Annotated in this window: 45 protein-coding genes; 16 read left to right on the forward strand and 29 right to left on the reverse strand. The window is 60.2% G+C overall.

Features of this window, described 5'->3' with window-relative positions:
• Positions 1–440: LysR family transcriptional regulator (locus PMI28_RS28095; RefSeq protein ID WP_007981210.1), on the reverse strand; the 440-nt coding region annotated here is incomplete at its 3' end.
• A 164-nt stretch (positions 441–604) separates the two neighbouring features.
• Between PMI28_RS28095 and PMI28_RS28090 the strand changes: the two genes are divergently transcribed.
• Positions 605–1,834 carry an acyl-CoA dehydrogenase gene (locus PMI28_RS28090; RefSeq protein WP_007981212.1) on the forward strand — a complete coding sequence of 410 codons (1,230 nt, stop codon included), beginning with the start codon at positions 605–607 and terminating at the stop codon, positions 1,832–1,834.
• A gap of 197 nt (positions 1,835–2,031) precedes the next feature.
• Here the strand turns inward: PMI28_RS28090 and PMI28_RS28085 are convergent, their stop codons facing one another.
• On the reverse strand, positions 2,032–3,372 hold the full coding sequence (locus tag PMI28_RS28085) for a substrate-binding domain-containing protein (protein ID WP_007981214.1): 1,341 nt from the start codon (positions 3,370–3,372) through the stop codon (positions 2,032–2,034).
• 189 nt (positions 3,373–3,561) lie between these two features.
• A complete protein-coding gene (gene xthA / locus PMI28_RS28080) occupies positions 3,562–4,374 on the reverse strand; it encodes an exodeoxyribonuclease III (RefSeq protein ID WP_007981217.1) in 813 nt (270 codons plus the stop codon).
• Positions 4,375–4,670: 296 nt separating this feature from the next.
• Between xthA and PMI28_RS28075 the strand changes: the two genes are divergently transcribed.
• The 7 genes from PMI28_RS28075 (at position 4,671) to PMI28_RS28045 (ending at position 15,888) form a co-directional block, all read left to right on the forward strand.
• Positions 4,671–5,321: a GNAT family N-acetyltransferase gene (locus tag PMI28_RS28075; protein ID WP_007981219.1), complete on the forward strand. Its 651-nt coding sequence runs from the start codon at positions 4,671–4,673 to the stop codon at positions 5,319–5,321.
• A gap of 78 nt (positions 5,322–5,399) precedes the next feature.
• Positions 5,400–7,127 (forward strand): autotransporter assembly complex protein TamA, encoded by a 1,728-nt coding sequence (locus tag PMI28_RS28070; protein ID WP_033063011.1) that lies wholly within the window; start codon positions 5,400–5,402, stop codon positions 7,125–7,127.
• Positions 7,124–10,795 carry a translocation/assembly module TamB domain-containing protein gene (locus tag PMI28_RS28065; protein WP_007981223.1) on the forward strand — a complete coding sequence of 1,224 codons (3,672 nt, stop codon included), beginning with the start codon at positions 7,124–7,126 and terminating at the stop codon, positions 10,793–10,795. Before PMI28_RS28070 ends, PMI28_RS28065 begins: the two co-directional genes overlap by 4 nt.
• A 238-nt stretch (positions 10,796–11,033) precedes the next feature.
• On the forward strand, positions 11,034–11,507 hold the full coding sequence (locus tag PMI28_RS28060) for a MarR family winged helix-turn-helix transcriptional regulator (RefSeq protein WP_007981224.1): 474 nt from the start codon (positions 11,034–11,036) through the stop codon (positions 11,505–11,507).
• On the forward strand, positions 11,504–12,973 hold the full coding sequence (locus PMI28_RS28055; protein ID WP_007981227.1) for an efflux transporter outer membrane subunit: 1,470 nt from the start codon (positions 11,504–11,506) through the stop codon (positions 12,971–12,973). The genes PMI28_RS28060 and PMI28_RS28055 overlap by 4 nt, the downstream gene beginning before the upstream one ends.
• Before the next feature lie 15 nt (positions 12,974–12,988).
• Positions 12,989–14,191: an HlyD family secretion protein gene (locus tag PMI28_RS28050; RefSeq protein WP_007981229.1), complete on the forward strand. Its 1,203-nt coding sequence runs from the start codon at positions 12,989–12,991 to the stop codon at positions 14,189–14,191.
• A 164-nt stretch (positions 14,192–14,355) separates the two neighbouring features.
• Positions 14,356–15,888 carry a DHA2 family efflux MFS transporter permease subunit gene (locus tag PMI28_RS28045; RefSeq protein ID WP_007981231.1) on the forward strand — a complete coding sequence of 511 codons (1,533 nt, stop codon included), beginning with the start codon at positions 14,356–14,358 and terminating at the stop codon, positions 15,886–15,888.
• A 123-nt stretch (positions 15,889–16,011) separates the two neighbouring features.
• On the opposite strand, the gene PMI28_RS28040 is transcribed toward PMI28_RS28045, so the two are convergent.
• Both PMI28_RS28040 and PMI28_RS28035 read right to left on the reverse strand, forming a co-directional pair.
• Complete coding sequence (locus PMI28_RS28040) at positions 16,012–16,764, reverse strand: UDP-2,3-diacylglucosamine diphosphatase (RefSeq protein ID WP_007981233.1); 753 nt, start codon at positions 16,762–16,764, stop codon at positions 16,012–16,014.
• Positions 16,761–17,264: a peptidylprolyl isomerase gene (locus PMI28_RS28035; RefSeq protein WP_007981235.1), complete on the reverse strand. Its 504-nt coding sequence runs from the start codon at positions 17,262–17,264 to the stop codon at positions 16,761–16,763. Before PMI28_RS28035 ends, PMI28_RS28040 begins: the two co-directional genes overlap by 4 nt.
• Positions 17,265–17,516: 252 nt before the next feature.
• Here PMI28_RS28035 and PMI28_RS28030 point away from each other — a divergent pair, with 252 nt between their 5' ends.
• Both PMI28_RS28030 and cysS read left to right on the forward strand, forming a co-directional pair.
• Positions 17,517–19,214 carry a glutamine--tRNA ligase/YqeY domain fusion protein gene (locus PMI28_RS28030; RefSeq protein ID WP_007981237.1) on the forward strand — a complete coding sequence of 566 codons (1,698 nt, stop codon included), beginning with the start codon at positions 17,517–17,519 and terminating at the stop codon, positions 19,212–19,214.
• Positions 19,215–19,235: 21 nt separating this feature from the next.
• Positions 19,236–20,618 carry a cysteine--tRNA ligase gene (gene cysS / locus PMI28_RS28025; RefSeq protein WP_007981239.1) on the forward strand — a complete coding sequence of 461 codons (1,383 nt, stop codon included), beginning with the start codon at positions 19,236–19,238 and terminating at the stop codon, positions 20,616–20,618.
• A gap of 204 nt (positions 20,619–20,822) precedes the next feature.
• Here the strand turns inward: cysS and PMI28_RS28020 are convergent, their stop codons facing one another.
• Entirely contained in the window at positions 20,823–22,655 is a 1,833-nt protein-coding gene (locus PMI28_RS28020) for a sigma-54-dependent Fis family transcriptional regulator (protein WP_007981241.1), read from the reverse strand.
• A gap of 410 nt (positions 22,656–23,065) precedes the next feature.
• On the opposite strand from PMI28_RS28020, the gene PMI28_RS28015 reads away from it, so the two are divergent.
• Genes PMI28_RS28015 through PMI28_RS27990 form a run of 6 tightly spaced genes read left to right on the forward strand, consistent with a single transcriptional unit; the run spans position 23,066 to position 29,037 of the window.
• On the forward strand, positions 23,066–24,160 hold the full coding sequence (locus PMI28_RS28015; protein ID WP_007981243.1) for an ABC transporter ATP-binding protein: 1,095 nt from the start codon (positions 23,066–23,068) through the stop codon (positions 24,158–24,160).
• Entirely contained in the window at positions 24,160–25,293 is a 1,134-nt protein-coding gene (locus PMI28_RS28010; RefSeq protein WP_007981244.1) for an ABC transporter ATP-binding protein, read from the forward strand. Before PMI28_RS28015 ends, PMI28_RS28010 begins: the two co-directional genes overlap by 1 nt.
• Positions 25,290–26,156, forward strand: a complete 867-nt coding sequence (locus PMI28_RS28005) for a carbohydrate ABC transporter permease (protein ID WP_007981247.1) — start codon at positions 25,290–25,292, stop codon at positions 26,154–26,156. Before PMI28_RS28010 ends, PMI28_RS28005 begins: the two co-directional genes overlap by 4 nt.
• 8 nt (positions 26,157–26,164) lie before the next feature.
• Complete coding sequence (locus PMI28_RS28000) at positions 26,165–26,965, forward strand: carbohydrate ABC transporter permease (RefSeq protein WP_007981249.1); 801 nt, start codon at positions 26,165–26,167, stop codon at positions 26,963–26,965.
• 10 nt (positions 26,966–26,975) lie between these two features.
• A complete protein-coding gene (locus tag PMI28_RS27995; protein ID WP_007981251.1) occupies positions 26,976–27,248 on the forward strand; it encodes a DUF2160 domain-containing protein in 273 nt (90 codons plus the stop codon).
• Between the two features lie 46 nt (positions 27,249–27,294).
• On the forward strand, positions 27,295–29,037 hold the full coding sequence (locus PMI28_RS27990) for an ABC transporter substrate-binding protein (protein ID WP_007981252.1): 1,743 nt from the start codon (positions 27,295–27,297) through the stop codon (positions 29,035–29,037).
• A 237-nt stretch (positions 29,038–29,274) separates the two neighbouring features.
• Here PMI28_RS27990 and PMI28_RS27985 read toward each other — a convergent pair whose 3' ends face one another.
• The 23 genes from PMI28_RS27985 to PMI28_RS27880 all read right to left on the reverse strand — a co-directional run bounded on the left by PMI28_RS27985 (position 29,275) and on the right by PMI28_RS27880 (position 54,090).
• Positions 29,275–29,652 (reverse strand): type II toxin-antitoxin system VapC family toxin, encoded by a 378-nt coding sequence (locus tag PMI28_RS27985; RefSeq protein ID WP_007981254.1) that lies wholly within the window; start codon positions 29,650–29,652, stop codon positions 29,275–29,277.
• Positions 29,649–29,984, reverse strand: coding sequence for a type II toxin-antitoxin system Phd/YefM family antitoxin (locus PMI28_RS0128185; RefSeq protein WP_238540665.1), 336 nt, complete (start codon positions 29,982–29,984; stop codon positions 29,649–29,651). Before PMI28_RS0128185 ends, PMI28_RS27985 begins: the two co-directional genes overlap by 4 nt.
• Before the next feature lie 294 nt (positions 29,985–30,278).
• Entirely contained in the window at positions 30,279–31,742 is a 1,464-nt protein-coding gene (nuoN, locus tag PMI28_RS27980; protein WP_007981259.1) for an NADH-quinone oxidoreductase subunit NuoN, read from the reverse strand.
• Between the two features lie 7 nt (positions 31,743–31,749).
• Positions 31,750–33,282, reverse strand: a complete 1,533-nt coding sequence (gene nuoM, locus PMI28_RS27975) for an NADH-quinone oxidoreductase subunit M (protein WP_007981261.1) — start codon at positions 33,280–33,282, stop codon at positions 31,750–31,752.
• A gap of 39 nt (positions 33,283–33,321) precedes the next feature.
• The gene (gene nuoL / locus PMI28_RS27970; protein ID WP_007981263.1) at positions 33,322–35,175 is read right to left on the reverse strand and encodes an NADH-quinone oxidoreductase subunit L; all 1,854 of its coding nucleotides are present in this window, start codon (positions 35,173–35,175) and stop codon (positions 33,322–33,324) included.
• On the reverse strand, positions 35,172–35,480 hold the full coding sequence (gene nuoK, locus PMI28_RS27965; protein ID WP_007946416.1) for an NADH-quinone oxidoreductase subunit NuoK: 309 nt from the start codon (positions 35,478–35,480) through the stop codon (positions 35,172–35,174). The genes nuoL and nuoK overlap by 4 nt, the downstream gene beginning before the upstream one ends.
• A 2-nt stretch (positions 35,481–35,482) precedes the next feature.
• Entirely contained in the window at positions 35,483–35,986 is a 504-nt protein-coding gene (gene nuoJ, locus PMI28_RS27960; protein ID WP_007981266.1) for an NADH-quinone oxidoreductase subunit J, read from the reverse strand.
• A gap of 9 nt (positions 35,987–35,995) precedes the next feature.
• Positions 35,996–36,541, reverse strand: a complete 546-nt coding sequence (nuoI, locus tag PMI28_RS27955) for an NADH-quinone oxidoreductase subunit NuoI (protein ID WP_007981268.1) — start codon at positions 36,539–36,541, stop codon at positions 35,996–35,998.
• A 12-nt stretch (positions 36,542–36,553) separates the two neighbouring features.
• On the reverse strand, positions 36,554–37,561 hold the full coding sequence (nuoH, locus tag PMI28_RS27950) for an NADH-quinone oxidoreductase subunit NuoH (protein WP_007981269.1): 1,008 nt from the start codon (positions 37,559–37,561) through the stop codon (positions 36,554–36,556).
• Positions 37,558–40,272 carry an NADH-quinone oxidoreductase subunit NuoG gene (gene nuoG / locus PMI28_RS27945; protein ID WP_007981270.1) on the reverse strand — a complete coding sequence of 905 codons (2,715 nt, stop codon included), beginning with the start codon at positions 40,270–40,272 and terminating at the stop codon, positions 37,558–37,560. Before nuoG ends, nuoH begins: the two co-directional genes overlap by 4 nt.
• Positions 40,273–40,409: 137 nt before the next feature.
• On the reverse strand, positions 40,410–41,765 hold the full coding sequence (gene nuoF, locus PMI28_RS27940; RefSeq protein WP_007981271.1) for an NADH-quinone oxidoreductase subunit NuoF: 1,356 nt from the start codon (positions 41,763–41,765) through the stop codon (positions 40,410–40,412).
• Positions 41,762–42,259 carry an NADH-quinone oxidoreductase subunit NuoE gene (gene nuoE, locus PMI28_RS27935; RefSeq protein WP_007981272.1) on the reverse strand — a complete coding sequence of 166 codons (498 nt, stop codon included), beginning with the start codon at positions 42,257–42,259 and terminating at the stop codon, positions 41,762–41,764. The genes nuoF and nuoE overlap by 4 nt, the downstream gene beginning before the upstream one ends.
• Positions 42,260–42,261: 2 nt before the next feature.
• Positions 42,262–44,046 carry an NADH-quinone oxidoreductase subunit C/D gene (gene nuoC, locus PMI28_RS27930; RefSeq protein WP_007981273.1) on the reverse strand — a complete coding sequence of 595 codons (1,785 nt, stop codon included), beginning with the start codon at positions 44,044–44,046 and terminating at the stop codon, positions 42,262–42,264.
• A 73-nt stretch (positions 44,047–44,119) separates the two neighbouring features.
• A complete protein-coding gene (locus tag PMI28_RS27925; RefSeq protein ID WP_007970441.1) occupies positions 44,120–44,794 on the reverse strand; it encodes a NuoB/complex I 20 kDa subunit family protein in 675 nt (224 codons plus the stop codon).
• Between the two features lie 10 nt (positions 44,795–44,804).
• On the reverse strand, positions 44,805–45,218 hold the full coding sequence (locus tag PMI28_RS27920) for an NADH-quinone oxidoreductase subunit A (protein ID WP_003223812.1): 414 nt from the start codon (positions 45,216–45,218) through the stop codon (positions 44,805–44,807).
• A gap of 642 nt (positions 45,219–45,860) precedes the next feature.
• Positions 45,861–47,186 (reverse strand): isocitrate lyase, encoded by a 1,326-nt coding sequence (gene aceA, locus PMI28_RS27915; RefSeq protein ID WP_007970439.1) that lies wholly within the window; start codon positions 47,184–47,186, stop codon positions 45,861–45,863.
• A 476-nt stretch (positions 47,187–47,662) separates the two neighbouring features.
• Complete coding sequence (locus tag PMI28_RS27910) at positions 47,663–48,424, reverse strand: secretin N-terminal domain-containing protein (RefSeq protein ID WP_007981274.1); 762 nt, start codon at positions 48,422–48,424, stop codon at positions 47,663–47,665.
• A gap of 237 nt (positions 48,425–48,661) precedes the next feature.
• Positions 48,662–49,087, reverse strand: a complete 426-nt coding sequence (locus PMI28_RS27905) for a GNAT family N-acetyltransferase (protein WP_033063012.1) — start codon at positions 49,085–49,087, stop codon at positions 48,662–48,664.
• The gene (locus PMI28_RS27900) at positions 49,080–50,249 is read right to left on the reverse strand and encodes a ribosomal protein uL16 3-hydroxylase (RefSeq protein ID WP_007981276.1); all 1,170 of its coding nucleotides are present in this window, start codon (positions 50,247–50,249) and stop codon (positions 49,080–49,082) included. The genes PMI28_RS27905 and PMI28_RS27900 overlap by 8 nt, the downstream gene beginning before the upstream one ends.
• Before the next feature lie 86 nt (positions 50,250–50,335).
• Positions 50,336–51,706 carry an adenylosuccinate lyase gene (gene purB / locus PMI28_RS27895; protein WP_007981277.1) on the reverse strand — a complete coding sequence of 457 codons (1,371 nt, stop codon included), beginning with the start codon at positions 51,704–51,706 and terminating at the stop codon, positions 50,336–50,338.
• Between the two features lie 124 nt (positions 51,707–51,830).
• Complete coding sequence (hflD, locus tag PMI28_RS27890) at positions 51,831–52,454, reverse strand: high frequency lysogenization protein HflD (protein WP_007981278.1); 624 nt, start codon at positions 52,452–52,454, stop codon at positions 51,831–51,833.
• A complete protein-coding gene (mnmA, locus tag PMI28_RS27885; protein ID WP_007981279.1) occupies positions 52,451–53,584 on the reverse strand; it encodes a tRNA 2-thiouridine(34) synthase MnmA in 1,134 nt (377 codons plus the stop codon). The genes hflD and mnmA overlap by 4 nt, the downstream gene beginning before the upstream one ends.
• A gap of 59 nt (positions 53,585–53,643) precedes the next feature.
• Positions 53,644–54,090, reverse strand: a complete 447-nt coding sequence (locus tag PMI28_RS27880; RefSeq protein WP_007981280.1) for an NUDIX hydrolase — start codon at positions 54,088–54,090, stop codon at positions 53,644–53,646.
• Positions 54,091–54,307: the final 217 nt, after the last annotated feature.

Below are 54,307 nucleotides of genomic sequence, written 5' to 3' on the forward strand. Positions count from 1 at the left end.
AGGCGGCCGGCCGCCAGTTCCTTGGTGGTTTCACGGCGTTTGGACAGAAAACTTTCGATGATCACCGTCGGCGCCAGGCGACGCAGGCGCTGGAACAGCGGCGGCAGGATCACCGCTTCGGTGAGGTCGGTCATGCTGATGCGGTAGGTCTTGACCGCCTGCTGCGGGTTGAAGATGCGGCTTTCCTGCACCGACACCCGCAGCAGCGACAGCGCGTTGCGCACCGGACCGATGATGTTCTGGGCCATGGGCGTCGGCACCATGCCCTGGGCGGTGCGCACGAACAGCGGGTCGTTGAAGGTCTCGCGCAGACGCGCCAGCGCATTCGACACTGCCGGTTGGGTGATACCAACGATTTGCCCGGCGCGGGTCAGGTTGGCTTCGGTGTAGATCGCGTCGAAGACGATGAAAAGGTTGAGATCGACCTTGCTCAGATTCATTACGCGGCTCTCTTATTGTGTGGGCGGGCTGATCTTGACGATCAGCCGATCATATATCGGTGATGAATGTTTATACACGCCGAGAATAGGCTAGGTAAATTTTCATGGCTGTTCTAGCATCGAATGCATGATCTAAACAACCTCTCCCAAGAAGGTATCTGCTCATGGATTTCGCTTATTCGCCCAAGGTTCAGGAACTGCGTGAGCGCGTGACTGCGTTCATGGACACCTACGTTTATCCCGCCGAAGCCGTGTTCGAGCGCCAGGTCGCCGAGGGCGACCGCTGGCAGCCGACCGCGATCATGGAAGAACTCAAACTCAAGGCCAAGGCTGAAGGTCTGTGGAATTTGTTTCTGCCTGAGTCCGAGTTGGGTGCCGGGTTGACCAACCTTGAATATGCGCCGCTGGCGGAAATCATGGGCCGCTCGCTGCTGGGGCCAGAACCGTTCAACTGCTCGGCACCCGACACCGGCAACATGGAAGTGCTGGTGCGTTACGCCAACGAAGAGCAGAAACAACGCTGGCTCGAACCGTTGCTGCGCGGCGAGATTCGCTCGGCATTCGCCATGACCGAACCGGATGTCGCGTCCTCCGACGCCACCAACATGGCCGCCCGTGCGGTACGCGATGGCGACGAGTGGGTGATCAACGGCAAGAAATGGTGGACCTCGGGTGCTTGCGACCCGCGCTGCAAAATTCTGGTTTTCATGGGGCTGAGCGATCCGGACGGGCCACGTCACGCCCAGCACTCGATGATTCTGGTGCCGGTGGACACCCCCGGGGTAAAAATCCTGCGTCCGCTGCCGGTGTTCGGCTACGACGACGCTCCCCACGGTCACGCCGAAGTGCTGTTCGAAAACGTCCGGGTGCCGTACGAAAACGTCCTGCTGGGCGAAGGACGCGGCTTCGAAATCGCTCAAGGTCGCCTTGGCCCGGGCCGGATTCACCACTGCATGCGTTCGATCGGCATGGCCGAGCGTGCGCTGGAACTGATGTGCAAGCGTTCGGTGAGCCGTACGGCATTCGGCAAGCCCCTGGCACGCCTGGGCGGCAACGTCGACAAGATCGCCGACTCGCGGATGGAAATCGACATGGCACGCCTGCTGACACTGAAGGCGGCGTACATGATGGACACGGTTGGCAACAAAGTGGCCCGTAGCGAGATCGCGCAGATCAAGGTCGTCGCGCCAAACGTTGCGTTGCGAGTGATCGACCGGGCGATCCAGATCCATGGCGGGGCAGGGGTTTCCAACGATTTCCCGCTGGCCTACATGTACGCGATGCAGCGTACCCTGCGCCTGGCCGACGGCCCGGACGAAGTGCACCGCGCGGCGATCGGCAAGTTTGAAATCGGCAAATATGTGCCGAAAGAGATGCTGCGTAGCGGGCATTAAGACACCGCTGCATTTTTCTGTTGAGTGAATACTTGTGGCGAGGGAGCTTGCTCCCGCTGGGGCGCGAAGCGGCCCTAAATCCGGTAGCCAGGTTGTATCAGATGCACCGGGTTGTCTGGTTTGCGACTGCTGCGCAGCCGAGCGGGAGCAAGCTCCCTCGCCACATAAGCTCTCAGCCACATTGTTCGGTGCTCAATTCAATACACCCAAACCTCAACCCGCCGATTCTTGATCCGCCCTTCATCGGCGCTATTGGCTGCCACCGGCATCTGCGCTCCAAACCCGCGAATCTCGCGAAACACCACGCCGCTCTTTACCAACTCCCGCCGCACTGCCATGGCTCGCAATTTCGACAACAGGTCGGCGCGCGCCGGGTCACTCTTGGCATCGCCAAACCCCACCAGCGAGACCTGTCCTTCGGTTTTGCCGTGCTGCTTTATATAGTCGAGCACCCGCCACAGGTCTTGTCGGGCCTTGTTGTCCAGGCTGGCGCTGCCTTCCTCGAAGCGGAAGTTCACCGACAGCCGTTGAGCATGTCGACTCAACGCCTGATAACCCTCGGGCATCAACGCATTGGGGGCAACGGCCATGGCCTGGACGGTTTGGGCAATAAAGCCGTTGGCGGCCACAATGGCCTGGCCGTTAGCGCTTTGGGCAAAGGCCACCAGGGCATCGGCCCAGGGATTTTTCCCGTTGGGCGGCAGGTAGAAGAACAATCGACGGGACAGCGGATAGTCTTCCGTGGCAATCAGGCTGTTGAGCGGCAGCATGGCTTGCGATTGACCGTCGACAATGGCCACGGCCTTGGCCTGGCGCACGTAGGGCAAACCGATGAAACCGATGCCTCGCGGGTCTGCACTGACCGCATCGGACAGTTGTTCACTGGACTCGAAGCGTTTTGCCGTGCTGCTGAGACTTTTTCCACGCTCACTCAGAACCAGTTCCTTGAAGGTGTCGTAGGTCCCGGACTGATCATCCCGCGCATACAGATGAATCGGTCCTCCACTGCCACCGATGTCTTCCCAGGTTTTTACTTCGCCACTGAAAATGCGCGCCAGTTGCACGGTGTCGAGTTGGTTCAGCGGATTGTCCGGGTGAAGGATGATCGCCAGGCCATCGATGGCGATAACCTGTTCGGCGCCTGGGCTTTTCAGATCGCCCAAGGATTCAAGGTTCACCAGCTCGCTGTCCTTGATCGGGCGCGATGACGCGGCGAGGTCGGCATTGGCGGTTTTCAGGGCGGAAAAACCAGTGCTGGAACCGTGGGCTGCCACCTCTACCACGACCCGACGACCCTGAACGGTTTCACCGACGATGCGCAGTTCGTTGGCGGTATCCAGTGGTTCGCGGTGAATCCTGCGCAGACCCTGTTCGCTCAGCAGGCCCTCGACCAGCGCCGGTCCCAGGGCCGCGCCGATGGTGTTGGAACCCTGAATGCGCAGCACCGGGCCGTGTTCGGGTGTCGGTAATCCACCGGCCGAAACCACCTGCGGCAAGCCCATGCACAGCATCAACAGGAACAATACGCGCAGCATCATGCCGGCACCTTATATAGCCAAAGGAGGTGTCGGGAGATTAAGTCAGTAAGGTTTCCGAAAAATGACACTTTTCTAATGTGGGAGCGGGCTTGCTCGCGAAAGCGTCGGATCAGTCGACACATGTATTGACTGAAACACCGCTTTCGCGAGCAAGCCCGCTCCCACATTGGTATTGCGTACGACTCGGGATCAGCTCAACTCAAGCCAGATCGGCGCATGGTCCGAAGGTTTCTCCATGCCACGCAGTTCGTAGTCCACCCCCGCGGCCTTCACCCGTGGCAGCAAGCCGTTGGAGGCGAGGATCAGGTCGATGCGCAGGCCACGCTTGGGTTCGTCTTCGAAACCACGGCTGCGGTAGTCGAACCAGCTGAAGGTGTCGGTGACGTCCGGGTTCAGGTGGCGGAAACTGTCCACCAGGCCCCAGTTCTTCAGGCGCGCCATCCACTCGCGTTCTTCCGGCAGGAAGCTGCATTTGCCGGTCTTCAGCCAGCGCTTCATGTTGTCCGGGCCGATACCGATGTCGCAGTCTTCCGGGGAAATGTTCACATCGCCCATCACCACCAGCGCCTGATCGTTCTTGAACTGGCTTTCCAGCAGTTGCTGCAAGTCGCTATAGAAGCGTTCCTTGGCCGGGAACTTGGTCGGGTGGTCGCGGCTTTCGCCCTGCGGGAAATAGCCGTTCATGATGGTCACCGGCACGCCATTGGCGTCGGCGAAAGTGCCCCAGATGAAACGCCGCTGGGCATCTTCTTCGTCGGTGGCGAAACCCTTGTGCAGGGCCAACGGCTCCTTGCGCGACAGCAGGGCGACGCCGTAATGACCCTTTTGCCCGTGGAAATACACGTGATAACCCAGGGCCTGAACCTCGGCCAACGGGAATTGCTCATCGTGGACCTTGGTTTCCTGCAAGCCGATCACATCGGGCTGGTGCTTTTCGATCAGCGCCGCCAGCTGATGGGGACGGGCGCGCAGCCCGTTGATGTTGAAGGAGACGATCTTCATGGTCGGCAGTCCTGGCAAAAGGGCGATGCTAGCTGACATGTGGGAATCGGGCCAGTGTGGGGTGAGAGGATTCGATTTTGTCAGTCAGCCTTGTGTGGGCAGTGATGGCCTCTTCGCGAGCAAGCCCGCTCCCACAGGTTAGGCGCCTGCCTTTGCTTTTGTGGGAGCTGACTTGCTCGCGAAGGCGATTTCATTGCCTACACTCATTTCGGATCTGTAAGGAACTGTGTCAGCGCCGATCAGCTCGTAACAACAAGAGTGCAGCCACCCGAGCTGTGCCGGGGAGATTAACCGTCATGCCCGAAACTTCGACCGCCATCGCCGATATTCACATGCTCGACAGCGGCTACGCCCGCGAAGCGCGTTCGCTGCTGTACCAGGCTTATCGACACGAGCCAACCTTCGGCTATTTGTTCGAAGCCGAACGCCCCGGCTACGAACAGCGGGTTCGCGCCACCGTGCGCGAACTGGTGACCCAGCATTTTCTCCAGGACTTGCCGGCCATCGGCCTGCTGGTCAACGATCGCCTGATCGGCATCGCCCTGATCGCACCGCCGCAACGGCGCCTCGGCGTTACCGAAAGTTGGGCCTGGCGCCTGCGCATGGTGCTCAGTACGGGGTTTCGCTGCACCCGTCGCTACCTTGAATATCATGCTGCCGTGGAGGGCTGCGTGCCGAACGACGCGGTGCACGTCCTGCCGTTGCTGGGGGTTCATCCGCAGTTCCAGGGCAAACATTTCGGCGAACAACTGTTGCAAGCCGTGCACAACTGGTGCGCCGTGGATGAGAACTCACAGGGTGTGATCCTCGATACCGGGAATCCTCGCTATCTGGAGTTCTATAAGCGTCAGGGCTATGAGGAAATCGGTGAAGTTGCCGTAGGACCGATTCGTGAGCATGTGTTTTTTCACCCCAATCCCCAGGTGTTGCACACCGCATCGGCCTGAACGGCGAACTTTCCTTGCGTGCCAGGCTCTATCACGCTCCCGTGTCCATGATCCATGCTCGTGATAGCATCCGCGCCTATGAAGTTTCCAGGAAGAATTACCAGCGGTGCGCTGATGCTGATGACCAGCTGCGCAGCGCTGGCACAAAGTGAATTGGATGTACGGATCAAACCGTCCAATGATGAGCTGAAAGCCAATATAGAAGGCTATATCGGCAGCCTCGGCGATCGTGACGAAGAAGCCTTGCTGCGCTTTAGCCGTGGTGCCGAAGAACAGGCGCGCAAGGCCGCCCAGGCCTTGGGGTATTACCAGCCGCACATCGACAGCGAGGTGAAGGGGGGCAAGGACCCGCGCCTGGTGCTGACGGTCGACCCCGGTGAGCCGGTGCACTTGCGCAATGTCACGGTGCGTGTCGACGGTCCGGCCGCCGCCCTCAAATCCTTTCGAGTCCCCAAAAGCGACGCGCTCAAGCCCGGCGCCGTGCTCAATCATGGCCATTACGAGGACGCCAAGCGCCTGATCCAGAATCAGGCTTCGCGCTATGGCTTTTTCAGCGGCCACTTCACTCGGTCAAAATTATCGGTCGACCCGCGGGCCGGCGTCGCCGATATCGAACTGATCTATGAAAGTGGTCCGCGTTATACCTTGGGCAAAGTCAGTTTCGAGGGTGATACGCCGTTCGACGACGAGCTGCTGCAACGCATGGTGCCATTCAAGGCCGGTACGCCGTACGACTCGGAATTGATCGCCGAACTCAATCAGAACCTGCAATCCAGTGGTTACTTCGAAGGCGTGCGGGTGGACGCGGCGCCCACGGCATCCAGGGACGATGCGATCCCGGTGGACGTCAAACTCGACACCCGCAAGCCCCGGACCATGGGCCTGGGCCTGGGTTTCTCCACCGACGTCGGCCCACGGGCGAAGGCCAACTGGACCCGCCACTGGGTCAACGCGCAAGGGCACAGTTACGGTTGGGAGACCGAAGTCTCGGCGCCTCGGCAAAACGTCGGGCTGTTCTACGACATTCCGCTGGACCCGCCACTGACCGACAAACTGCGTTTTGCCGGCGGCTATCAGAATGAAGACATCGCCGGCACCGACACCCACAGCAAGCTGCTGACCCTCGGCCCCGAATGGCACAGCAAATTGCCCAGCGGCTGGCAACGGGTGGTGTCGCTGAAGTGGCAGCGCGAGGATTATCAGCTCGGCGACGACTCGGGACTCAGTAATCTGCTGATGCCCGGTGTGAACTACTCGTACCTCAAAAGCGACAACCGCATCGACCCGCACAACGGCTATCGGCTGCAATTCGAATCCAAAGTGGCCAAGGAAGGTTTGGGTTCCGACAGCAACCTGGTCTACGGCACGGCATTGGTCAAAGGCCTGACCACGGTGTTCGACAACCACCGCTTTCTCGGGCGCGTGCAGGTCGGCGGCAGTGCCACCAATGGCTTCAAATCGGTGCCGCCATCGTTGCGCTTCTTCGCCGGTGGCGATCAGAGCGTGCGCGGTTACGACTATCAGAGCCTGTCCCCGGAAAACTCCGACGGTGACCGCATCGGTGGGCGCTACATGGTCGCCGCCAGTGCGGAGTACCAGTATTCGATCGCCGAAAAATGGCGGGTCGCGACCTTTGTCGACCAGGGCAACTCCTTCAATACACTCGAACTGCCGAACCTCAAGACTGGCGTTGGTATCGGCGTGCGCTGGGTATCGCCGGTGGGGCCGATCCGCCTCGACCTGGCCCATGCGCTGGACGACGATGGCGGCATTCGACTGCACTTTTCCATGGGGCCTGAGCTGTGACGCGTGGTTTGAAAGTAACGCTGCTGGCGATAGTGGCGCTGTTGATGCTGGTGGTTTTGACGCTGGCCACGGTGTTGGGCACGGCGACGGGCAGCCGCTGGGCGTTGGGGTTCGTGCCGGGGTTGACCCTGGAAAACTTCCAGGGCCGGCTGGGCGGGCAGTGGAGTGCCGACCGGGTGCTGTGGCAGCAGGACACCAGCCGGGTTGAACTGAACCAGGTGATTTTCGCCTGGTCGCCGTTGTGCCTGACCCGCATGACCTTGTGCATCGAGCAATTGCAGGCCGATCAGGTCAGCCTGACGTTCCCGCCGGGTACCGAAGAGCCAGACAGCGGCCCGATCACGCTCCCGGAGCTCAAGTTACCGTTGGCCATCGAGCTGGGGCAGATCAAGGTCGGTCGCCTGCTGTTCAACGGCAGCGAAGAACTCAAGGGGTTGCAACTGGCGGCGCACTGGACGGCGGCCGGTTTGAAGATCGATTCGGTAGCGTTACAGCGCGATGACCTGAGCCTGAATCTGTCCGGCCTGTTGCAACCGAGCGGCAACTGGCCGCTCAACGCCGAAGGTAAGCTGACCCTGTTGTCGACGCCTGAACCCTTGGCACTGGCGTTGAAGATCGACGGCGACCTGCTGAAAACCCTGAACCTGAAGGCCGACAGCAGCGGTTACCTCAACGGGCAACTGACTGGCGAACTGCAACCGCTGGTGGAAAACTTGCCGGCCAAAGTGCGGATCACCGCCGATGGCTTCAAACCCAGTGCCGATCTGCCGGACACCCTGCAACTCAATCAATTGGAGCTCACCGGTACGGGTGACCTGAAAAATGGCTATGCGCTACAAGGCAAAGCCACGTTGCCCGCAGAACAAGGGCCGGTCGTACTGGCGCTGCAAGGCAAGGTCGACGCCGAGGGCGCGCAGATCGCCGCGCTGGACCTGACCGCCAACGACAAGCAAAGTCTCAAGCTCACCGGGCTGGTGGATTGGAGCAAAGGCCTGAGCGCCGAGGCGAAAATCGACTGGCTGGATTTCCCGTGGCACAGGCTCTATCCATTGATCGACGAGCCGGAAGTTGCGTTGCGCCGCTTCAACGGTGAGGTGTCCTATACCGACGGCAAGTACCTCGGTCATTTCGACGCCGCGCTGGATGGTCCGGCCGGCGCCTTCACCCTGGCCAGCCCTTTCGCTGGCGACCTGACGAAAATCTACCTGCAACAGATCCAACTCCAGGCCGGGCAGGGCAAGGCCGAAGGGCACCTGAACCTGCAATTCGCCGATGGCATTGCCTGGGACACCGCGCTGGATTTGTCGGCGATCAACCCGGCTTACTGGGTCGCGGAGCTGCCGGGCACGCTGGCCGGCCCGCTGCGCAGCCAGGGCGAGATGAAGAACGAAATGCTCAGCCTCAATGCCGACCTGGACCTCAAAGGCAAACTGCGCGGTCAACCGGCAGTGATCCAGGCCAGGGCCGATGGCAGCGGCGAGCGATGGAACCTAAATGCCCTGCAAGTTCGCCTCGGCGACAACAGCATCAGCGGCAAAGGTAGCCTGCAACAGAAACTCGTTGGGCAGATCGATCTCAAGCTGCCGCGCCTGGCCCAACTCTGGCCACAACTGCGCGGCCAACTCAATGGCCGCGTGGATGTCGCCGGCACACTCAAGGCGCCGCAAGGCAAGCTTGACCTGCAAGGTTCGCAACTGGCCTTCCAGGACAATCGTCTGCAAAGCCTGAACCTGGACGCCACCCTGGACAGCGCACAACGAGCAAAAATCGACCTCAAGGGCAGCGGCATCCGGGCGGGCGACACTTCACTGGGCGCGCTGACCGCCAGCGGCCAGGGCGACATAAAAAACCAGAAGCTGAACCTCGACCTGCAAGGGCCGCAGCTGAAACTCGCGCTTGGCCTGGACGGTGTGCTGGAGCAAGGTAACTGGCGCGGACGCCTGGCCAGCGGTGATATCCAGGCCGGTGGCCAGGACTGGAAGCTGCAAGGGCCGGCGAAACTCGAACGCCTGGCGGACGGCAAAATCAACTTTGGCGCCCATTGCTGGGCATCCGGCCAGGCCAGCCTGTGCGGTGAAGATTCGCGCCTGATGCCCGAGCCGAAGCTGCGTTATCACCTCAAGCAATTCCCGATCGACAGCCTCGCCCAGTGGCTGCCGAAGGATTTCGCCTGGCAGGGCCGCCTCAATGCCGACCTGCAACTGGACCTGCCGGCCAGCGGTCCGAACGGCCAGATCAGCGTCGATGCCGGCGGCGGCACGTTGCGCATCAAGGAAAAGGACCAGTGGCTGGATTTCCCGTACCAGACCCTGAAACTCACCAGCAAGCTCACGCCCAAACGCATCGACACCGAGCTCAACTTCGTCGGTGGCAAACTCGGCGAACTGATGGTCCAGGCGCAGCTCAATCCGTTGCCGAAGAACAAACCGTTGAGCGGCTCATTCCGCTTGAGCGGGCTGGACCTGTCGGTGGCGCGGCCATTCGTGCCGATGGTCGAGAAGCTGAGCGGACGCTTGAATGGCAGCGGCACGATCGCTGGCGGTCTATTGGCGCCGCAGGTCAATGGCAGCCTGCAACTGAGTGACGGCATAGTGGCCGGACCTGAATTGCCAATGGAGCTGCAAAACCTGCACGTACAGGCGCTCATCGCCGGTGAAAGCGTACAACTGAACGGCGGCTGGAACAGCGGCAAGGCCGGGCAGGGCAGCTTGAACGGCAGCATCGCGTGGGGCCAGGCGTTGGTAGTGGATTTGGCGCTCAAGGGTTCGCAGTTGCCGGTCACCGTTGAGCCTTACGCCAAGCTGGAAGTCGCACCGGACCTGAAAATCTCGATGACGGGCGACGAGTTGGCCATCGCCGGTAAAGTGCTGGTGCCCAAGGGCGAAATCACCATTCGTGAGTTGCCGCCGTCGACGGTCAAGGTCTCCGATGACACGGTGATCGTCGGTCAGCAGACCGAGGAGGGCAAGCCACCGCTGGCGATGAAGATGGACATCGAAGTGATCGTCGGCGAAGACAAGCTGAGCTTTGCGGGATTTGGCCTGACCGCGAATGTGCAGGGACATGTGCACGTCGGCGACAACATGGACACCCGCGGCGAGTTGTGGCTCAACGACGGGCGTTATCGCGCCTACGGCCAGCGGCTTTCAGTGCGCCGGGCACGCTTGCTGTTTGCCGGTCCCATCGATCAGCCGTACCTGGACATCGAAGCCATTCGCAAGACGGATGACATCATCGCCGGCATCCGCCTGAGTGGCAGCGCCGAGCAGCCGACCACGCAGATCTTCTCCGAACCGGCCATGAGCCAGGAGCAGGCCCTGTCCTATCTGGTGCTCGGGCGTCCGCTGAGCAGCAATGGCGAAGACAACAATATGCTCGCCCAGGCGGCGCTCGGTCTGGGCTTGATGGGCAGCTCCGGGGTCACCAGCGGCCTGGCCAAGAACCTGGGGATCCAGGACTTCCAGCTCGACACCCAGGGCAGCGGCAACACCACCAGCGTGGTGGCCAGCGGCAACCTGTCCGAGAAGCTCAGCCTGCGCTATGGCGTTGGCGTGTTCGAACCGGCCAACACCATTGCCTTGCGCTACAAGCTGAGCAAAAAGGTCTACCTCGAAGCCGCCGGCGGCGTCGCCAGTTCGCTGGACATCTTCTACAAGCGGGATTTCTAGGCCCGCATTTCCTACAAAAGACCGAGTCGCCCCATTCGCGAGCAAGCCCGCTCCCACAGGTTCAGCGTGATCCCTGTGGGAGCGGGCTTGCTCGCGAAGGCGTCCGTGTGGGCAGCACAAAACCCGACACTATTTATCAACTATTTACCAAGCGTGCTAACTATTGCGTTGACATTCGCTGCCTAGGCAGTAACATCTAGACATACATTCACTGCCTAGGCAGCTAATTGGTGGTCAGATGAAACATTTCTCTCCGGACGATTTCCAAAATTGCCATCTCGGCCTGCTGCTCGGGCGCGCCGCGCTGCTCAAGGACCGGATCATCGACACCCACATGGAACCCCACGGCATCACCGCCGCGCAGTTCAAGGTGTTGATCATCATGGCCCAGTACGGCGTCGACTCGCCGGGCGAGTTGTGCCGTCACCTGTCCCTGGACAGCGGCTCGATGACTCGCATGCTCGATCGTCTGGAACAGAAAGGTTTCCTCGCCCGCCAACGCTCCGAGGCGGATCGCCGCCAAGTGCAGCTTGTACTCACGGAAGAAGGGCAAAAGCTCGCCGGGCTGTTGCCGCACATCGGTGCCGAAGCCATGAATGAACTGGCCGGTGCCATCACTCCAGATGAGCTGAAGACTCTGGAGATGATTCTGAAGAAAATTCTAGTAGCAGCCGGTGACTCGATCACCCTGCTGCGGGTAGGTGACAAATGAGCAGTAAACCCTTGCGTACCGGCCTGAGCCTGGTGCTGTTGGCCATGAGCCTGGCCGGTTGCGCCAGCTACAGCGGCCTGAAAGCCGAAGGTGTCAGCCTCGACGCGAAAAACCTCAAGGCCGGGCAATCCCTCGGCGGCGTGGCGTTGTCGCCGGCCGCCTGGCCGAAAAGCGACTGGTGGAAAAGCCTTGGCGACCCGCAACTCGACGGCCTGATCCGCGAGGCCCTGCGTGATAGCCCGGACATGCAAATCGCCGACGCCCGTGCCCATCAGGCCAGCGCTGCGGCCTACGCCGCCGACGCCGAGCGGATGCCGACCCTGGATGCCAGCGCCGGTGTCAGCCGCTCGCGCCTGGCCCGGGACCAGGACCCGCGCGGGCAGGGCGATGCTTACGCCACCATTCGCAACATCAGCAGCAGTTTCAACTACAACTTCGACCTGTGGGGCGGTCAGCGCGATGCCTGGGAAGCAGCCCTGGGCCAGGCCCGTGCCGCCGAAGTCGACCAGCAGGCCGCGCAACTGACCCTGGCCGCCGACGTCGCCCGGGCCTACAGCGATCTGGGGCAGGCGCATATCGTCTATGACCTGTCCAGCGAAGACCTCAAGCGCACCCGGCAAATGCTCGACCTGAGCCAGCGGCGCCTGACTGCCGGGATCGACAGCCAGTACCAGTTCCAGCAGACCGAAAGCCTGGAAGCCACCTCCCAAGCCAATTTGATCGACGCTGAAAAGCGCCTGAACAGCGCAAAGATCGCCCTTGCGGTGCTGCTCGGCAAAGGTCCGGACCGCGGCAATGAAATTGCCCGGCCGAATATTCTTCAACCGAGCGCGGTAGCGCTACCTTCGGTGTTGCCAGCCGAACTGCTCGGGCGTCGCCCGGACCTGGTGGCCGCGCGCTGGCGGGTCGAGGCGGCGAGCAAAAGTATCGACGCCGGCAAGACCCGGTTCTATCCCAACTTGAACCTCAGCGCCGCTGCCGGCGCCGAATCCTTGTTGGGCGATGCGATGTTTGGTTCGGCCAGCCGCTTCTTCAACATTGCACCGACGATCTCTGTGCCGATTTTCGACGGTGGCCGCTTGCGCGCCGACCTCGATTCGCGTGACGCCGATTACGACCTCGCGGTGGCGCAGTACAACAAAAGCCTGGTGAAGGCGCTGGGGGATGTCGGTGACAGCATCAACCAGTTGCGCGATATCGGTCGGCAGATCGCGGCCCAGCAGCACGCCACCGACATCGCCCAGGATTCCTACAACACCGTGGTCCAGCGTTACGGTTCCGGCATCGGCAACTACCTGGACGTGCTCAGCATCGAGCAGCAATTGCTCCAGGCCCAGCGTCAGCTGGCCAACCTGAATGCCGAGCAGATCGACCTGTCAATCCAACTGATGCAGGCACTGGGTGGCGGTTTCCAGCCTGAGGCCATCGCCTCGGCCAACGCCACGCCAGCCACGCTGACCCACTAATTCAAGGTACCTGTCATGGCCACTGCCGATACAACTCAACCTCCTGAAAACACTCAAGGCAACCCCAATTCGGGCAAGCGCAAGTTCATGTTGCTGGTCCTGGCTGCCGCCGTCGTGCTGAGCGGCGCGGGCGTCTGGGCCTACCACGAGTTTTACGGGCGCTGGAGCGAAAGCACCGACGACGCCTATGTGAACGGCAACGTGGTGGAAATCACGCCGCTGGTCACGGGGACCGTGGTCAGCATCGGCGCCGACGATGGCGATCTGGTGCATGAAGGCCAGGTGCTGGTGAACTTCGACCCGAACGACGCCGAAATCGGTCTGCAAAATGCCCAGGCCAATCTGGCGCGTACCGTGCGTCAGGTGCGCGGCTTGTACAGCGATGTGGACGGCATGAAAGCCCAGGTCAATGCGCAGAAAGCCGAAGTGCAAAAGGCCCAGGACAACTTCAGCCGGCGCAAGAACCTTGCCGCTGGCGGGGCGATTTCCCAGGAAGAACTGTCCCACGCCCGCGACGACCTGACCTCGGCGCAAAACGCCTTGGCCAACGCCGAACAAAAGCTCAAAACCACCAGCGCGCTGGTCGATGACACCGTGGTTTCATCGCACCCGGACGTGATGGCCGCCGCCGCGCAATTGCGTCAGGCGTACCTGAACAACTCACGCAGCGTCCTGATTGCACCGGTCACCGGTTATGTGGCCAAGCGTTCGGTGCAACTGGGCCAGCGCGTGCAACCGGGTACCGCGCTGATGGCGGTGATTCCGCTGGATCAGCTGTGGATCGACGCCAACTTCAAGGAAACCCAGTTGCGTGACATGCGCATTGGCCAACCGGTGGAGATCGAGACGGACCTGTACGGCAGCAGCGTGAAATACAGCGGCACCATCGACAGCCTCGGCGCCGGGACCGGCAGCGCCTTTGCCTTGCTGCCGGCGCAGAACGCCACCGGCAACTGGATCAAAATCGTGCAACGCGTGCCGGTGCGGATCCACGTCAATGCCGAAGAACTGGCCAGGCACCCGTTGCGGGTCGGTCTGTCGACCATGGTTGACGTGAACCTGCGCGACCAGAGTGGCCCGGTGCTGGCACAACAGCCGCCGCAAAAGGCCTCGTTCAGCACCAATGTCTACGACCGTCAGTTGGCCGAGGCGGACGCGATGATCACCCAGTTGATCCACGACAACAGCGCCGCGGTCAGCAAGACCGCGCAACGCTGAAATGCCATTACATCGACCCTGTGGGAGCGGGCTTGCTCGCGAAGGCGGAGCGTCAGGCGACATCCATGTTGAATGTGCCGACCTCTTCGCGAGCAAGCCCGCTCCCACAGGGTTAGCTGCGTCTGTAACAGGCGCAGCACCGATCAGGTTTCAAAGGATTCGCGATGAGCAATAACGCGTCTTTCACGCCACCGAGTTTGCTGCTCAGCACCATCGGCCTGTCGCTGGCGACCTTCATGCAAGTGCTCGACACCACCATCGCCAACGTGGCGTTGCCGACGATTTCCGGCAACCTGGGCGTGAGTTCGGAACAGGGCACCTGGGTAATCACCTCGTTTGCAGTGAGTAACGCCATCGCTTTGCCGCTGACCGGTTGGCTCAGTCGCCGATTTGGCGAGGTGAAGCTGTTTGTCTGGGCCACGCTGCTGTTCGTGCTGGCCTCGTTTTTGTGCGGTATTTCGACGTCCATGCCGGAGCTGGTGGGCTTTCGGGTCTTGCAAGGCGTGGTGGCGGGGCCGTTGTACCCGATGACCCAGACCCTGCTGATTGCGGTTTACCCCCCGGCGAAACGGGGGTTGGCCCTGGCATTGCTGGCAATGGTCACGGTGGTCGCGCCGATTGCCGGGCCGATCCTCGGCGGCTGGATCACCGACAGCTACAGCTGGCCGTGGATTTTCTTCATCAACGTGCCGATCGGCTTGTTCGCGGCATGGGTGGTGACCCAGCAGATGAAAAAGCGCCCGGTGGTCACCAGTCGCCAACCGATGGACTACGTCGGTTTGATCGCGCTGATCATCGGTGTCGGCGCGTTGCAGATCGTGCTCGACAAGGGCAACGACGCCGACTGGTTTGAATCGAGCTTCATCGTGATCGGCAGCGTGATTTCGGTGGTGGCCCTGGCGTTCTTCGTGATCTGGGAAATGACCGATGAGCACCCGGTGGTCAACCTGCGCCTGTTCGCCCATCGCAACTTTCGCTACGGCACCATCGTGCTGATTCTGGGTTATGCCGGGTTCTTCGGGATCAACCTGATCCTGCCGCAGTGGCTACAAACGCGACTGGGTTACACCGCGACCTGGGCCGGTTTTGCCGTGGCGCCGCTGGGGATCCTGCCGGTGCTGCTGGCGCCGTTTGTCGGCAAGTACGCGCCGCGATTCGACATGCGGGTGCTGGCGGGCGGGGCGTTCCTGGCCATCGGCCTGAGCTGTTTCATGCGCGCCGGGTTCACCAATGAAGTGGACTTTCAGCACATCGCGTTGGTGCAGTTGTTCATGGGGATCGGCGTGGCGCTGTTCTTCATGCCGACCCTGACCATCCTCCTTTCGGATTTGCCACCGAGCCAGATTGCCGACGGCTCGGGGTTGGCGACGTTTTTGCGGACCTTGGGCGGCAGTTTTGCGGCGTCACTGACGACCTGGATCTGGATTCGTCGGGCGGATCAGCATCATGCGTACCTGACAGAAAGCATCACGCCGTTCGATCCGGCGACCCGCGAGGCGATTACCCATCTGGGCGGGGCAGGGGCCAAGGCCTATACGCAGCTGGATCAGATGGTGATCAGTCAGGCGTACATCATGTCCACGGTGGATTACTTCACCTTGCTGGGCTGGATGTTCCTGGGGCTGATCCTGATTGTGTGGCTGGCCAAGCCACCGTTTACGGCGAAGGCCGGGCCTGCGGCCTCTGCGGGGCACTAAACACCACACAACCAATGTGGGAGCGGGCTTGCTCGCGAAAGCGGAGGATCAGTCAACAGAGATGTTGAATGTTAATCCGCCTTCGCGAGCAAGCCCGCTCCCACAGGGGGGGGTGTTCGTTAGTTAGTTGGCGGGGGCTGTCAGTTGCGGCGGCGGGGTGAAGTCGAACGGCGCCAGCGCAAACCCTTGTTCGTCGACCTGCAATGCCCACCCTTGACGATCCCAGTCCCCCAGCACAATGCGCCTGGCCGCGTGCTCGCCAAGCTGCAACTTGTGAATTGCGGGACGATGGGTATGCCCGTGAATCAAGGTCTTCACGCCGTACTCCTGCATGATCCGCGGAATCTCTTCGGGCGTGACATCGACGATGTCGTTGGCCTTCATTCGCACCTGCGTACGGCTTTCGCTGCGCAGCTTGCGCGCCAATTTCTGGCGTGTGCGCAGCGGGAGGTGGCGCAGAATGAACAGGGTGATCGGGTTGCGCAGATAGCGGCGCAGCTTCATGTAGCCGACATCGCGGGTGCACAGGCTGTCGCCGTGCATCAGCAGCACCGGCTCGCCTGCGAGCTGCACGACACTCGGGTCCTTCAACAATGTGCAGCCAGCTTCTTTGCAGAACGCCTTGCCGAGCATGAAGTCGCGATTGCCGTGCATCAGAAAAATGGCCGTGCCGCTGTCGCTGAGGTCGCGCAGGGCCTGGCAGATGGAGCGCTGGAACGGTGTCATGGCGTCGTCGCCAATCCACACCTCGAAAAAGTCGCCCAGAATGTACAACGCACTCGCCGAGCGGGCGCGTCCGGCGAGCAAATCCAGAAACGCCCGGGTGATATCCGGGCGCTCCTCTTCCAGATGTAAATCTGAAATCAGCAATATCACTCAATGATCTCGGCTTTCTCGATGATCACGTCGTCTGCCGGTACGTCCTGGTGGCCGGCCTTGGAAGTGGTAGCCACGCCTTTGATCTTGTCGACAACGTCGGTGCCGGCGGTCACTTTACCGAATACCGCGTAGCCCCAGCCTTGTACGTTCTTGCCGCTGTGGTTCAGGAAGCTGTTGTCCGCCACGTTGATGAAGAACTGTGCGGAAGCCGAATGCGGCTCCATGGTGCGGGCCATGGCAATGGTGTACTTGTCGTTGGAAAGACCGTTGTCAGCTTCGTTCTGGATGCTTGGACGCTTGTCTTTCTTTTCTTTCATGCCTGGCTCGAAACCGCCGCCCTGGATCATGAAGTTACCGATGACACGGTGGAAAACGGTGTTTTCGTAGTGACCGGCTTTGACGTATTCAACGAAGTTGGCCACGGTGATCGGGGCTTTGTCGGCGTTCAGTTCGAGGACGATGTCGCCGAAGTTGGTAGTCAGTTTGACTTGGGTCATGATCGTTACTCTTTATAAGGAATTCGTGGTGTTGGAACCTCATGTCCCGTCACCGGTTCAGCCTTTTTGGCCAAGGTGCGCAGTTTAGCGTGCCAGACGCGAATTTCGAGGCTGTTTTTTCATTTACAGCCTATTAAATACGACGGTTTACAGAGTGCGCTCTGTCAGGCCCTTGACAGCATCGGCTATGATAGCGGCTTTGTTTTGTCAGGCCCGTCTTCCCGGCCGCGCACTTGTACGTTCAAGGATCCTATGAGCAAGCCCACTGTCGACCCTACCTCGAATTCCAAGACCGGCCCCGCTGTGCCGGTCAATTTCCTGCGCCCGATCATCCAGGCGGACCTGGACTCGGGTAAGCACACGCAGATCGTCACCCGTTTCCCGCCTGAGCCCAACGGCTACCTGCACATCGGTCACGCCAAGTCGATCTGTGTGAACTTCGGCCTGGCCCAGGAGTTCGGCGGCGTTACCCACCTGCGTTTCGACGACACCAACCCGGCCAAGGAAGACCAGGAATACATCGACGCGATCGAAAGCGACGTCAAATGGCTGGGCTTTGAGTGGTCCGGCGAAGTGCGCTACGCCTCGCAGTATTTCGACCAGTTGCACGACTGGGCGGTGGAGTTGATCAAATCCGGCAATGCCTACGTCGACGACCTGACTCCGGAGCAAGCCAAGGAATACCGTGGCAGCCTGACCGAACCGGGCAAAAACAGCCCGTTCCGCGACCGCAGCGTCGAAGAGAACCTGGACCTGTTCGCCCGCATGAAAGCAGGCGAGTTCAAGGACGGCGCACGCGTGCTGCGAGCCAAGATCGACATGGCTTCGCCGAACATGAACCTGCGTGACCCGATCATGTATCGCATCCGCCACGCTCACCACCACCAGACCGGTGACAAGTGGTGCATCTACCCGAACTACGACTTCACCCACGGTCAGTCGGACGCCATCGAAGGCATCACCCACTCGATCTGCACCCTGGAGTTCGAAAGCCATCGCCCGCTGTACGATTGGTTCCTCGACAACCTGCCGGTGCCGGCCAAGCCGCGCCAGTACGAGTTCAGCCGCCTGAACCTGAACTACACCATCACCAGCAAGCGCAAGCTCAAGCAACTGGTCGATGAAAAGCACGTCAACGGCTGGGACGATCCGCGCATGTCCACGTTGTCGGGTTTCCGTCGTCGTGGCTACACGCCGAAATCGATCCGCAACTTCTGCGAAATGATTGGTACCAACCGTTCCGACGGCGTGGTCGACTTCGGCATGCTCGAATTCAGCATCCGTGACGACCTCGACCACAGCGCCCCGCGTGCCATGTGCGTACTGCGTCCGCTGAAAGTCGTGATCACCAACTACCCGGAAGGCCAGGTCGAGAACCTCGAACTGCCGTGCCACCCGAAAGAAGACATGGGCGTGCGCGCGTTGCCATTCGCCCGTGAAATCTATATCGACCGTGAAGACTTCATGGAAGAGCCGCCGAAGGGCTACAAGCGCCTGGAACCGGCCGGTGAAGTGCGTCTGCGCGGCAGCTACGTGATTCGTGCCGACGAAGCGATCAAGGACGCCGATGGCAACATCGTCGAACTGCGCTGCTCGTACGATCCGGACACCCTGGGCAAGAACCCGGAAGGCCGCAAGGTCAAAGGCGTGATCCACTGGGTGCCGGCCGCTGCCAGCGTCGAGTGCGAAGTGCGCCTGTACGATCGCCTGTTCCGTTCTCCGAACCCGGAGAAGGCCGAAGACAGCGCCAGTTTCCTGGACAACATCAACCCTGACTCGCTGCAGGTACTCACCGGTTGTCGTGCTGAGCCTTCGCTGGGCAATGCACAGCCGGAAGACCGTTTCCAGTTCGAGCGCGAAGGTTACTTCGTCGCCGATCTCAAGGACTCGAAACCAGGTCAGCCGGTATTCAACCGTACCGTGACCCTGCGTGATTCGTGGGGCCAGTGATTCAGCGTCAAGGGAAATAACGTGCTAACGATCTACAACACGCTCACCAAGAGCAAAGAAGTCTTCAAGCCGCTCGATGGCAACAATGTGCGCATGTACGTGTGCGGCATGACCGTGTATGACTACTGCCACATTGGCCACGGCCGCAGCATGGTCGCGTTCGACCTCGTGACCCGCTGGTTGCGCTTCAGTGGCTACAACCTGACTTATGTACGCAACATCACCGACATTGAAGACAAGATCATCAATCGGGCCCGGGAGAACGGCGAACCGTTCGACGCATTGACCGAGCGTATGATCACCGCCATGCATGAGGACGAGGCACGCCTCAACATCCTCAAGCCGGACATGGAACCGCGTGCAACCGATCACATCCCGGGCATGCTGAGCATGATCCAGACCCTGATCGACAAGGGCTACGCCTACGCACCAGGCAACGGCGACGTGTACTACCGCGTCGCCAAGTTCATGGGCTACGGCAAGCTGTCGCGCAAGAAGATCGAAGACTTGCGCATCGGTGCGCGCATCGAAGTCGACGAGTCCAAGCAGGACCCGCTGGACTTCGTGCTGTGGAAAGCCACCAAGCCGGGCGAGCCGAGTTGGGAGTCGCCGTGGGGTGCCGGGCGTCCAGGCTGGCACATCGAGTGCTCGGTGATGTCGACCTGCTGCCTGGGTGAAACCTTCGACATTCATGGCGGCGGCAGCGATCTGGAGTTCCCGCACCACGAAAACGAAATCGCCCAGAGCGAAGCGGCCACCGGCAAGACCTACGCCAACGCGTGGATGCATTGCGGCATGATCCGTATCAATGGCGAGAAGATGTCCAAGTCCTTGAACAACTTCTTCACCATTCGCGACGTGCTCGACAAGTACCACCCGGAGGTCGTGCGTTACCTGCTGGTGTCGAGCCACTATCGCAGCGCCATCAACTATTCGGAAGACAACCTCAAGGACGCCAAGGGCGCCCTGGAGCGTTTCTACCACGCGTTGAAAGGCTTGCCGAGCGTGGCGCCGGCGGGCGGCGAAGCCTTCGTCGAGCGTTTCACCCAGGTGATGAACGACGACTTCGGCACGCCGGAAGCCTGCGCGGTGCTGTTCGAGATGGTCCGCGAGATCAACCGCCTGCGCGAGAGCGATCTCGACGCAGCGGCCGGTCTGGCAGCCCGTTTGAAAGAATTGGCCAGCGTGTTGGGTGTGTTGCAGCTCGAAGCCGATGACTTCCTGCAGGCCGGCGCCGAAGGGCGCGTGGATGCAGCTGAAGTCGAGGCGCTGATTGCAGCGCGCCTGGCGGCACGTGCCGGCAAGGACTGGGCCGAATCCGACCGCATCCGCGACCAGCTCACCGCCATGGGCGTGGTGCTGGAAGACGGCAAGGGCGGCACGACCTGGCGTCTGGCTGACTGATTGCCTGATCCGCTGTAAAACAAAACCCGCCTTGTGCGGGTTTTTGTTTTTAGGGTTTGCTGTTCGTTCTTTGGCGACAGGACTGACGCCTTCGCGGGCAAGCCCGCTCCCACAGTTGATCTTTAGTGTGTTTGAGCTTTGTGTACGACGCAAATCCAATGTGGGAGCGGGCTTGCTCGCGAAGAGGCCCATTCGGCCAACTTGTCATTCAGCCTGGCGCAACCGCTTGTACAGGGTATTGCGACTAACCCCCAACCGCCGCGCCAGATACGAAATATTCCCCCCGACCGCCTGCAACTGCCGGTTCAAGTCCTCGACATCATTGAGGTCAACGGCCAATGGTTCCGGCGTCTCCACCGGCTCCATCTCCAGATCGACAAAAAAATCATCCGGCAAATGCTCAGGTCGCACCGGCTGTTCCTCGGCCATGGCCAGGGCCACCTGAATCACGCTACTGACCTGGCGCAGGTTGCCTGGCCACGGGTGGCGGCCGAACAACGCCATCACTTCCTGGCTTAAACCGGCCCATTGCGATGGTTCGCGGTGCTGCTCCCACAGGCGTTTGAACAGTGCATCCTTATCGCTGCGTTCGCGCAGGGGCGGCAACTCCAGAGTCAGGCCGCCGATGCGGTAATACAGGTCTTCACGAAACCGCCCCAGTTGTACTTGTTCCCGTAGTGAGCGATTGGTCGCTGAAATGATGCGCAGGTCCACAGGGAACAACTCGCTGCTGCCCACCGGCTGAACGCAACGTTCCTGCAGCACCCGCAGCAGGCGCGCCTGGGTCGGTAGCGGCATGTCGCCGATTTCATCGAGGAACAGCGTGCCTTTGTCCGCCTTGCGGATCAGCCCGATGCTGCCTTTCTGGTTGGCGCCGGTGAACGCGCCTTTCTCATAACCGAATAACTCGGACTCCACCAGTTCGGCGGGAATCGCCGCACAGTTGACGGCGATGAGCGCTTGTTTGCTGCGCGAACTGGCCTGATGCAGGGCTTTGACGAACACTTCCTTGCCGACCCCGGTTTCACCGTGGATCAGCAGTGGAATGTCTTTTTCCAGCAATCGCTCGGCCTGGCGCACGGCTTTTTCCACACGACTGTCGCCGAAATGCAGGGAGTTGAGGCTGACGGCCGCGGGTGTAGCTACAACCGGCTCGGTGAACACTCGGGGTTGAATTGATGCCTGTTTCGGCCGTTTCAACAGGCACTGGAAGCGGTTGCGCCCGGAAGTTTGCAGGGCGAAGGGCAGGCCTTCGGGCTGATTGAGCAACTCCAGCAGCGAGACCTTGAACAGGTTCTCGATACTGACCCGCGACAGGCTGATGCCCAGCAGATTGTCGGCCCGCCGATTGGCAGACAGTACCTGGCCAGTCTCATCGAATATCAGCAAGCCGGCCCATTGGCTGTCGAGGTTGTTCAGTCCGGTGTTGAACGTGAGTTGGAAATGCTGACCATGGAACAGATTGAGGATCAGCCGGTTTTCCACGGTCTGGCTCATCATCTTGACCATGCCCAGGGTATGGGATGGCGGGAGGTAACTGTCACTGGAAACGTCCAGCACCGCGATCACCTTGCGCTCGGCATCGAAGATCGGTGCGGCGGAACCGGTCATGAAGCGGTTGGCCTTGAGGAAGTGTTCGTCGTGCTCGATGTGCACCGCTTGCTCGCAGGCCAGGGCGGTGCCGATGGCGTTGGTGCCGCTGCAGCGCTCCATCCAGCTGGCGCCGGCGCTGAACCCCCGGGCCAGCTTGGGTTCGATAAAGCGCTGGGTGCCCCACGATGTGAGCACCTGGCCCTGATGGTCGGCGAGCATGATCAGGCAATTGGAATTGCTCAGGATGTTCTCGTAGTAGGGCAGCACTTCCTGATGGGTGGTTTGCACCAGCGAATGCTGGCTCTCCAGCAGTTGCGCGATGCCCGCGGCCGGCAATTGGTCGAATGCCGGCGTGCTCTGATGACTGAGGCCGAACGCGCGGCAACGGGACCAGGAGTCCTGGATGATGGCGTCGTGGGACAGCGGCGATGCGGATGCGGCCATGGCAGTCGATCTCTGAACAGGCTTTTATTGTTTTTGTTATGGGTACACACGATCCCTGTAGCAGCTGGCGCAGCCTGCGTTCGGCGGCGCAGCCGTCGTAGAACCTGTATTCGCGGTCATCCTGACACACCGCGCTGCCTGATTTCACGACGGCTGCGCCGCCGAACGCAGGCTGCGCCAGCTGCTACAGGGACCATTAACTGTCCGTAGAGTGTTGTTCACTATTGTTCACTGTCAATGGGTGAACTGTTCAGTTGTTCATTTCCGGTTGTTCATTTGTGTTCAGCAATGAACGTGACTCCGTAGTCATTCTCAGGAATTTCAAACTGAATCAATCGTTTGCAATTTCTGGCACAAATGTCGCTTTACAGCTCCGGTCGCTTGATTCCAAAAATAAAAAAGGCCGAGCCATGTCACTCACCCTGGAACACGTCAGCCGCACCGTCGAGGGCCAGACCTGGATCGACGATGCCAACCTGAGTTTTGAACCCGGCTCCTTCAACGTTTTGCTGGGTCGCACCTTGTCCGGCAAAACCAGCCTGATGCGCCTGATGGCCGGTCTGGACAAGCCCGACAGCGGCCGCGTCCTGATGAATGGCGTCGACGTTACCCAGCGTCCCGTGCGCTTGCGCAATGTGTCGATGGTTTATCAGCAGTTCATCAATTACCCGACCATGACGGTGTTCGACAACATCGCCTCGCCGCTGCGTCAGGCCGGTGTATCCAATGATCTGATCCAGAGCAAGGTGCTGGAAACCGCGAAGATGCTGCGCATCGAAAAGTTTCTCAAGCGCTATCCGCTGGAGCTTTCCGGCGGTCAGCAACAACGCACGGCCATGGCCCGGGCGCTGGTCAAGGATGCCGAGCTGATCCTGTTCGACGAGCCGCTGGTCAACCTCGACTACAAATTGCGTGAAGAGCTGCGCCAGGAAATGCGCGAGCTGTTCAAGGCGCGCCACACCATCGCGATCTACGCCACCACCGAACCCAACGAGGCCCTGGCCCTGGGCGGCACCACCACCATTCTTCACGAAGGCCGGGTGATCCAGAGCGGCCAGTCGTCCTCGGTCTATCACCAGCCGCAAACCGTGCTGGCGGCCGAGTTGTTCTCCGAGCCGCCGATCAACCTGATGCCGGGGCGCATTGCCGGCAACGAAGTGAGTTTCGCCAATTTCGTGCACTTCCCGCTGAACGTCGATTTGCGCCCGGTGGGTGAGGGCGAGTTCCGTTTCGGGGTGCGGCCCAGCCATATCTCGCTGGTGCCGAGCAACGATGATGATCTCGAACTGGCGGTGACTGTTGAAGTCGCGGAAATCAGCGGCTCGGAAACCTTTCTTCACGTGCGCAACGAGCATTTCCTGTTGGTGCTGCACTTGCCGGGTGTTCACGAATACGACGTCGACGCGCCGATCCGTATCTATATCCCGACCCATAAACTGTTTGTGTTCGATACGCAGGGGCGGCTGGTCCAGGCGCCGGGCCGGCGTATCGCGAGGGTTGCCTGATGGCCGAAATCCGTTTGCAGAGTCTCGCCCACAGCTACACCAGGACCCCGGCAGGCCCCGAGGACTACGCGATTCGCGAGATGGACCACATCTGGGAGCAGGGCGGTGCCTACGCCTTGCTCGGGCCATCCGGCTGCGGCAAGTCGACCTTGCTCAACATCATTTCCGGGTTGCTCAGCCCATCCCAGGGCCATGTGCTGTTCGATGGCAAAGCGGTCAACGACCTGACTCCGGAGAAGCGCAACATCGCCCAGGTTTTCCAGTTTCCGGTGGTCTACGACACCATGACGGTGTTCGACAACCTGGCCTTTCCGCTGCGTAATCAAGGCCTGACCGAGGCGAAGGTGCATAGCAAGGTGCAGGAAATCGCCGAAGTCCTCGATCTCCAGTCGCTGCTGTACAAGAAGGCGCGAAACCTCACCGCCGACGAAAAACAGAAAGTTTCCATGGGCCGTGGGCTGGTGCGCGATGACGTGTCGGCGATCCTGTTCGATGAGCCGCTGACGGTGATTGACCCGCACCTGAAGTGGAAGCTGCGACGCAAGCTCAAGCAGATCCATGAGCAGTTCAACATCACCATGGTCTACGTCACCCACGATCAACTGGAGGCCTCGACCTTCGCCGACAAGATTGCGGTGATGTACGGCGGGCAGATCGTGCAATTCGGCACGCCAAGGGAATTGTTCGAGCGCCCGAGCCACACCTTTGTCGGCTACTTCATTGGCAGCCCGGGGATGAACCTGATCGAGGTGCAGCCGCAACCGGGTGGCGTCGGTTTCGCCTCGACGCACCTGCCGCTGTCCGAAGCGATGCAGCAGCGTATTGCCGAATCCGGGTGGAAAACCCTCAAGGTCGGCATACGCCCGGAGTTCGTCCATGTGTGGGACGAAGCCTTTGATGACGCGCTGCGGGCACAAGTCGTACACGTTGAAGATCTGGGCACCTACAAGATCGTGACCCTCAACCTCGATGGCGCCACCCTGAAAGTGCGCCTGGCCGAAGACAAAGTCGTGCCACAAGGCACGGCCTACATCAGTTTTCCGGCGCAGTGGCTGATGGTTTACGCCGATGAATTCCTGCTGGAAGCGCAAACCGTCAACGAAGCCATGGTCAACAAAGGGGCGCAGCCATGAACAAGGTGCAGAACAACAAGGCCTGGTGGCTGGTGCTCCCGGTGTTCCTGCTGGTGGCGTTCAGTGCGGTGATCCCGATGATGACCGTGGTCAACTATTCGGTGCAGGACATTTTCGACCAGTCCAGCCGCTATTTCGTCGGTGCCGACTGGTACAAGCAGGTGCTGCTCGACCCGCGCCTGCATGACTCGTTGTTGCGCCAGTTCATCTACTCGGCCTGCGTGTTGCTGATCGAAATTCCATTGGGCATCGCCATCGCCCTGACCATGCCGACCAAGGGCCGCTGGTCTTCGGTGGTGCTGATCGTGCTGGCGATTCCGCTGCTGATCCCGTGGAACGTGGTCGGCACCATCTGGCAGATCTTTGGCCGCGCCGATATCGGCCTGCTCGGTTCGAGCCTCAATGCCATGGGCATTAGCTACAACTATGCGGCGAACACCATGGACGCCTGGGTCACCGTGCTGGTGATGGACGTCTGGCACTGGACCTCGCTGGTGGCGTTGTTGTGCTTCTCCGGGTTGCGGGCGATTCCGGATGTGTATTACCAGGCGGCGCGGATCGACCGCGCCTCGGCCTGGGCGGTGTTCCGGCATATCCAGTTGCCCAAGCTCAAGAGTGTGCTGCTGATCGCTGTGATGCTGCGCTTCATGGACAGCTTCATGATCTACACCGAGCCCTTCGTGTTGACGGGCGGCGGTCCGGGCAATGCCACGACGTTCCTCAGTCAGACCCTGACCCAGATGGCCGTAGGGCAATTCGACCTGGGGCCGGCAGCGGCATTTTCGCTGGTGTACTTCCTGATCATTCTGTTGGTGTCCTGGCTGTTCTACACCGCCATGACTCACTCCGACGCCAACCGCTGAGGCCCGCCATGAGCAAGAGAAAGCTTGTTCCACTGCTGCTCTACATCCTGTTCCTGCTGGTGCCGATCTACTGGCTGCTGAACATGTCCTTCAAGAGCAACAACGAAATCCTCGGTGGCCTGACGCTGTTTCCCCAGGATTTCACCTTCCACAACTACAAGGTGATCTTCACCGACCCGAGCTGGTACACCGGTTACCTCAACTCGCTGTACTACGTGAGCCTGAACACGGTGATTTCCCTGAGCGTGGCGCTGCCGGCGGCTTATGCGTTTTCGCGTTATCGCTTCCTCGGCGACAAGCACCTGTTCTTCTGGCTGCTGACCAACCGCATGGCGCCGCCGGCGGTGTTCCTGTTGCCTTTTTTCCAGCTGTATTCGTCGATCGGGTTGTTCGACACCCACATCGCCGTGGCCCTGGCTCACTGCCTGTTCAACGTGCCGCTGGCGGTGTGGATTCTCGAAGGTTTCATGTCTGGCGTGCCCAAGGAAATCGACGAAACCGCCTACATCGATGGCTACAGTTTTCCCAAGTTCTTCGTGAAGATTTTCATCCCGCTGATCGGCTCCGGCATCGGCGTGACGGCGTTCTTCTGCTTCATGTTTTCCTGGGTCGAACTGCTGCTGGCGCGAACCCTCACCTCGGTGAACGCCAAGCCGATCGCGGCGGTAATGACCCGCACCGTCTCGGCATCCGGTATCGACTGGGGGGTGCTGGCGGCGGCCGGGGTGTTGACCATCCTGCCGGGCATGCTGGTGATCTGGTTTGTTCGCAACCACGTGGCCAAGGGCTTTGCCCTGGGCCGGGTATGAGGAGCTGATGATGGAATGGATGAGTTGGACGGTCCCCACGGCGGCGTTCTTCGGCGTTATTGCGTTGATTCTGTTGGGCATGACCACCTGGGAATTGCGTTCGCCGAGCGTGCTTCGGCGAGGTGTTCTACCGATTGCCACCACTCGTGGCGATCGGTTGTTTATCGGTCTTCTCGGCAGCGCCTACCTGCACTTGCTGGTAATCGGCGTCACCGACTGGAGCATCTGGGTGGCCTTCGCGTTGTCCCTGGTGTGGCTGTTGGCTGTGATGCGTTGGGGCTAGTCGAATCGCTCGGCAATGTTGCTCCGAAACTCAATAAGGAGGTCTTATGTTCGATAAAAACAATAAGCTGCGACATAGCATTTCATTGGCAGCCATGCTGGCACTCAGCGGTTTGAGCGCGTCTGCCTGGGCCGATGCCTATGAAGACGCCGCGAAGAAATGGATTGGCAGCGAGTTCAAACCGTCCACCCTGACGGCCGATCAGCAGCTCGCGGAATTGAAGTGGTTCATCAAGGCCGCCGAGCCGTTTCGCGGGATGGACATCAAGGTGGTGTCGGAAACCATCGCCACCCACGAGTACGAGTCCAAGGTACTGGCCAAGGCCTTCACTGAAATCACCGGGATCAAAGTCACCCACGACCTGCTTCAGGAAGGCGACGTAGTGGAAAAGCTGCAGACGGTGATGCAATCGGACAAGAGCATCTATGACGGCTGGGTCAACGACTCGGACCTGATCGGTACACATTTCCGCTACGGCAAGACCGAGTCGATCACCGACCTGATGGCCAATGAAGGCAAGGACTTCACTTCGCCGACCCTGGACATCAAGGACTTCATCGGCATCTCGTTCACTACCGCACCGGACGGCAAGATCTATCAATTGCCCGACCAGCAGTTCGCCAACCTGTACTGGTTCCGCGCCGACTGGTTCGAACGCGCGGACCTCAAGGCCAAGTTCAAGGAAAAGTACGGCTACGAGCTGGGCGTGCCGGTGAACTGGTCGGCCTATGAAGACATCGCCAAATTCTTCAGCGAAGACGTCAAGGAAATCGACGGCAAGCGCGTCTACGGGCACATGGACTACGGCAAGAAAGACCCGTCCCTGGGCTGGCGCTTCACCGATGCCTGGTTCTCCATGGCCGGTGGCGGCGACAAGGGCATTCCCAATGGCTTGCCGGTGGATGAATGGGGCATTCGTGTCGAGGATTGCCATCCGGTCGGTTCCAGCGTGACCCGCGGCGGCGACACCAACGGCCCGGCGGCGGTGTTTGCCACCACCAAATACGTTGACTGGCTGAAGAAGTACGCGCCACCGGAAGCGGCAGGCATGACGTTCTCCGAATCCGGCCCGGTGCCGTCCCAGGGCAGCATCGCCCAGCAGATTTTCTGGTACACCGCGTTCACCGCCGACATGACCAAGCCAGGTCTGGCAGTGATGAATGCCGACGGTACGCCGAAATGGCGGATGGCGCCGTCGCCGAAAGGTCCGTATTGGGAGGAGGGCATGAAACTCGGTTATCAGGATGCCGGTTCCTGGACCTTCATGAAGTCCACGCCTGAAAAGCAAAAACTGGCGGCCTGGCTCTATGCGCAGTTCGTGACCTCGAAAACCGTTTCGCTGAAGAAAACCATCGTCGGCCTGACCCCGATCCGCGAGTCGGACATCAACTCGCAAGCCATGACTGACCTGGCGCCGAAGCTCGGAGGCCTGGTGGAGTTCTACCGCAGCCCGGCCCGCGTGCAATGGACCCCGACCGGGACCAATGTGCCTGATTATCCTCGCCTCGCGCAGTTGTGGTGGAGCCACATTGCCGAAGCGGCCAGCGGCGACAAAACCCCGCAACAGGCACTCGACGGTCTGGCCAAGGATCAGGACGCGATCATGTCCCGTCTGGAGCGTTCGAAGGCACAAGCCACCTGTGCACCGAAAATGAACCCTGAGCGTGACGCGCAATACTGGTTCGACCAACCGGGCGCACCGAAACCGAAACTGGAAAACGAGAAGCCGAAAGGCGAAACCGTGAGCTACAACCAGCTGCTGAAATCTTGGGCAGATGCGCGTAAATAACAGCTAAACCGTAAACGCTAACGGCACCGAAAGGTGCCGTTTTTGTTTGTGCCCGTTCCGCCCCTTTCGCGAGCAAGCCCGCTCCCACACTGGATCAGCGTCGGGCACCATTTTTTTGTTCGCTGCGCATCAACTGTGGGAGCGGGCTTGCCCGCGAAGAGGCCCTTACTGACAACCAGGTACTTGCGGCCGCGTTCAGGCGATCCTTTGATCCTCAAAGCGTTGTAGATGGGCTGACTAAATCAAAATAGCCAAATCCGTGTACTTGGCCACCAATGGGTCAGACGTTAGAAGTTTCATGGGTTCAGTCATCGCGGTTGCAACAATGAGGCGGTCGAACGGGTCACGATGGTGATGTTCGAGGTCTTTCACGGCAATGGCATGTTCTGAGGTCACCGGCAATTCGATGAAACCGCTTTCGAGGCAGTACTGACGGATTTCTTCCAGATCAACATTCAGCTTTCCCAACCCGACCTTGATCGCCATTTCCCAGAATGTCGCTGCGCTGATGTATATGTCGGCAGCGCCTTCAATGAGCTTTCTGGCCTTGCCGGATAGTTTGGGGTCATCGCTGAGAGCCCAAAGCAAAACATGAGTGTCCAGCAGAACCCTCATTCGTGGGTTCCTTCAAAAGTATCCAGCATGTCGTCCGGCAGTGGTGCATCGAAGTCTTCAGCCAGAACCAGTTTGCCTTTCATCGCACCGATACGCTGGCCGCTGGTTTTTCCTACGGGAACAAGGCGGGCCAAGGCTCGACCATGCTTGGCAATCGTTATGATCTGGCCCGCCGCCGCATCATCGACGAGTTTGGACAGATTGTTTTTTGCTTCGGCCAACGGAACGATGATCATGATTTCTCTCCCATATTCTGGACAAATATAGCCAGAATTTTTCGGGGGGGCAAAGGCAAGCGAACCATAGGTCGGTTTCGCCATTTCATTGCACATCATCACCATCGGTTCTTGTTTCATTTGAATACTCCTGTAAGCCCGTCGCTCACATTAGCGTTCGGAGCAATCGCCGGATGTCATCAATTGCTGATCGTCAGACAAATACTTTCTGAAAAGAGGGTAGGCAATGAAGATTAAAAGATCGCAGCCTGCGGCATCCCCTACAGGATGTACGCCTCCCAAATGTAGGAGCTGCCGCAGGCTGCGATCTTTTGACCTTGAATACCCCCAAACGCAAAAACGGCACCCGAAGGTGCCGTTTTTGTTTGTTACCGAGAGTCGCTCAAGCGATCAACCCGCCAGGCCCGACTGTTGAACCAGGTTCAGCAGCGGTTGTGGGTACAGGCCGAGGAAGAAAGCCAGTACCGCGATAGCCAGCAGCATCACGCCGCCTGCACGTTGTTCCCAGTGCAGTTGAGCGTCGACGCGGCGCAGGTTCGGTTCGATCAGGTACAGGGTGACCATGACGCGCAGGTAGTAGAACACGCCGATGGCGCTGCCCAGTACCAGGGAACCGACCAGCCACCACTGGTGCGACTCGACACCGGTGGCGATGATGTAGAACTTGCCGATGAAGCCCGCGGTCAGCGGGATACCGGCCAGGGACAGCATCATCACGGTCAGCACGGCGGTCAGGTACGGACGGCGCCAGAACAGGCCGCGGTATTCGTACAGGGCGTCTGCGTCACGACCTTTGTACGGCGAGGACATCAGGGTGATCACGCCGAAGGCGCCGAGGCTGGTGATCACGTAAGTGACCAGGTACACGCCGATGGCTTCCACGGCCAGACCCTTGCTCGCCACCAGGGCGATCAGCAGGTAGCCGAAGTGGGCGATGGACGAGTAACCCAGCAGACGCTTGAGGTTGCTCTGGGTCAGGGCCAGCAGGTTACCGAACAGGATCGACGCGATGGCGATGATGGTCAGTACGTTGCTCAGTACACCGCTGCTCGCCGCTGGCGAGATCTGGAACAGACGCACCATCACCGCGAACACGGCCACTTTCGAAGCGGTGGCCAGGAACGCTGCAACCGGCGCCGGAGCACCTTCGTACACGTCTGGAGTCCAGAGGTGGAACGGTACCAGCGACAGCTTGAACGCCAGGCCGATCAGCATCATGCCCAGGCCCAGTTGCGCCAGCGAGCTTGGCAGGCCGGTGGCCGCAAGGGCCTGGCCGATGCCGTTGAAGCTCAGGGAACCGGCGTCAGCGTAGAGCAGGGCCATACCGAACAACAGGAACGCGGAACCGGCGGCTGACAGCACCATGTACTTGATGCCGGCTTCCAGCGAACGCTTGTTGAAAAAGGCATAAGCCACCAGGCCGTAGACCGGCACCGACAGCAGTTCCAGACCGACGAACAACCCGGCCAGGTGCTGCGCGCTGACCAGAACCAGGCCACCGGCAGCGGACATCAGGATCAGCAGGTACAGTTCTTCACGGTTGCCCGGGTAACCCGTGCCGCCATCGCCGAGGTAGGCGTGGGCGAGGGTGACACAAGCGAGGGTGGCGACCAGGATCAGCGCCATGTACAAGCAAGCGAAACTATCGATTTGCAGCAGTGGGGTCACAGCCAATGGCGCGACCTTCAAGGCTGGCAGGATCGACAGCAAAGCCAGGTTCAGACCCGCCACCGACAGCAGGAAGGTCTGGGAGTGGTTGCGGCGCCAGGCAATCGCCAGCATCACCACGATGATCGTGGCGCTGGTGATCAACAACGGCGCAAGCGCGATAAAGTGTTGAGTCGTGAATTCCATAGCGCTCTTACCGGGCCGAAGCGAGTTGAGTGAAGGCGGTGCCGAGCCATTGCTGCACGCCATGCATCGTAGCGGCAGAGGTATCGAGGAACGGTTGCGGGTAGACGCCGATGTAAATCAGCAGCGCTGCCAGACCGATCACCATGATCATTTCGCGACCGTCCATGCCATGCAACACCGCGTCCGATTTCGACGGGCCGAAGTAGGCACGGTGGATCATGATCAGCGAGTAGACCGAACCGAACACCAGGCCGGACGTCGCGATGATGGTGACCCATGGGGCGATCGGGAAGGTACCGATCAGGATCAGGAACTCACCGACGAAGTTACCGGTAGCCGGCAAGCCCAGGGACGCTGCTGCGAAGAACAGGCTGAGGGCCGGCAGGTAAGCGATCTTCGACCACAGGCCACCCATCTCGCGCATGTCGCGGGTGTGGGTGCGTTCATACAGCTGGCCACTCAGGATAAAGAGTGCCGCCGCCGACAGGCCGTGCGCCAGCATCTGCATCACCGCGCCCTGCAGCGCCAGTTGGCTGCCGGAGTAGATGCCGATCAGTACGAAGCCCATGTGGGAAACGGACGAGAAGGCGATCAGACGCTTGATGTCGGTTTGTGCGAATGCCAGGAACGCACCGTAGAAAATCCCGATCAGACCCAGGGTCATCGCGAACGGCGCAAACTCGGCCGAGGCATTCGGGAACAGTGGCAGGGCGAAACGCAGCAAGCCGTAGGCCGCGGTCTTCAGCAAGATACCGGCGAGGTCGACGGAACCTGCGGTCGGCGCCTGGGCGTGAGCGTCAGGCAGCCAGGAGTGGAACGGTACGACCGGCAGCTTGACCGCGAAGGCGATGAAGAAACCGAGCATCAGGATGTACTCGGTGGTCGTCGACATCTTGGTCTTCAACAGGTCGGCGTAGTTGAAGGTAATCACGCCGGTGTCGTTGAAGTTGACCAGTACCAGACCCAGGATCGCCACCAGCATGATCAGGCCGGAAGCCTGAGTGAAGATGAAGAACTTGGTCGCCGCGTAGATCCGGGTTTTCTTGCCGTCCGAAGAACTGTGACCCCAGAGCGCGATGAGGAAGTACATCGGCACCAGCATCATTTCCCAGAAGAAGAAGAACATGAACAGGTCGAGGGCGAGGAACACGCCGACGACACCGCCCAGGATCCACATCAGGTTCAGGTGGAAGAAACCGACGTGACGCTGGATCTCTTTCCACGAGCAGAGTACCGAGAGGACACCCAGCAGACCGGTCAGCAGAATCATCAACAGCGACAGGCCGTCGAGGGCCAGGTGCACATTGATGCCGAAGCGCTCGATCCAGACGTGCTTGAACTCAAGCGCCCAGGTCGGATCGGCGCCAGGTGCCGGTGCAAATGAATAGTCACCGTTGGCCCACAGCCAGAGGCCGAGGGAGAGCAGCAGGGACATGGTGATCAGCGCAATCCAGCGGGGGAGGGTGGCGCCGAAGCGCTCACCCATCCAGCACAGCAGGCCGCCGATGAAGGGGATCAGGATTAGCCAAGGCAGAATCATGACGGGCTCAATTCCTTTCGCAAGTTCGCAAGGTTCATATCAGACCGCTACCAGCACGACGGCGCCGATTACCAGCACGGCACCAGCAGCCATCGAGGCGGCATACCAACGCAGTTGACCGGTCTCGGTACGGCTCAGGGCGGTGTGGCCGCCTTTGGCCATACGCGGGATCAGACCGATGGTCTGGTCCAGCGGGTCTTTGCGCAGGATGTGGTTGATCGCCAGGTAAGGCTTGACGAACAGTTTGTCGTAGATCCAGTCGAAGCCCCAGGCAGCGAACCACCAGGCCGAGAGGATACGGCCGATACCGCTGTTGGCGATGGCGGTGACGAAGCGACGCTTGCCGAGGAACAGCAGCGCGGACAGCAGGATACCGGCCAGGGCGATGGCGCCCGAGGCGATTTCCAGGCTGTGCTTGGCTTCGCCGCCGGCATGGCCGACGCTTTCCGGCAACACGCCGTGCAGCGGTGGAACGATCATCGCGCCGATGGCGGTGGACAATACGATCAGCACCGACAGTGGCAGCCAGTGGGCGATGCCGTGACCGGCGTGGGCTTCGGTCTTCGCTTCACCATGGAACGCGATGAAGATCAGGCGGAAGGTGTACAACGAGGTCATGAACGCGCCGACCAGACCCGCATACAGCAGACCGTGGTTGCCGCTGGCGAACGCCTCCCAGAGGATTTCGTCCTTGGAGTAGAAACCTGCGGTTACCAGAGGCAGGGCCGCCAGGGCCGCGCCGCCGACGATGAAGCTGGCGTAGGCCAGTGGCAGTTTCTTCCACAGGCCGCCCATCTTGAAGATGTTCTGCTCGTGGTGGCAGGCAACGATTACCGAACCGGAAGCAAGGAACAGCAGCGCCTTGAAGAAGGCGTGGGTCATCAGGTGGAAGATCGCGCCGTCCCAGGCACCAACGCCCAGGGCCAGGAACATGTAGCCGATCTGGCTCATGGTCGAGTAGGCGAGGATACGCTTGATGTCGGTCTGAACCAGGGCAGCAAAACCCGCCAGAACCAGGGTCACACCGCCAACGATGCCCACCAAGTGCAGGATTTCCGGCGCCAGGGTGAACAGGCCGTGGGTACGGGCGATCAGGTAGACGCCAGCGGTCACCATGGTCGCGGCGTGGATCAGTGCCGAAACCGGAGTAGGACCGGCCATCGCGTCCGCCAGCCAGGTTTGCAGCGGCAGTTGCGCGGATTTACCGACAGCGCCGCCCAGCAGCATCAGGGTGGCCATGACCATCCAGAAGTCGCCGGCCTGGAATTTCTGCGGAGCCAGCACCAGCAGTTCCTGAACGTTCAGCGTGCCCAGTTGGGCAAACAGAATGAACAGGCCGATGGCCATGAACACGTCACCGATACGGGTCACGATGAAAGCCTTGAGTGCGGCGTTACCATTGTTGCGGTTGCTGTAGTAGAAACCGATCAACAGGTACGAGCACAGGCCCACGCCTTCCCAACCGAAGTACACGAACAGCAGGTTATCGGCCAGGACCAGGAACAGCATGCTGGCGATAAACAGGTTGGTGTAGGCGAAGAAACGCGAGTAGCCGTCTTCACCGCGCATGTACCAGGACGCGAACAGGTGGATCAGGAAGCCGACGCCGACGACCACGCCGAGCATGGTCACCGACAGGCCGTCCAGATACAGGGTGAAGGTCGGCGTGAAGCCTTCCACCGCCATCCATTGCCACAGCACCTGGGTGTAGTGGCCGCCTTCCGGCGGGGCAACGTTGAATTGCCAGATCACATAAGTCGCGACGATCGCCGACAGGCCAATGGAGCCGACGCCGATCAGCGCCGAGAGGTTTTCCGAGAGGCGTCCCCGGGAGAACGCCAGCAGCACAAAACCGATCAGAGGGAACAGGAAAGTCAGATAGAGAAGGTTCATCCGCGCATCTCACTGGCAGCGTCGATATCGAGCGTGTGGAAGCGGCGATACAGTTGCAGCAGGATCGCCAGGCCAATACTGGCCTCGGCAGCTGCAAGGCTGATCACCAGGATGAACATGATCTGTCCATCCGGCTGCGCCCAGCGGCTACCGGCAACGATGAACGCCAGGGCGGAGGCATTCATCATGACCTCCAGGCTCATCAGCACGAAGAGAATGTTGCGGCGGACCATCAGGCCGACCAGACCGAGGCAGAACAGGATGCCGGCGACCGCCAGACCATGCTCCATAGGGATAGCAGGCATCGTCATTGCTCCTTGGCTTCGTTACGGCCCAGATGGAACGCCGTGACGGCTGCGGCGAGCAGCAGCATCGAGGCGAGTTCGACCACCAGCAGGTACGGACCGAACAGGCTGATGCCCACGGCCTTGGCGTCTACGGTGGTGTGGCCGACGGCCTGGCCGCTATGGTGGGAGAACAGCACATACAGCAGTTCTACCAGCAGCAGCGCGGCGAGGAGGACCGGGCCGCCCCAGATACCGGGCTTGAGCCAGACGCGCTCTTGCTGAACCGAGGCCGGGCCCAGGTTCAGCATCATCACCACGAACACGAACAGCACCATGATGGCGCCAGCGTATGCGATCACTTCCAGGACACCGGCAAACGGTGCGCCGAGGGCGAAGAACGTCATCGCCACGGCGATCAGCGAAATGATCAGGTAGAGCAGGGCGTGCACAGGGTTGGTGTTGGTGATCACGCGGAGCGTGGACACCACAGCGATACCCGATGCGAAATAGAAAGCGAATTCCATCTTTCTTCCTTAAGGCAGCAAGCTCTTCACGTTGATCGGTTCGGCTTCATTCTGCGCGGAGCCTTTCGGCTTACCGGCAATCGCCATACCTGCAACACGATAGAAGTTGTAATCAGGGTTTTTGCCGGGGCCGGAGATCAGCAGATCTTCTTTCTCGTAAACCAGGTCCTGACGTTTGAACTCGGCCATTTCGAAATCCGGCGTCAGCTGGATCGCGGTGGTCGGGCAGGCTTCCTCGCAGAGGCCGCAAAAGATGCAGCGCGAGAAGTTGATGCGGAAGAAGTCCGGGTACCAGCGACCGTCTTCGGTTTCAGCTTTCTGCAGCGAGATGCAACCGACCGGGCACGCCACGGCACACAGGTTGCAGGCTACGCAACGCTCTTCGCCGTCGGGGTCGCGGGTCAACACGATCCGGCCACGGAAGCGTGGCGGCAGGTACACCGCCTCTTCCGGATATTGCAGCGTGTCGCGCTTGCGGAAGGCATGGCCGAAGATCATCACCAGGCTGCGAAGCTGGGTGAAGAAGCCATGCACGATGTCAAAAATGTACTTCATGATTCTCTATCCTCACTGAGCCGCGACGGCGGGCGTGTTGAGCAACACGATCGCAGCGGTCACCAGCATGTTGACGAGGGTCAGCGGCAGGCAGAACTTCCAGCTGAAATCCATCACTTGGTCATACCGTGGGCGCGGAATCGAGGCGCGCAGCAGGATGAAGAACATGATGAAGAACGCGGTTTTCAGCGCGAACCAGATGAACGGGATCTGCGGCAGAATGCCGAACGGACCGTGCCAGCCACCGAAGAACAAGGTCACCAGCAGCGCCGAGATCAGCACGATGCCGATGTACTCGCCGACGAAGAACATGCCCCATTTCATGCCGGCGTATTCAATGTGGTAACCGTCGGCCAGTTCCTGTTCCGCTTCCGGCTGGTCGAACGGGTGACGGTGAGTCACGGCGACGCCAGCGATGAAGAAGGTCAGGAAACCGAAGATCTGCGGAATGACGAACCACATATTCTGCGCCTGGTATTCAACGATGTCGCGCATGTTGAACGAGCCGGCCTGGATCACGATGCCCATCAGCGACAGGCCCATGAACACTTCGTACGACACGGTTTGCGCCGAGGCCCGCAAGCTGCCCAGCAGGGCGAACTTGTTGTTGCTCGACCAGCCGGCGAACAGCACCGCGTAGACCGACAGACCGGCCATGGCGAAGAAGAACAGGATGCCGATGTTGATGTCCGCGACACCCCAGGTCGGGGTGATCGGGATAATTGCGAAGGCAATCAGCAAGGCGCTCATGGCCACGACCGGCGCCAAAGTGAAGATCACTTTGTCGGCGAATGGCGGCGTCCAGTCTTCCTTGAAGAACATCTTGATCATGTCGGCTGCGATCTGGAACGCGCCGAACGGGCCGACGCGGTTCGGACCGTAACGGTCCTGCCAGAGGGCGAGCAAGCGACGCTCGACCCAACTGAGCAGGGCGCCGCAGATCACTACGGCGAGCAGAATCACCACGGCCTTGAGGACCGCGATGATCACGTCGATCACCTCAGGAGTGAACCAAGTCATTGAGCTGCCTCCTGCAGACCGTCAACGGATTTGCCAAAGATTGCTGGCGGAATGCCGGCGATGCCCGCAGGCAATGCCACCAGGCCTGCGCCCAGTTCTTCATTGATCCGCAGCGGCAGACGCAGGGTCTGGCCGGCCACGTTCAGGCTCAGCATGGCACCGTCGTTGACGCCCAGGCGGTCGGCTTCGGACTTGGCCAGTGCGACGTAGGCAGCCGGAATGCGTTCCTGAACCGGAGCGGCTTTCGAGGAGTTCTCTTCGCTGCCGAACAGGTGGAAGAACGGCACTACCTGCCAGGTGCCCTGGGCCGGGTTGAACGCACGCGGAACGCTGGCGAACCAGTTCAGCGAGTCACCGCTGGTTTCGATCAGGCGAGTGCCCGGGTCGCCAGCGCGGATGTGACCACCGACTTCATCCTGGAACTTGTTCCAGGCTTGCGGCGAGTTCCAGCCCGGAGACCAGGCGAATGGCACTTGCTGACGCGGTTCTGCCGAACCCGAGTAACCTTCCATCGAGAAGGCGAACGCGGTGTCCTTGTCCTGCGAGGTACGCGGTTCGTGCACGCTGATGTCGGCGCGCATGGCGGTACGACCGGAGTAGCGCAGCGGTTCACGGGCCAGTTTCATGCCCTTGATGCGGAACGCGGCGGATGGTGCAGCGTCGACAATGCGGTTCAGAATCGGCGTGCTGGAAGCGACAGCGGCGGTGGCGTGGTCCAGTTGGGTCCAGTCGATCGGCTGGTTCAGCAGGGTGGCGCGCAGGGCATGCAGCCAGCGCCAGCCTTCGTGAACCAGAATGCTCGCGTCCAGGTACTTCGGATCGAAAACCTGGAAGAAGCGCTGGGCGCGACCTTCCTGGCTGACCAGGGTACCGTCGCCCTCAGCGAAGCTGGCGGCTGGCAGAACCAGGTGCGCGCGATCGCTGGTGGCGGTCTTCTGGTGGTCCGCGACGATCAGCACTTTCGCGGCGGTCAGTGCAGCATCAACCTTGGCTTTGTCGGTACGGGTGTACAGATCGTTTTCCAGTACGACGATGGCGTCGGCCTTGCCATCGATTACTGCTTGCAGCGCGGCGTCGACCGATTCGCCACCGAGCATGGCCAGGCCAAGGCTGTTGGCCTCTGGCACGATCAGGCTGATGGAACCGTTCTTCTCGCGCAGCTTCAGGGCCTTGGCGATGTTCGCGGCCGCTTCGATCAGGGCTTTGGAGCCCAGGGAAGTGCCGGCGATGATCAGTGGACGCTTGGCTGCGAGCAGGGCGTCGGCAATGCGCTTGGCCAGTTCGAGGGCTTCCGCGTCCAGACCTTCTACGGCTGGAGCGCTGGCATCGAGGGCGTGAGCCACGGCGAAACCGATGCGGGCCAGGTCGTCGGGAGCTGCGTGAACGCATTCTTCGGCGATGTCGTCGAGCTTGGTTTCAGCCAGGCTGGCGATGAACAGCGGGTTCAGCGCGTGCTGGCCGATGTTCTTCACGGCGGCGTCGAGCCAAGGCTGAACGCGCATGGCATCGGCCATGTCTTCGGCCTTACCCTTGACCGATTGACGCAGGGACAGGGCCATGCGTGCAGCGGTCTGGGTCAGGTCTTCACCGAGGACGAACACGGCGTCGTGGTCTTCGATGTCGCGCATGTTCGGTACTGGCAGCGGGCTGTCTTTCAGCACTTGCAGGACCAGGCGGATGCGTTCCAGTTCGGACGCTTCGATACCCGAGTAGAAGTGCTCGGCACCGACCAGTTCGCGCAACGCGTAGTTGCTTTCGAGGCTGGCGCGAGGCGAGCCGATACCGACGATGTTGCGACCGCGCAGCAGGTCGGCGGCTTTATCCAGCGCTTCGTCGAGGCTCAGCTTGGTGCCGCCCGCCAGCAGTGGCTGACGCGGACGGTCTTCGCGGTTGACGTAGCCATAGCCGAAACGGCCACGGTCGCACAGGAAGTACTGGTTCACCGAACCGTTGTAACGGTTTTCGATGCGACGCAGTTCGCCGTAACGCTCGCCCGGAGAAATGTTGCAACCGCTGGAGCAGCCATGGCAGATGCTCGGCGAGAACTGCATGTCCCACTTGCGGTTGTAGCGCTCGGAGTGAGTCTTGTCGGTGAACACACCGGTCGGGCAGACCTCGGTAAGGTTGCCGGAGAACTCGCTTTCCAGGACGCCATCTTCAACGCGACCGAAGTACACGTTGTCGTGTGCGCCGTATACACCCAAGTCGGTGCCGCCGGCGTAGTCCTTGTAGAAGCGCACGCAGCGGTAGCAAGCGATGCAGCGGTTCATTTCGTGGGAAATGAACGGGCCCAGTTGCTGGTTCTGGTGGGTACGCTTGGTGAAGCGGTAACGGCGCTCGTTGTGGCCGGTCATTACCGTCATGTCTTGCAGGTGGCAGTGACCGCCTTCTTCACAGACCGGGCAGTCGTGAGGATGGTTGGTCATCAGCCATTCGACAACACTGGCGCGGAACGCCTTGGACTCTTCATCTTCGATGGAGATCCAGGTGTTGTCGGTGGCAGGGGTCATGCAGGACATCACGATACGACCACGGGTGTCGTTTTCGTCGGTGTACTGCTTGACCGCGCACTGGCGGCAAGCGCCAACGCTGCCAAGGGCAGGGTGCCAGCAGAAATAAGGGATATCGAGGCCTAGCGACAGACATGCCTGTAACAGGTTGTCTGCCCCATCGACTTCGAGCTCTTTGCCGTCTACGTGGATAGTGGCCATGGTTCAAAGTTCTTCGTTGGCCCGGTGTCAGCGGGCGTGGCTAATGGAATCTTGTTATCCGCGTGAATCAACACAGCCGTTAAAGGCGTCATCACACGAAAAGCGAAGGGCACGGACCCTTCGCCTTTTTAAAGCGTTTACGCGCCGACCAGGATCGGCCTTGCCAGAGGCGGGACGGTGGCGCTGACAGGCGCGATACCGGCTTCGAACTCATGGCGGAAGTATTTGATTGCGCTGCCCAACGGCTCCACGGCGCCCGGTGCGTGAGCACAGAAGGTCTTGCCTGGGCCGAGGAAACCGACCAGACCCAGCAAGGTCTCGATGTCGCCTGGCTGGCCTTCACCGTTCTCGATGGCCATCAGGAGCTTGACGCTCCATGGCAAGCCATCGCGGCAAGGGGTGCAGAAGCCACAGGATTCGCGGGCGAAGAACTGCTCCATGTTGCGCAGCAGGGACACCATGTTGACGCTGTCGTCCACCGCCATGGCCAGGCCGGTACCCATACGGGTGCCCACTTTGGCGATGCCGCCGGCGTACATTTGTGCGTCCAGGTGTTCCGGCAACAGGAAGCCAGTACCGGCGCCGCCAGGCTGCCAGCACTTGAGCTTGTAACCGTCGCGCATGCCACCGGCGTAGTCTTCGAACAGCTCGCGACCGGTGACGCCGAACGGCAGTTCCCACAGGCCCGGGTTCTTGACCTTGCCGGAGAAGCCCATGAGCTTGGTGCCCATGTCTTCGCTACCTTCGCGAGCCAACGATTTGTACCAGTCCACGCCGTCGGCAATGATCGCCGGCACGTTGCACAGGGTTTCAACGTTGTTCACGCAAGTCGGCTTGCCCCACACGCCAACGGCGGCCGGGAAGGGCGGCTTGGAGCGCGGGTTGGCGCGGCGGCCTTCGAGGGAGTTGATCAGTGCGGTTTCTTCACCACAGATATAACGCCCGGCACCGGTGTGGACGAACAGCTCGAAATCGAAACCGCTGCCCAGGATGTTCTTGCCCAGCAGGCCTGCGGCCTTGGCTTCTTCCACGGCACGGTTGAGGTGCTTGGCAGCGGTGGTGTACTCGCCACGCAGGAAGATGTAGCCACGGTAGGTTTTCAGTGCACGGGCACTGATCAGCATGCCTTCGATCAGCAAATGGGGCAGTTGCTCCATCAGCATGCGGTCTTTCCAGGTGTTCGGCTCCATTTCATCCGCGTTGCACAGCAGGTAGCGGATGTTGATGGATTCGTCCTTGGGCATCAGGCCCCACTTCACACCGGTGGGGAAGCCTGCACCGCCGCGACCCTTGAGGCCGGAGTCTTTCACGGTCTGGACGATGTCGTCCTGGGCCATGTCGGCGAAGGCCTTGCGCGCAGCGGCGTAACCGTTCTTGGCCTGGTACTCGTCGAGCCATACGGCTTCGCCGTCGTCGCGCAGACGCCAGGTGAGCGGGTGAGTCTCGGCCGAACGCTTGATGCGGTTGGCTGGACCGAAAGAAGTCAGGGTCATACGTAGCCCTCGAGCAATTTGGCAACGCCGGCAGGCTGCACATCACCGAAAGTGTCGTCGTCGATCATCAACGCCGGCGCCTTGTCGCAGTTGCCGAGGCAGCAGACCGGCAACAGGGTGAAACGACCGTCGGTAGTGGTCTGCCCCAGGCCGATGCCCAGCTTGCTCTGGATCTCGCTGACCACGGACTCGTGGCCGCCGATGTAGCAGACCATGCTGTCGCAGACGCGAATGATGTGACGGCCGACCGGCTGACGGAAGATCTGGCTATAGAACGTCGCCACACCTTCAACGTCGCTGGCCGGGATGCCGAGGATCTCGCCGATGGCGTACAGGGCGCCGTCCGGCACCCAGCCACGTTCCTTCTGGACGATCTTCAGGGCTTCGATCGACGCCGCGCGCGGATCTTCGTAGTGATGCAACTCGTGCTCGATGGCCGAGCGCTCGGTTTCGCTCAGGGCGAAACGGTCTGTCTGGATAAGCGTGCTGTTCATGCTTAGCGGTCCACGTCGGCCATAACGAAATCGATACTACCCAGGTACGCAATCAAGTCCGCGACCATGCTGCCTTTGATCACCGAAGGGATCTGCTGCAGGTGCGGGAAGCTTGGGGTACGAATCCGGGTGCGGTAGCTCATGGTGCCGCCATCGCTCGTCAGGTAATAACTGTTGATGCCCTTGGTCGCTTCGATCATCTGGAAGGACTCGTTGGCCGGCATGACCGGACCCCACGAAACTTGCAGGAAGTGCGTGATCAAGGTTTCGATGTGCTGCAGGGTGCGCTCTTTCGGCGGCGGCGTGGTCAGCGGGTGATCCGCCTTGTACGGGCCTTCCGGCATGTTGCGCAGGCACTGGTCGATGATCCTGATGCTCTGGCGCATCTCCTCGACACGCACGATGCAGCGGTCGTAGGCATCGCCATTGGCGGCCAGCGGCACTTCGAATTCGAAGTTCTCGTAGCCCGAGTACGGGCGCGCTTTACGCAGGTCGAAATCGCAACCGGTCGAACGCAGGCCGGCACCGGTGACACCCCATTCCAGGGCTTCTTTGGTGTTGTAGTCGGCGACACCGATGGTCCGGCCACGCAGGATGCTGTTGTCCAGTGCGGCTTTCTGGTATTCGTCCAGACGCTTGGGCATCCACTCGACGAAGTCCTTGACCAGTTTTTCCCAGCCGCGCGGCAGGTCGTGGGCGACGCCACCGATGCGGTACCAGGCCGGGTGCAGACGGAAACCGGTAATGGCTTCGATCACCGTGTACGCGCGCTGGCGGTCGGTGAAGGTGAAGAACACCGGGGTCATGGCGCCGACGTCCTGGATGTAGGTACCCAGGAACAGCAGGTGGCTGGTGATCCGGAAGAACTCGGCCATCATGATGCGGATGACGTCGACCTTCTCGGGCACCTTGATGCCGGCCAGCTTCTCGACCGAGAGCACGTACGGCAGGTTGTTCATCACGCCGCCGAGGTAGTCGATACGGTCGGTGTACGGGATGAAACTGTGCCACGACTGACGCTCGGCCATCTTCTCGGCACCACGGTGGTGGTAACCGACGTCCGGTACGCAGTCAACGATCTCTTCGCCGTCCAGCTGCAGGATGATGCGGAACGCACCGTGCGCGGACGGGTGGTTCGGGCCGAGGTTGAGGAACATGTAGTCCTCGTTCGGGCCGGAACGCTTCATGCCCCAGTCTTCCGGCTTGAAGCGCGCAGACTCTTCTTCGAGCTGTTGCTTGGCCAGGTTCAGGGTGAACGGGTCGAATTCAGTGGCGCGGGCCGGGAAGTCCTTGCGCAGCGGGTGACCTTCCCAGGTCGGCGGCATCATGATGCGCGACAGGTGCGGGTGGCCTTTGAAGTCGATGCCGAACATGTCCCAGACTTCACGCTCGTACCAGTTGGCATTCGGCCAGATACTGGTGACGGTCGGCAGGCTGAGGTCGCTCTCGGACAAGGCGACCTTGATCATTACGTCACTATTACGTTCGATCGACATCAAGTGATAGAACACGGAGAAGTCGACGCCGTTCGGCAGCCCTTGACGCTTGGTGCGCAGACGCTCGTCCACACCGTGCAGGTCATAGAGCATGACGTACGGCTTGGGCAGGTTACGCAGGAAGGTCAGGACTTCGACGAGTTTGGCACGGGCAACCCAAAGCACCGGCATGCCGGTGCGGGTAGGCTGGGCGGTGAACGCCTCCGGGCCAAAACGGTTGTTCAGTTCGACGACCACATCCTGGTCGTCTGCCTTGTAAGGCGGGATGTACAGAGCACTGCCTGTAGTCATGGTTATTTATCGCTTTCGGTCAACGTAAAGAATGAAGCCAGGTTCTCGTTCTATGGAAAGAAGCAGATCTGGATCAGACTTCGTCGGGGCTGCGCAGGTTGGTTACCTGAATACGCTGTTCGCGGCGCTTTTCCTTCTCGGAAGGCATCTCGGCGCGATACACGCCTTGATCGCCAACGACCCAGGAAAGTGGGCGACGCTCCTGGCCAATCGACTCCTGCAACAGCATCAAGCCTTGCAGGAAAGCTTCAGGGCGGGGCGGGCAGCCAGGCACGTAGACGTCCACGGGCAGGAACTTGTCCACCCCTTGAACGACAGAGTAGATGTCGTACATGCCACCGGAGTTGGCGCACGAACCCATGGAGATGACCCATTTAGGCTCAAGCATTTGCTCGTAGAGACGCTGAATGATCGGCGCCATCTTGATGAAGCAGGTACCGGCGATAACCATGAAATCCGCCTGGCGCGGCGATGCCCGGATAACCTCGGCGCCAAAGCGCGCGATGTCGTGGGGCGCCGTGAAGGCGGTGGTCATTTCCACGTAGCAGCACGAAAGACCGAAGTTATACGGCCATAGGGAGTTCTTGCGCCCCCAGTTGATCGTGCCGTTAAGCACGTCTTCGAGCTTGCCCATGAAAATGTTTTTGTGGACTTGATCTTCTAACGGATCGGAAACGGTTTCCCGCTGGCCAATCGGATACTGCTCGTTAGGAGCATCGGGGTCGATCCTGGTGAGATTGTATTGCATTGCCAAAGCCTCATTGTTTCAGCTTCGCTTGCCGCTTGCGCCGAGCTTCCGGAGCCCAGTCAAGGGCGCCCACTCGGAATAGGTAGACAAGGCCTGCCAACAGAATTGCTATGAAAACGAGAGCTTCGACGAATCCGGTCCAGCCGCTTTCGCGGACGGACACAGACCATGCAAAGAGAAAGAGGGCTTCGATATCGAAGATCACGAAAAGCATCGCGACCAGATAGAATTTGGCTGAGAGCCGCAAGCGGGCGCCACCTGTAGGTAGCATGCCGGACTCGAACGGTTCGTTTTTGCTGCGGCCCCAGGCTTTTGACCCGAGTAGGCTGGAAACACCGAGCATGAAGGCGCAGAGGCCGACGACGCCTAGAAGGAAAATGGCAAAGCCCCAGTTGTGGGCCATGAGTCCTGTCGCTTCGGGCATGCTGGTAATCCTTAACAGAGAGCAAAGGTCTCTGAGCTTGAAAAGAAACAAAAGCAGTGACGATATGTCGCAGCAATCAATCCCGCTGATTTTATGGCTAAACACCCGGCAAGTAAAATTCCTGTAGCGAAATTATTTACAGGAATAAGGACATAACGCACCTCCGAAGCCCGGCAGCCCATGCGTTGCGGGCATTAGCCGGCTTTTCATCAATTATGTTTTGTAGGGAATGTAACGAACATAGTTGCCGCTAAATGATAATCAATATTGTTTGGCTTGGTTTTTAATCTGTTTGTTCTGCGGCGAGTTGGGAAGTTGTCTTATATGGGTGTTACAGCAAGTAGCGGCGGGGGGGGGTTTAGCGGATTTTTCGGGTGGCGATGGCGCTCTGGATCAATGATTTGCCTCTGGCGTCACCGTCCAGTGTGGGAGCGGGCTTGCTCGCGAATGCGGTTCATCATTCACCGCTGATGGCGACTGATGCGACGCTTTCGCGGGCAAGCCCGCTCCCACACAAATTGGTGGTGTTTGTTGGATTCCACGCAAAAAAAAACGCCCCGAACCAGTCGGGGCGTCAGATGTGCAGCGCTGCGGTTAGCTTTCTATCGGGTCTGCAGCGGCTGATGTCTCAGGCGAAGCAGATCAGTGGAACTGTTCTTCTTCAGTCGAACCGGTCAGCGCGGTCACCGAAGACGAGCCACCCTGGATCACGGTGGTCATGTCGTCGAAGTAGCCGGTGCCCACTTCCTGCTGGTGAGCCACGAAGGTGTAACCCTTGGCGGCGTCAGCGAATTCCTGCTCTTGCAGCTTCACGTAGGCAGTCATGTCGTTGCGGGCGTAGTCGTGCGCCAGGTTGAACATGCTGTGCCACATGTTGTGAATGCCGGCCAGGGTGATGAACTGGTGCTTATAACCCATGGCGGACAGTTCGCGCTGGAACTTGGCGATGGTCGCGTCGTCCAGGTTTTTCTTCCAGTTGAAGGAAGGCGAGCAGTTGTACGACAGCAGTTGGTCCGGGTATTCCTTCTTGATCGCTTCAGCGAAGCGACGAGCCTCGTCCAGGTCCGGCTTGGCGGTTTCGCACCAGATCAGGTCGGCGTACGGGGCGTAGGCCAGGCCGCGAGCGATCGCCTGGTCCAGACCGGCGCGCACTTTGTAGAAGCCTTCCTGGGTACGTTCGCCAGTCACGAATGGCTGGTCGTACGGGTCGCAGTCGGAAGTCAGCAGGTCAGCAGCGTTCGCATCGGTACGGGCCAGAATGATGGTCGGGGTACCGGCAACGTCAGCTGCCAGACGGGCAGCGGTCAGCTTCTGTACGGCTTCCTGGGTAGGAACCAGTACTTTGCCGCCCATGTGGCCGCATTTTTTCACGGAAGCCAGCTGGTCTTCGAAGTGAACGCCGGCGGCGCCTGCTTCGATCATGCTCTTCATCAGCTCGTAAGCGTTCAGTACGCCGCCGAAACCGGCTTCGGCGTCAGCCACGATTGGCGCGAAGTAGTCGATGTAGCCAGCGTCGCCCGGGTTCTTGCCGGCTTTCCACTGGATCTGGTCGGCACGACGGAACGAGTTGTTGATGCGCTTGACCACGGTTGGAACCGAGTCCACCGGGTACAGCGACTGGTCCGGGTACATCGATTCGGCGGAGTTGTTGTCCGCAGCCACTTGCCAGCCCGACAGGTAGATCGCCTGGATACCGGCTTTGACTTGTTGTACGGCCTGGCCGCCGGTCAGGGCGCCCATGCAGTTGACGAAATCTTTCTCAGGACGGAAGGCCGGCTTGGCACCCTGGGTGACCAGGTTCCACAGCTTCTCGGCGCCCATTTTTGCAAAAGTGTGCTCAGGTTGAACCGAGCCACGCAGGCGGACGACGTCAGCAGCGGAGTAAGTGCGTGTCACGCCTTTCCAGCGCGGGTTTTCAGCCCAGTCTTTTTCGAGGGCTGCAATTTGCTGTTCGCGTGTCAGTGCCATGGGAGATAAACCTCGTCGCGTCTTTATGAAAAGTTGTTCTGCGGTGGAAAATTCCTGCGCTCGCTGACCAGAAGCTTAAGCAGTCAAGTCGGATTCGGCGGGGAGGGCGACGGGAAGAACGATGGGCTCGAGGGGAAGTGAGCAGGTAAAGGCGAACTGCGGGCGCATTCGGGCGTCGTGGGCCTTGGTACGAACATCAGTGTGGTGCCGGGTTACCTAATTACGCTTCCGTCCCTCGGGACAACTTCGTTCCAGTCGACAACCTCGTCAAACACACCTTGTGGGCGGTACAGACACGAAGCGGTTCGCGGGGGTAGGTTGCGAACATCGCCTCGAAGGCCCTTGCCAGGGCCCCTGATTAGCGGGAGCGAGGCCATCATGCCTTCGCTTTTTTGGCTCGTCAAACGTTTTGTAGTGCTTTTTTTCAGGCACTACATCTTTGGTCTAATACGACTCGTCAGTCAGTTTTTGGTGGTTTAGTCCAAGGTGTCGACTTTCACCCGCAAAGTCATGTCGTTGCGGCTCTGGGTTGAGTAGCTGCGGGTCTGGCCCTGTTTGTCGGCCTGGGTCTGGCCATTGACCCCGGCCAGCAGGATCCACTCACCGAGGTGGCCGGTGACGGTTGTGTCGGTACTTTGTACGTTCACTACATCGGAACGTTCCTGGCTCATGCGGTCACGGTTGGTACTGATCGACAGGTGAACGATGTCGCCGGTGACGTTTGCCGTGACGTAGAAACCCTGGGTGACATTGCGGTACTCGGTCTGGCTGCTGTAACCGCCATAGGCGTCGCTCTGGCTGCTGGTGATCGGCACGCTCTGGCCGACCTGGATCAGTGCCGGTGCGCCTTCGCTGGCCTGCACTTGCTGGATGCCGCCGTCGCGACTGTCGGTGCTGTAGTTGACGATGCGGGTCTGGCTTGGCTTGGCGCCGTTCACCGAGTAACCCTGGTCGCCCTGGAAGTTGTTGTCGCTGGTGTCGACGGTGATCAGCAGGCGCTTGGGTGCCGTATCGAGTTGCGAAAGAAGGGCTTTAAGTTCGTCGATCTTGCGCTGGTCGGCGTTGACGATCAGTTGATTGCCATAGGCGCTGACTTGCCCCTCCTTGCCGATGAAGTCCTGTGCTACCGGCAACAGGTCGGCGCTGGTGTGGTAGTTCAGGGGCACGATTTCGGTGGCTGCCATGACCGAAAAACTGCAGGCCACCAGCAAGGTGCTGAGCAGGGTGCGTAGGGACATATCCGTTATCTCCGCCAACTTGAATTGATGATAGTGCCAGTTTGTCGGCCTGGAGTGGCGCTAGTTGAATCCTGGACAGCAAAACGCCCCGGCATCCGAAGATGGCGGGGCGTTTTGTGGTGTTTGCATGTTGCTTTTTGTGGTGAGGGGGCTTGCTCCCGTTGGGGCGCGAAGCGGCCCTAAAAGCTTGGGTCTGCTACGCAGCCCAGCGGGAGCAAGCTCCCTCGCCACAGGGTTTTAAGCAGAGTGTCGCACCATGTCCACATGCGGAATCCCGGCTTCCAGGAACTCCTCACTGACCATGTGAAAGCCCAGGCGCTCATAGAACGCTGTGGCTTGTACCTGAGCGCTGAGCATCTGCTGCTTCAATCCGCGCTCTTCGGCTTCGCCAATCACCGCTTGCATCAGCGCATCGCCGACCTTCAGACCGCGCCAGTCCTTGAGCACCGACACCCGGCCGATGTGACCGTCAGGCAGCAGGCGGGCGGTGCCAATCGGAAAGTCGCCTTCGAACGCCAGGAAATGCACGGCGGTTGCATCGTCGGCATCCCATTCCAGCTCAGGTGGAACGCACTGCTCGGCGACAAACACCGTTTCACGAATGCGCCGGATCTCGGCGTTGTCCTTTTGCCAGTCTGCGACACGTACGTGAATCTTATTCATCGGCAAACCCCAGGCTTCCTTGCTTGACCAGTTCGCACAGCAAGCCGCGGCCGTCTTCATCGCTCAACCATTCGCCGAGGTTGTCGGCGTGCAGCGCGTCGGCGGCGCAGATCATCTTCAGCAATTCGCGCAGTTTGCCCGGCAGATAACGGCTCTGGCCGCTGGCGAACAGCAGCAGGTCGTCATCGACTTCGGACCAGGCCAGGCGTGCGCTCGGGTTGCGAATCAGGATTGCGCCTTGCTCCAGTTCGTTCATGAAGTCGTCTTCTGCGACGTCTTCCGGGCCTACCACCAGTTCCGGGTAGCGTGGCTCGGTCATGAACTGGCCGAACCAGGTCAGCAGCAGGCGCTCATCGCTCATGTGCTCGGCCAGAAGGAGTTTCAAACGGTCGAGTGCGTCGCGCTGGATCTGGTGAGGATCGGCTGTCGGCAGGGCGTCGGCGTCGGTGTAACGTTCTTCGTCCGACAGGAACTGGCTGAGGAAGTCAGTGAAGTGGGTCAGCACTTCGGCGGCGCTCGGTGCGCGGAAGCCGACCGAGTAGGTCATGCATTCATCCACGGCGACGCCGCAATGGGCCAGGCGCGGTGGCAGGTAGAGCATGTCGCCGGGTTCCAGCACCCACTCGTCGGTCGCTTCGAATTCGGAGAGGATGCGCAGGTCAGCGTGGGTCAGCATCGGGCTTTCGGAGTTGCACATCTGGCCGATTTTCCAGTTGCGCTTGCCGTGGCCTTGCAGCAGGAACACATCGTAGTTGTCGAAGTGCGGACCGACGCTGCCACCCGGGGCTGCGTAGCTGATCATCACGTCGTCGATGCGCCAGCTCGGCAGAAAGCGGAAGTTTTCCAGCAGTTCGCTGACTTCCGGCACGAATTGATCCACGGCTTGCACTAGCAGGGTCCATTCGCGTTCCGGCAGCTTGCTGAATTCGTCTTCGGCGAACGGTCCGCGACGCAATTCCCATGGACGTTCGCCGTTCTCGATGATCAGGCGCGATTCGACTTCTTCTTCCAGTGCCAGGCCGGCCAGTTCGTCGGCGTCGATCGGGCTTTCGAAATCAGGAATCGCCTGACGGATCAGCAGTGGTTTTTTCTGCCAGTAGTCGCGCAGGAATTCCCGTGCCGTGATGCCGCCCAGAAGTTGAAGAGGAGTATCAGGATTCATGTGTAACCTATTGAAAAAATGCACTTTTCAGACGGGAATAAAAACGCCCGGCGCGGCCGGGCGTCTTAAAAGGGTCTAGCGATCGATCAGATGCGTCTGGCTTGCTCTACAGCGTTGCCGATGTAGTTCGCCGGGGTGAGCAATTTCAGCTCGGCCTTGGCGGCGGCCGGCATGTCCAGGCCGTCGATGAAAGTCTGCAACGCTTCAGGGCTGATGCCCTTGCCGCGGGTCAGTTCTTTCAGTTTTTCGTACGGGTTTTCGATGTTGTAGCGACGCATCACGGTCTGGATCGGCTCGGCCAATACTTCCCAGCACGCGTCCAGGTCGGCGGCAATCTTCTGCTCGTTGAGCTCCAGTTTGCTGATGCCCTTGAGGCTGGCTTCGTACGCGATCACGCTGTGGGCGAAGCCGACACCGAGGTTGCGCAGTACGGTGGAGTCGGTCAGGTCGCGCTGCCAGCGGGAGATCGGCAGCTTGCTCGCCAGGTGCTGGAACAGTGCGTTGGCGATGCCCAGGTTGCCTTCGGAGTTTTCGAAGTCGATCGGGTTGACCTTGTGCGGCATGGTCGACGAACCGATTTCGCCAGCGATGGTGCGCTGTTTGAAGTAACCCAGGGAGATGTAGCCCCAGATGTCGCGGTCGAAGTCGATCAGGATGGTGTTGAAGCGAGCGATTGCGTCGAACAGCTCGGCGATGTAGTCGTGCGGTTCGATCTGCGTGGTGTACGGGTTGAAGCCCAGGCCCAGCTCGTCTTCGATGAAGGCGCGGGCGTTGGCTTCCCAGTCGATCTCGGGGTAGGCCGACAGGTGAGCGTTGTAGTTGCCGACAGCGCCGTTGATCTTGCCCAGCAGCGGAACGGCGGCGACTTGAGCGATCTGGCGCTCCAGACGGTAAACCACGTTCGCCAGTTCTTTGCCCAGGGTGGTCGGCGAGGCCGGTTGACCGTGAGTGCGCGACAGCATCGGCACGTCGGCGAAACGGATGGCCAGTTCACGGATGGCGTTGGCGGTCTGGCGCATCAGCGGCAGCATCACGTCATCACGGCCTTCACGCAGCATCAGGGCGTGGGACAGGTTGTTGATGTCCTCGCTGGTGCAGGCAAAGTGGATGAATTCGCTGACCTTGGCCAGTTCCGGCAGCTTGGCCGCTTGCTCTTTGAGCAGGTATTCGATGGCTTTGACATCGTGGTTGGTGGTGCGCTCGATCTCTTTGACGCGCTCGGCGTGCTCCAGAGAGAAGTTTTCCGCCAGGGTGTTGAGCACAGCGTTGGCTTCGGCGGAGAACGCCGGCACTTCGCTGATGGCAGGGTGAGCGGCCAGGCGCTGGAGCCAGCGCACTTCAACCAGAACGCGGGCACGGATCAGGCCGTACTCGCTGAAAATTGGGCGCAGGGCCTGGGTTTTGCCGGCGTAGCGGCCGTCAACAGGGGAAACCGCAGTGAGCGAAGAGAGCTGCATGGGGTGTTCTCGGACAGTCGGGCAACGAAATGGGGCGCGTATCATACATGAAAAAATCCGCCGGTCCGTCGCCAACTGACCGGCGTATTACGCGTAACACGGTGTAAAGGTCTGCTGATGCGAGTTATTCGTTACGCATCAACGGGTAAAGCTCTTTCAGCAATTTGCGGCGGCTGATCACCAGCTGCCAGCGATGACCACCCAATTGCCGCCACAGGCGTGCCGAACGGATGCCGGCCAGCAGCAGGGCGCGAATTTTCGAGGCATTGCTCGGTTGTTGCAGGTTGCGCATGTCGCCGTGCACCTGAATGCGCTGGCGCAGGGTGCTCAGGGTGTCCTGATACAGCGCGCCGCAGGCAGCGATCACGTTTTCGTGAGCCGGGCCGAAGTGCTCGACCTGGGACTGAATCTGCGGCAGGCGTTTGCCGATCGCGTCGAGCATGTCATTGCGCTTGGCCAGTTGGCGCTCAAGGCCGAGCATGGCCAGGGCGTAACGCAGCGGTTCGCGTTGCAGGGCGCTCGGATCGCGTTCGAGGGCACCGATCAGTGCGCGATAGCCTTCGCGCAGGTTGATGTCGTCGCCACCGTAGACTTCCAGGGTGTCCTTGGGGTCGCGGATCAGCAGGCTGCCGAGCATGCAGGTCAGGCCGGCTTCGTTGGTCTGGCCGGTTTTGGCAATCCTGTCCACCAGCACCGCGGCGAGAAATACGCCGCCCAGTGCTGTCAGTTGCTCCTGAATTGGGTTCATAGGGCCTGGCCCTTGCTCGTCCATGGTTCCGCTATTTCGATCACGCCGCCACCGAGGCAGATTTCGCCGTCATAGAACACCACGGACTGACCCGGAGTGACCGCGCGTTGCGGGTCATCGAAGGTTGCGCGATAACCCGTGGCGGTTTTTTCCAGGGTGCAGGGCTGGTCGCTCTGGCGATAGCGAACCTTGGCGGTCAGCTTGCGTGGCTGGCTGAGATCGATCGGGTTGACCCAGTAGATATCGGAAGCAAGCAGGGCGCGGGAGAACAGCCATGGGTGGTCATTGCCCTGGCCAACGATCAACTCGTTGTGCTCCAGGTCTTTGATCAGCACGTACCACGGCTCGTCACCGGCGTCTTTCAGCCCGCCGATGCCAAGGCCCTGGCGCTGGCCGATGGTGTGATACATCAGGCCGTGATGACGGCCGATGATTTCGCCTTCAGTGGTCTTGATCTCGCCCGGTTGCGCCGGCAGGTACTGCTTGAGGAAATCGCTGAAACGGCGCTCGCCGATAAAGCAGATTCCGGTGGAATCCTTTTTCTTCGCGGTCGCCAGCTCGTATTTCTCGGCGATGGCACGTACTTGCGGCTTTTCCAGTTCACCGACCGGGAACAGGGTCTTGGCGATCTGTTCGCCGCCGACGGCATGCAGGAAGTAGCTCTGGTCCTTGTTCGGGTCCAGGCCCTTGAGCAGTTCGGTGCGGCCATCGATGTCACGGCGACGCACGTAGTGACCGGTGGCAATCAGGTCGGCGCCGAGCATCATGGCGTAGTCGAGGAACGCCTTGAACTTGATTTCGCGGTTGCACAGGATGTCCGGGTTCGGCGTGCGTCCGGCCTTGTATTCGGCCAGGAAGTGCTCGAACACGTTGTCCCAGTACTCGGCGGCGAAGTTGGCGGTGTGCAGCTTGATACCGATCTTGTCGCACACGGCCTGGGCATCCGCCAGGTCATCCATGGCGGTGCAGTACTCCGTTCCATCGTCTTCTTCCCAGTTCTTCATGAACAGGCCTTCCACCTCATAGCCCTGCTCGATCAGCAGGAGGGCGGAAACGGAAGAGTCCACGCCGCCGGACATGCCGACAATGACGCGCTTCTTTTGTGTGTCAGAAGGGGCTGGATCACGCATAGGGATTCAATGAGTGTCTTGAAAAAGGACGCGATTCTAACAGGCTGGAGCCTGCATGGCTAAAGAGAAGGACGGATCAATTCAAGGCCGAAGTGAATGCCAGCCAGATAGTCATCGATGCAGCGGATGATCAGCTCGCTGCGCCAGTTGCCGCGCTGTTCGATTAATTCCTCGCGGGTCAACCACTTGGCGCCGACGATGCCGTCGTCCAGTTGATAGTCTGCGTGGTGTTTCAGCGGTTTGGCGATGAAGCAGACCCGCTGGTAGGTCACGCCGTTGCTCGGGGCTGTGTAGAGGTAAATGCCCAGTACACCGGTCGGTTCGACGTCCCAGCCGGTTTCTTCGAGGGTTTCGCGGATAGCGGCTTCGGTGAGGGTTTCATTCGGGTCCAGGTGGCCGGCGGGCTGGTTGAGCACCGTTCGTCCGTGCTTGAGTTCTTCGACCATCAGGAAGCGGCCGTTGTCTTCGACGATGGTGGCGACGGTGATGTGGGGTTTCCAGTCCATGAGATCTCCTCGAAGTTGAAATGCTGTCCCTGTGGGAGCGGGCTTGCTCGCGAAAGCGGTGGGTCAGTCAATGAAGGTGTTGAATGATAAACCGCTTTCGCGAGCAAGCCCGCTCCCACATTGGGTCGGGTTTCACTGATAAAAATGTGTACAGCCAGTTTTTTCGAGGGGCTCGCGCACGGCGGCTTCGGTGAGGGTGGCGACGGTGATGTGGGGT

Source organism: Pseudomonas sp. GM48, assembly GCF_000282335.1.
Taxonomy (GTDB): domain Bacteria; phylum Pseudomonadota; class Gammaproteobacteria; order Pseudomonadales; family Pseudomonadaceae; genus Aquipseudomonas.

Excerpts from the sequence above, each read along its gene's own strand:
- PMI28_RS28090 (WP_007981212.1), top strand. The coding sequence starts at position 605 with ATGGATTTCGCTTATTCGCCCAAGGTTCAGGAACTGCGTGAGCGCGTG.
- PMI28_RS28085 (WP_007981214.1), bottom strand. The coding sequence starts at position 3,372 with ATGATGCTGCGCGTATTGTTCCTGTTGATGCTGTGCATGGGCTTGCCG.
- xthA (WP_007981217.1), bottom strand. The coding sequence starts at position 4,374 with ATGAAGATCGTCTCCTTCAACATCAACGGGCTGCGCGCCCGTCCCCAT.
- PMI28_RS28075 (WP_007981219.1), top strand. The coding sequence starts at position 4,671 with ATGCCCGAAACTTCGACCGCCATCGCCGATATTCACATGCTCGACAGC.
- PMI28_RS28070 (WP_033063011.1), top strand. The coding sequence starts at position 5,400 with ATGAAGTTTCCAGGAAGAATTACCAGCGGTGCGCTGATGCTGATGACC.
- PMI28_RS28060 (WP_007981224.1), top strand. The coding sequence starts at position 11,034 with ATGAAACATTTCTCTCCGGACGATTTCCAAAATTGCCATCTCGGCCTG.
- PMI28_RS28055 (WP_007981227.1), top strand. The coding sequence starts at position 11,504 with ATGAGCAGTAAACCCTTGCGTACCGGCCTGAGCCTGGTGCTGTTGGCC.
- PMI28_RS28050 (WP_007981229.1), top strand. The coding sequence starts at position 12,989 with ATGGCCACTGCCGATACAACTCAACCTCCTGAAAACACTCAAGGCAAC.
- PMI28_RS28045 (WP_007981231.1), top strand. The coding sequence starts at position 14,356 with ATGAGCAATAACGCGTCTTTCACGCCACCGAGTTTGCTGCTCAGCACC.
- PMI28_RS28035 (WP_007981235.1), bottom strand. The coding sequence starts at position 17,264 with ATGACCCAAGTCAAACTGACTACCAACTTCGGCGACATCGTCCTCGAA.
- PMI28_RS28030 (WP_007981237.1), top strand. The coding sequence starts at position 17,517 with ATGAGCAAGCCCACTGTCGACCCTACCTCGAATTCCAAGACCGGCCCC.
- PMI28_RS28020 (WP_007981241.1), bottom strand. The coding sequence starts at position 22,655 with ATGGCCGCATCCGCATCGCCGCTGTCCCACGACGCCATCATCCAGGAC.
- PMI28_RS28015 (WP_007981243.1), top strand. The coding sequence starts at position 23,066 with ATGTCACTCACCCTGGAACACGTCAGCCGCACCGTCGAGGGCCAGACC.
- PMI28_RS28010 (WP_007981244.1), top strand. The coding sequence starts at position 24,160 with ATGGCCGAAATCCGTTTGCAGAGTCTCGCCCACAGCTACACCAGGACC.
- PMI28_RS28005 (WP_007981247.1), top strand. The coding sequence starts at position 25,290 with ATGAACAAGGTGCAGAACAACAAGGCCTGGTGGCTGGTGCTCCCGGTG.
- PMI28_RS28000 (WP_007981249.1), top strand. The coding sequence starts at position 26,165 with ATGAGCAAGAGAAAGCTTGTTCCACTGCTGCTCTACATCCTGTTCCTG.
- PMI28_RS27995 (WP_007981251.1), top strand. The coding sequence starts at position 26,976 with ATGGAATGGATGAGTTGGACGGTCCCCACGGCGGCGTTCTTCGGCGTT.
- PMI28_RS27990 (WP_007981252.1), top strand. The coding sequence starts at position 27,295 with ATGTTCGATAAAAACAATAAGCTGCGACATAGCATTTCATTGGCAGCC.
- PMI28_RS27985 (WP_007981254.1), bottom strand. The coding sequence starts at position 29,652 with ATGAGGGTTCTGCTGGACACTCATGTTTTGCTTTGGGCTCTCAGCGAT.
- PMI28_RS0128185 (WP_238540665.1), bottom strand. The coding sequence starts at position 29,984 with ATGTGCAATGAAATGGCGAAACCGACCTATGGTTCGCTTGCCTTTGCC.
- nuoN (WP_007981259.1), bottom strand. The coding sequence starts at position 31,742 with ATGGAATTCACGACTCAACACTTTATCGCGCTTGCGCCGTTGTTGATC.
- nuoM (WP_007981261.1), bottom strand. The coding sequence starts at position 33,282 with ATGATTCTGCCTTGGCTAATCCTGATCCCCTTCATCGGCGGCCTGCTG.
- nuoL (WP_007981263.1), bottom strand. The coding sequence starts at position 35,175 with ATGAACCTTCTCTATCTGACTTTCCTGTTCCCTCTGATCGGTTTTGTG.
- nuoK (WP_007946416.1), bottom strand. The coding sequence starts at position 35,480 with ATGCCTGCTATCCCTATGGAGCATGGTCTGGCGGTCGCCGGCATCCTG.
- nuoJ (WP_007981266.1), bottom strand. The coding sequence starts at position 35,986 with ATGGAATTCGCTTTCTATTTCGCATCGGGTATCGCTGTGGTGTCCACG.
- nuoI (WP_007981268.1), bottom strand. The coding sequence starts at position 36,541 with ATGAAGTACATTTTTGACATCGTGCATGGCTTCTTCACCCAGCTTCGC.
- nuoH (WP_007981269.1), bottom strand. The coding sequence starts at position 37,561 with ATGACTTGGTTCACTCCTGAGGTGATCGACGTGATCATCGCGGTCCTC.
- nuoG (WP_007981270.1), bottom strand. The coding sequence starts at position 40,272 with ATGGCCACTATCCACGTAGACGGCAAAGAGCTCGAAGTCGATGGGGCA.
- nuoF (WP_007981271.1), bottom strand. The coding sequence starts at position 41,765 with ATGACCCTGACTTCTTTCGGTCCAGCCAACCGCATCAAGCGTTCGGCC.
- nuoE (WP_007981272.1), bottom strand. The coding sequence starts at position 42,259 with ATGAACAGCACGCTTATCCAGACAGACCGTTTCGCCCTGAGCGAAACC.
- nuoC (WP_007981273.1), bottom strand. The coding sequence starts at position 44,046 with ATGACTACAGGCAGTGCTCTGTACATCCCGCCTTACAAGGCAGACGAC.
- PMI28_RS27925 (WP_007970441.1), bottom strand. The coding sequence starts at position 44,794 with ATGCAATACAATCTCACCAGGATCGACCCCGATGCTCCTAACGAGCAG.
- PMI28_RS27920 (WP_003223812.1), bottom strand. The coding sequence starts at position 45,218 with ATGCCCGAAGCGACAGGACTCATGGCCCACAACTGGGGCTTTGCCATT.
- aceA (WP_007970439.1), bottom strand. The coding sequence starts at position 47,186 with ATGGCACTGACACGCGAACAGCAAATTGCAGCCCTCGAAAAAGACTGG.
- PMI28_RS27910 (WP_007981274.1), bottom strand. The coding sequence starts at position 48,424 with ATGTCCCTACGCACCCTGCTCAGCACCTTGCTGGTGGCCTGCAGTTTT.
- PMI28_RS27905 (WP_033063012.1), bottom strand. The coding sequence starts at position 49,087 with ATGAATAAGATTCACGTACGTGTCGCAGACTGGCAAAAGGACAACGCC.
- PMI28_RS27900 (WP_007981276.1), bottom strand. The coding sequence starts at position 50,249 with ATGAATCCTGATACTCCTCTTCAACTTCTGGGCGGCATCACGGCACGG.
- purB (WP_007981277.1), bottom strand. The coding sequence starts at position 51,706 with ATGCAGCTCTCTTCGCTCACTGCGGTTTCCCCTGTTGACGGCCGCTAC.
- hflD (WP_007981278.1), bottom strand. The coding sequence starts at position 52,454 with ATGAACCCAATTCAGGAGCAACTGACAGCACTGGGCGGCGTATTTCTC.
- mnmA (WP_007981279.1), bottom strand. The coding sequence starts at position 53,584 with ATGCGTGATCCAGCCCCTTCTGACACACAAAAGAAGCGCGTCATTGTC.
- PMI28_RS27880 (WP_007981280.1), bottom strand. The coding sequence starts at position 54,090 with ATGGACTGGAAACCCCACATCACCGTCGCCACCATCGTCGAAGACAAC.